The following is a 57,671-nucleotide window of genomic DNA, read 5'->3' as shown; positions in this document are numbered from 1 at the left end:
CCCCCCTCTGCGTTCGTCACACTTCCGTCAATCTCGCCAGTCGGGACGCACGATGAAGGACGACGTTACGAGTCGCGACCCGGGCCGTTATTAGAGCACCTGTACTCATCGCTCCCCCTGGAGGAACCCTGAATCCCTCAACCGCCCCCATGGAGGGACCCGCCGCGTTCGAATATCGGCCCTGCGGACCGTGCCTCCCCACCACCGACACCAGGACGGCACACCCGTGAAAGAGGACAACTCACCACTCGGCTCCGCCCCGCCGCCGGAGCACGGGCGGGCGAACGCGTCGGCACTGATCCACGACGGGGCCGGCGCATACCTGCTGCACCTGCGGGACGAGCGTCCGGGGATCTGGGAGCCGGGGTGCTGGTCCCTGCTCGGCGGCGGCCGTGAACCAGGCGACCGGTCACTGGAGGACACCGTCCGCCGCGAACTGCGGGAAGAGGCCGGCCTCGACATCGACCTTGCCCCCTTCGCCAGGGAAGAAGCCCACAGCGGTGACGGCACCGTCGTCCCGATCCGGATCTTCACGGGCCGGTGGGCCGGCGACCCGGCGACGCTGCCGCTGACCGAGGGCGTCATGCTGCACTGGTTTCGTCCAGAAGTCATGCCGCGCCTGCGGATGGCTCCGTCGACCCGCAGTCTGATCCGCCGCCACGCCGAGAGGCATCCCGCCACCCACCGGCCTCCCCACCCGCGCGGGCTCGCTCCGGCCTCGGATGGGCGAGCCGTGTCCCATGTCATCGGGGTCCACCTCTACCTGGAGAACAGCGAAGGCGAGGTGCTGCTCGGACTGCGCCACCCCGACTCCGCCTACGCGGGCTCGACATGGCACTTCCTGGCCGGCCACTGCGAGCAAGAATCCGCCGTCGCCTGCCTCGTGCGCGAAGCCCAGGAAGAAGCGGGCCTGGTGATCGACCCGCGCGACGTCGAGTATGTGCACGCGGTCCACCTCGTCGACTCACCCGGGAGCCGGCCGCGCCTGCAGATGGTCTTCCGCGCCCGGCGCTGGGCGGGCGTGCCGGCGATTCGCGAGCCCGACAGGTGCCTGAGCTGGCGCTGGTGGCGGCCGGAGGCGCTTCCGGAGCCGATCGTGCCCTACACCCGTGCCGCCGTCGAGGCGATCCAGGAAGGCCGCCACTACACCGAGATGGGATGGTCATGACCGATCAGACGGCGGGTACCCCTGAGGCGTCCTTCAGGGCGGTGGAGAAGGGGCGCCCCAGGCCGCAGGCGGTCGTCGGCGCGTGCGTGGTGGTCACCGACAGCTCGGGACGGGTGCTGCTGGGCCGGTCGACCAGCGGGATCTGGGAGCTTCCCGGTGGGCGCGTGGAGCCGGGGGAGCACGTCACCGCAACGGCCGTGCGGGAACTGGCGGAGGAGACCGGACTGACGGCCGAGCTGAGCGACGCGCACCTCCTGACGATCCTCCACGACGACCGGGAGGACGTCAGGCGCCTGTCCGCGGTGGTCCGTGTCGCCGCGTGGTCGGGGACTCTCGCCCTGCCCGAACCGCACCGGTTCCAGCGTTGGGAGTGGCACGACCCGCACTCCCTCGCCGCCCTCGGGCCGGTCTTCGTACCGTCCGCCCAGGCACTGGAAGCGGTGTGGCCGGGTGTCCTGCCCGGCCTGTCACCAGTGCACGGCTACCCGATCGACGGCAGCCCCGCCGGTGGCCGGAAACAGCAGACGGCCACGTCGCCGCAGCCGGCACCGCCGCACTCGCAAGGACGCCCCACCCTGGACGGATACGTCTGGGACACCGTTGGGCATCTGGCCCGTCGCTTCACCGCGCACGACGACGAGCGCGGGCTGGATCACGAGCAGCAGTGGACGCTGCAGGTGCTGAAGATCGCCGAGGAGACCGGCGAGGCCTCGCAGGCCGTCATCGGTGTGCGCGGTACCAATCCCCGCAAGGGCGACAGCCACACCTGGCAGGACGTGCACGCCGAGGTCGCGGACGTGGTCATCACCGGTCTGGTCACCCTCGCGCGTATGCGACCCGACGACGCGGCGGAGTATCTGCAGCGCCAACTGGCCGCGAAATCAGGCCGGTTCCTGGCGCCGGGCACCGTATCCGAAGACGCACCGTGATCACGGCCCTGCCAGGCGCGGGAGACATTGAAAGTTAGGTTAGGCTTACCTAAGTAGCTGTCACTGGTTGCGACTCCCTACCTTCGCCTGGAGCGCGGCATGCTGCGCGCCCTCCCGGTGGCGATGGACCGCTACGGCGTGACCCTGCGCCTCGAATACCCCGACACCCACCACGACGTCCGGCTGCCGTTCAAGACCCCGGTGACCGACATCGACCAGTCCGGCCCCCAGATCCACGCCCTCCTGGCCACGGCACGCCGCCTCTCCCATGCCCACCACCTGCCGGCCTGACCGCCGGGCAGCACCGGGGGCCGTCGGGGCGGCAGGTGATCGCATAGGCAACGGTCCCCCACAACGGTGAACTTGCTGCCGGCTCTCGCAGTCCAGCCGCCTCGCCGGTCCAACCAAAAGCCCTGTTCGTTGCGTTGACGCGGCTTCACGAGGCCGGTGCCGGCGCGGCCGGTGCGAAGTCCTGCCCCCTCGTGCCGCGCCTGGACTTCTTGGAGCATTGCGGTGTCGGCACCACTGGGCAGCGGCGACGCCGAGCCGCGCAGGTCTCCGTCTCCTAGGGCGCGCCTTTCGCACGAAAGAGCGGCGGAGCCCTCAGAGCCGCTCACTTGTTGCTCGGTCGCCCCGGCACCATGTGAGGAGCGCGGATGAGCGCCAGCAACGCACCTGGCCGGTACCAGCCGATCGCCATCGTGGGGGCCGCCTGCCGATTGCCCGGTGACATCGGCGATCTGGACGGCTTGTGGCAGGCGCTGGAAGCGGGCCGGGACCTGATCGGTGAAGCGCCCGCCGAGCGGTTCGACGCCGGCCGGTTCATCGACACGAGCATGCCGCGCACGGGCAAGAGCTATACCGCCGCGGGCGGTTTCCTCTCCGACATCGCCTCCTTCGATGCCGAGTACTTCGGCATCACGCCGAGAGAGGCGGCGCAACTGGATCCACAGCATCGGCTGCTGCTGGAGCTGGCGGCGGAGGCGCTGGACGACGCCGCGATCGCCCCGCGCGTGCTGGCGGGTTCGGGCACGGCGGTCTACGTCGGGATCTGCGACGCCTCCTACGGTGCGCTGCAGTTCATGAGGCCGCGCTCGGTGAACGCCTACACCATGGCAGGAGCCTCGTCCTCGCTGGCGGCGAACCGTCTCTCGCACTACCTGGACCTGCGCGGCCCCAGTATGGCGATCGACACGGCCTGCTCGTCCTCGCTGGTGGCTCTGGACCGCGCGTGCCGCACGCTGTGGGACGGCACCAGCCGTACGGCGCTCGCCGCGGGGGCGAACGTGCTGCTCAGCCCGTATCACTATGTGGGGTTCTCGCAGGCGTCCATGCTCTCGCAGCGGGGCAGGTGCGCGGCCTTCTCCGCCGAGGCGGACGGCTTCGTACGGGCCGAGGGGGGCGGGCTGGTCGTCCTCAAGAGGCTGGCGGACGCGTGGGCGGACGGCGACCGGGTGCACGGGGTGATCCTCGGCAGCGGCTCCAACTGCGGTGGCCGCACGGCAGGGGTCTCCCTGCCCAACCCCGAGGCGCAGGAAGACCTGTTGCGCGAGGTGTACGAGCAGGCCGGCGTCCGGCCCGATGAGTTGGTCTATCTGGAGGCGCACGGCACCGGCACCCTGGTCGGGGACCCGGCCGAGTGCCGCGCCATCGGCCGTGCGCTGGGCGCCCGTCGGCGGGTGGGGGCATTGCCGATCGGGTCGGTGAAGTCGAACCTGGGCCATCTGGAGCCCGCCTCCGGCATCGCCGGGCTGCTCAAGGCGCTGCTGGTGCTGCGCCACGGCACCGTTCCGGCTTCGCTGCACTCCCAGCCGGCCAACCCCGACATCGACTTCGCCGGACTGAACCTGGCGCCGGTGGCGAAGGCCCGTCCCCTGCCGGTCGCATCCCGCCCCGTGGTGGGCGTCAACTCCTTCGGGTTCGGCGGTGCCAACGCGCATGTCATCGTCGCCGCCGAACCGGCGGATCCCGATGCCGCGGGAGCGGCGACCTCCACCACGGGCACGGCCCTTCCGGTGCTGGTGTCGGCGCGCACCCCGCAGGCGCTCCGTGCGGCGGTGGCCCGTATGACCGAACGGCTGGCACGGACCGAGCCGGATCGGTTCTACGACCTCGCCTACACCGCGACCATGCGACGGGGCGCGCACCGGCACCGTGCGGTGGTGATCGCGGACGGGCCGAGGGAGGCGGCGGGTCGGCTGGCGGCGACCTTCCCGGGAGAAGAGGGCGAGGAGGCACGTGGGGAGAGCGGCGGGGCGATCGGCGAGGCGACGGAGCGCGGCCGGGTGGCGTTCGTCTTCTCCGGGAACGGGTCGCAGTGGGCGGGCATGGGCGCCGGCCTCGTGGACGGCGACGGGCCCTTCTCCACCGCCCTGGCGGCGGTGGACGCGGCGCTGCTGCCGCATCTGGGCTGGTCGGTGGCGGAGAAGCTGGGCACGGTCACGGAGACCGAGCTGGCGGCGACCGAGGTCGCCCAGCCGCTGCTGTTCGCCGTGCAGGTCGCGCTGGCGGCCGCGCTGCGTGAGCGCGGCGTCACCCCGTCGGCCGTGCTCGGACACAGCGTGGGCGAGGTGGCCGCCGCCCACGTGGCCGGGGCGCTGAGCCTTCGGCAGGCGGCACGGGTCATCGCGGAGCGGTCCCGCGCCCAGGCGGAGACCGCCGGCAGCGGCCGGATGGCGGCCCTCGCCCTGCCGCAGGAGAGGGCCGCTGAGGTTCTGTCCGATCACCCGGAGTTGGTGGTCGCGGCCGTCAACTCCGACCGGGACGTCACGGTCTCGGGCCCCGAGACGCAACTTCGGTACCTGGCAGCCGATATGAGCGCCCGGGGCACCGTCTGCACGATGCTGGAACTGGACTACGCCTTCCACAGCGCGGCCATGGACCCCCTCCGCGAGCCGCTGCTGCGAGCCCTCGCAGGCCTGGCGCCCGCCCCGGCCCACGTGCCGCTGTTCTCCACGGTGACGGGGCAGCGGATCGACGGCACCGAGCTGGACGCTGCCTACTGGTGGCGGAACGTGCGCGAGCCGGTGCGGTTCGGCCCCGCGGTCGAGGCCGTGTTGGACCACGCCGCGGACATCCTTCTGGAACTGGGCCCGCACCCGGTCCTGCGGCCCTACCTGCGCCGCGCCGGCGGTCGCAGAGGCGCGGGGTCCTCGGCAGTCGTGCCCACGCTGCGCCGCGCGACGGATGGTGGCCAGGCGCTGCGTAGGGCGGTCGAGGCGACCATGGCCGCCGGCGCCGGCATCGACTGGACGGCGTACTTCCCGCGTCCGGGCCGGGTGGTGGACCTCCCCGCCTACCCCTGGCAGCGCGAGCGCCACTGGAACGGCACCCTGCACGACTGGGTGCGCAGCAGCGGCAACGGCCAGGTGGAGCACCCCCTGCTGGGTGAGCGGATGCCCGGCCCGCACCCGGTGTGGCACGGCGCCGTCGAACCGGCACTGGTGCCATGGATGGCCGATCACAAGCTGGCGGGATCGGTCGTCGTACCCGCCGCCGCCTACCTGGAGATGCTCCTGGCGTCGGGCGAACGGGCGCTGGGGGCGGCGGTGTCGGTGGACCGGATGGAGATCAGCAGCCCGCTGACCATCCCTTGGGCCGAGGCCTCCGGCGTCCACACCCAGCTCGCGCTGAACCCGGATGACGGAGTGGTGACCATCACCAGCACCGACGAGGGCGCCGGCGATCCGCGGCCGCATGTGCGCGCACGGGTCCGACAGCGCATCGGCAGCGCTCCCGGGCCCCTGGATCCGGCCGGCATCCGGGCCCGCTGCACGCGCCGCATCCCCGCCGCCGACCAGTACGCGGTGCTCGCGGAGCGGGGGCTGGCATACGGACCGGCGTTCCAGGTCCTGACCGAGCTGCACGTGGGGGCGGGCGAGGTGCTGGCCGCCTATCGGCTGTCCGATCCGACGCAGCGGTTCACGGCCCACCCTGTGCTGCTCGACGGCGCGCTGCAGTCCGGTGCGCCGCTGCTGGAGGGGCTGACGGCCGACGGCGACGCCTATCTGCCCTCGGCCTTCGAAGCCGTTCACATCTGGCGTGCGCCGGCAGCCGTGGGCCTGGTGCACGTACGCGAGCGGTCCCGCGACCCGGCCGAGGCGTGCTGGGACATCACCGTCACCGACGAGGACGGCGCGGTCGGCGTCGAGCTGCGGGGCTGCCGGCTGCGCCGTCTCCGCAGCCCCGTGCACGCACCCGTGACCCGGCATCACACCGTGCTCCGTGCCGCCCCGCACACCGACACCCCGCCCGCGCCGAGCCCGTTGCCCGACTCCCGGTCGATCGCCGCCGCCTGCGAGGAGCGGATCGCCGAACTGCGCCGGTCCTGGCGGCCGTTGCGGTTCACCGAGGCGGCGGAACGGATTCGGGAGTACTTCGCCGGGGTGATCACGGCAGCCCTCACGGACCTGCTGCCCGATCCCGCCGAGCCGTTCACGCCGGCGGAACTGACCGCGGCGGGCATGTTGGAGAAGTACCTCCCCCTGCTGGAGCTGGAGCTGCCGGTCCTGGAGCGGCTCGGTTTCGTCACCCGTGCGGATTCCCGCCACTGGGTGCTGACGCCCACCGAGCGGCCGTCGTCGGACATGCTCGGCGCGGCATTGCTGGACTTTCCCGCCTGCGGCAACGAAGCCGCACTGGCGGTGCGCAACACCTCGCAGCTCACACGGCTACTGCGCGGAGAGCACGACCCGCTGGAGATGTTGAACGGCGAGGGGGCGGGACACGTCCTGGAGCTGTTCTTCGACACCGCGCCCTTCTGCCGCTTCCACCACCGCATCGCGCAGGCACTGGTCGGGGAAATGGCGCGGCGCTGGCCGGCCGACCGCCCGCTGCGCGTTCTCGAAGTCGGCGCCGGCACCGGCGGCCTGTCCGGCGCACTGCTCCCCGTCCTGCCGCCCGACCGCACCACGTACCTGTACACCGACGTGTCGGCGTTCTTCCTCCCCCGCGCCCAGCAACGCTTCGCGCGCTACGACTTCGTGCGGTACCGCACCTTCGACCTCGACGTGGATCCGGTGGAGCAGGGCCTGGCCGAGGGCGGCTTCGACCTGGTGGTCGCCGCCAATGCCCTGCACACCTGCGAGGACCTCACCGCCACCCTGGAACGGATCGCCGTCCTCCTCGCCCCCGGTGGCCGCCTGCTGAGCATCGAGAACCACCACCCCGAATCGCTGCTCCCCTGGTTCGGGCTCCTGGACAGTTTCTGGCACCACCACACCGACCGCGGGCTGCGCCCTGGGGCCATCCTGCTGTCCCGTGAGGAGTGGCCACCGCTGCTGGAGCGCTGCGGCTTCACCGACATCGTCCAGACGGGGGACGACCGCGCGTCGGACCTCACCTCCGCCTCCGTCATGCTGGCCACCGCTCCCTGGAAGCCCCCTGAACCGCCGCCCGCACCGCCCGGCGGCCCCCAGGGCGCGGCCTTCGTCCTGGTCACGGAGGAGGCCGCCGAGAAGCCGCTCGCCGACTCCGTGGCGGCGCTGCTCAGCGCCGGCGGACGGTATGCGGTCCACCGCGTCCGCGCCGACGAGGACGTACGGGAATGGCGGCGGGACATCGGTGACCCGGCCGAGGACCTCCATCTGGTGCTGCTCCTGGCCGACCGCACAGCCACCGGCGTGGCCGGACTCAGCGAGCTCACCGCGCGACGGGCAACTCTGCTGTGCGGCTTGGCCCAGGCGCAGGAAGGCAGCCTCCCGCACGGGCGCACCTCGCTGTGGCTGGTGACCCGCCCCAGCGGCGCCCTCCCCTCTCCCGAGCGTGCCCAGGCTCCCGTCGACGCCGCGGCCTGGGGCATCGCCCGCACACTGAGCAACGAGTACCCGGACCTGTCGGTCCGGCGGGTCAGCCTCGAGCGGTCCGGCGACCCGGGCACCGACGCACAGCGGCTGACTCGCGAACTGCTCACGCCCTCGGACGAGGACGAGATCGCACTGACCCGCCGGGGACGATTCGTCCCCCGCGCCATGCCCCTGCCCGCCGCGCCCGCCGGTGCGGCGGACCGCTACGGCCTGTGCGTCCGCAGCCCCGGCCTCTCCTACGCCCTCGGCTGGCGGGCGTCCGAGCCCCGGCATCCGGGCGCCGGCGAGGTCACGGTGGCCGTACGGGCCGCCGCGCTGAACTATCGCGACATCATGTGTGTGACAGGACTGCTGCCGACCGAAGCCGTCGAAGCGGGGCGGTCCGCGTCACGCGGGCTGGAGTGCGCCGGCATCGTCACCGCCGTGGGACCCGGGGTCGGCACGGCAGCCGTCGGCGACCGTGTCTTCGGCCTCGCCTCCGGCTCACTCGCCTCCCATGTGACCACCCCCGCCCAGGCGTTGCAGCCCATCCCCGACGGCATGAGCTTCGAGGCCGCGGCGACCCTTCCGGTGGCGTTCTGCACCGTGCACTACAGCCTGGAGCACCTGGCGCGGCTCCGGGAGGGGGAGACGATCCTGATCCATGGCGGCGCCGGCGGTGTCGGGCTGGCCGCACTTCAATTCGCCCGCCTGCGCGGTGCGCACGTCATCGCCACTGCGGGCAACGAGACCAAACGCGATCTGCTGCGCCGGATCGGCGTCGAGCGGGTGCTGGACTCCCGCAGCCTCGACTTCGCCGCTCAGGTCATGGCCCTCCCCGGTGGGCAGGGCGTCGATGTCGTGGTCAACTCGCTCGCCGGCGAGGCCGTCGGCCGCGGTCTCGAACTGCTGCGCCCCGGCGGCCGGTTCATCGAACTGGGCAAGCGCGACATCTACCAGAACAAGCCGCTCTCCCTCGCCCCGTTCGACAACGACCTCGCCTTCTTCGGCGTCGACCTGCTCGCCCTGATGCACCGGCCCGGCGAGGCGATCGACCTGGTCGAGGCGGTCGGTGAGCGCGTGCGCAGCGGGGCCTACCGTCCGCTGCCGCACACCGTGTACCCGGCGGCCCGGGTGCGCGAGGCGTTCGAGCTGATGCAGCACTCCCGCCACATCGGCAAGGTCGTGGTCGCCTTCGATCCCCTCGACGAACCCGTCACGGTCGAGGCCGGCCCCGCCCGGCCCGCCCTGGATCCGCAGGGTACCTACCTCGTCACCGGCGGACTCGGCGGGTTCGGGGCCGCCACCGCGCACTGGCTGGCCGACCGCGGAGCCCGCCACCTCGTCCTGGTCAGCCGGCGCGGGGCGGCCGCTCCCGAGGCCCCCGCGCTGCTGGACGCACTGACCCGCGGCGGCGTGCACGTGACGGCGCGGACGGCCGACTGCACGGACCCGGCGAGCATGCGTGCCCTGCTCGACCGCATCGACGCCGGCGGGCATCCGCTGCGCGGGGTGGTGCACTGCGCCATGCACCTCGACGACGCACCGCTGAGCGAGCTGTCCGAAGAACGCTTCGCCGCCGTACTGGCGCCCAAGGCGGACGGCGCACTGGTGCTGGACCGGCTCACCCGCGACCGGCGGCTCGACCTGTTCCTGCTGATCTCCTCGGAGGCCGCATACTTCGGCAACCTGCACCAGGCGCCGTACGTCGCGGGCAACCTCTTCCTCGAAGCCCTGGTACGCCGGCGGCGCGCAGCCGGGCTCCCGGCCCGGGCCGTCGCCTGGGGAGCGCTCGGCGAGACCGGATACGTCGTCCGCAACAACCTGACCGCCCAGCTCTCCGCCGTCGGGTTGGAACCCCTCGGTCTGCGCGATGCGTTCGCCGCCGTGGACGATCTGCTCACCCGCGACACCGAGGTGGTCGGAGTCGCCCGCGTCAACTGGGCCCGGGCCCGCGCTCTCCTCCCCGCCCTGGACGCCCCACGCCACAGCCTGCTGATGCCGTCGCACGGCGAGACGGACGGCCGGTCCCACGAAGGGCTCCTCGCCACCCTGGCCGCCCTGCCCCCGGAAGAGGCCCGTGCCGCGCTGCAGGACGCCGTCACCGAGCTGCTGGCCAGGGTCATGCAGATGGACCCGGACGCCCTCGATCCGCGCCGCAGGCTGGACGAGTACGGGCTCGACTCCCTCATGGCCGCCGAACTCCTGACGTCCTTGCGCCATCAGTTCGACATCGACATCCCCCCGATGGAACTGCTGCGCAGCAGCCGCACCGTCGAGGGGCTCACCACCCTGCTCCATCTGCGCCTCGGTATGACCCACGACCAGGGGCCGGCCACGAACGGGCCCCCGGCCGGGGCCGCCGATCCGCCCGCCCAGCGGTCCGTGACTCCCGGGCCTCCCGCACTGCCCGTACCGCGAGCTTGAAAGGGACAGCGATATGCAACAGCGGCCACCCGCACGAGCGTCGGCCCTGGAGACGGTTCTGCTGGGCGTCACCGTCCTGATCCCCACCCTGGCCCAGGGGGCGATCCTGCGCCGCCCCCGTATGGTCCGCCTCGCCGCCAGATTCGACACCAACCGCAGCGCCCATCGCACTCTGGCGCGCCTGCGCCGACGGCACGGCGCGGGCCCGGTCTCGGTCGCCGTTCCCGGGCGGCGGGTACTCCTGCTGCTCTCCCCTGAAGACGCCCGCCACATGTTCACCGCCACCCCCGCCACCCTCACCCCCGCCGCCCGGGAGAAGGCCGGCGGCCTGCGTCACTTCGAACCCGACGGAGTGCTGATCTCCCCCGGCGAAGTCCGCCCCGAGCGCCGCGCGTTCAACGAGGCCGTCCTCGACTGGGGCGCCCCCGCGCACCGGCTCTTCCCGGCCCTCACCCCCCGTATCCGTGCGGAGGCCCAGGCCCTCCTCGACCTCCACCGCGGATCGGGCCGGCCCCTGGACTGGGACGACTTCTCCGCGGCCTTCTGGCGCATCATCCGCCGCGTCGTGCTCGGCGACGCCGCCCGCGACGACCACCGCATCACCGAACTGCTGGCCGCACTGCGCGCCGACGCCAACTGGCTCAGTCTGCGCAGGCCGAAGGAGCGGACCCGCGAGGCGTTCCTCGCCGGCGTGCGCGCGTATGTGGACCGTGCCGAACCCGACAGCCTGGCCGCCCTGGTCGCCGCCACCCCGTGCACCGAAGGGGCCGAACCCGCGGGGCAGATCCCGCACTGGCTCTTCGCCTACGATGCCGCCGCCATCGCCACGTACAGCGCCCTCGCCCTCCTGGCCGGCCACCCCGAGCACGCCGACCGCGTGCACACCGAGATCGACGGCACCGAACCCGACCGGCCGGCCACCGCCGACGCACTGCCCCTGCTGCGTGCCTGCGTCCTGGAGTCGCTGCGGCTGTGGCCCACCTCGCTGGCCATCCTCCGCGACACCACCGCGGAGACCACGTGGCACAACGGCGCCACCACCCCGGTCGGTACCGGTGTCGTCTTCTACAGCTCCTTCTTCCACCGTGACGCCCGGCATCTGCCGCACGCCGACCAGTTCGAGCCCGACGCCTGGCTCGACGGCCGCAACCAGGACAACTGGGCGCTGGCTCCCTTCAGCCGCGGCCCCGCGAAGTGCCCGGGGCAGGACCTCGTTCTCTTCACCGCCGCGACGTTCCTCGCCGCCCTCCTGCGCGACCACAGGGCTCTCCTGCTGCTCCCCCGGCGCCCCCTCGTCCCACCGGCCCCGCTGCCCCACACCATCGACCACACCGCGCTCCGCTTCGCGCTGGCTCCCAAGTAGCGGCGGCGAACCGCGTTCCTACGGCGCCGGTGTGGCCTCGGTGTACTTCCTGATGAGTTCGTAGGAGCGGATGCGGTCGTCGAGGTCGTAGACGGGAGTGGTCAGCATCAGTTCGTCCGCTCCGGTCGCACCGGCCAGTTCCGCGAGCCGGGTCACGACGGTCTCGGGTGTCCCGACGGCCTGCTGCGCGCGGAAGGCGGTCAGCGCCCGCCGCTCCTCCGGCGTGAAGGGGTGGGCGGCCGCGTCCTCGGGCGTGGGGAAGGGGGTCTCGCTGAGGCCCTTGAGGAGGCCGGCCTTGACCACGTTCATCGGCCCGCCCCGCCATGCGGCCTCCTCCTCCGTCTCGGCGCACACCGTCTCGACGCAGAGCAGGACCCGAGGTCGCTCGCACCAACGGGACGGAACGAAGTCGGCACGGTAACGCTCCAGCGCCGCCTGGGTGTTGTCCGGACGGATGTGGTGTGCGAGGGCGATCGGCAGGCCGAGGCTCGCCGCGAGAGCGGCGCCGGCGGTGCTGGAGGCCAGTAGCCACGGCTCGGGCAGCGGGTCGAGTGCTACTTCGTCGACCAGGAAGGACAGGATCGCGGCCACGTCGTCGTGGTACTCCGCGTCCGTCGTCGGTCCTGCGCCGCGGCGCAGGGCCCGTGCGGTGGTCTCGTCGAAGGTGCCGGGGCCACGGCCGATACCCAGGTCGATGCGGCCCTGGTGCAGGGCGGCCAGGGTTCCGAACTGCTCCGCCAGTGCGAGGGGGGCATGGTTGGGTGCCAGTACGCCGCCCGAACCGAAGCGGATGGCCGAGGTCGAGGCGGCGGCGTGCGCGGTCAGCACGACTGGCGGAAAAGCGCCGATGGCGGGCGAGTGGTGGTGCTCGGCGTACCAGACCCGGTGGTAGCCCAGCCGCTCCATTGCCTGCGCGAAGGCGGTGGTGTCGCGCAGGGTCTTCTCGGCTCGGGTCCCGGTTTGGACCATTGCGACTTCCAGCGCTGAAAGCGGTACATCGATCATGCCGCCAGCATAGGGATCGGGTGTTCGGCGAGGGGGCGGCGATCCGTCTGTTCTCGGCCACACGACGAGGGCCTGCGCCGCGAGTTGGAGCGATGAGATGTGGCGGGGCTGGTGAGGTGTGGGGGGGCGGGGTGTGCGCGCGGAGCCTGCGCTCAGTCCCCGGAGGCCCCGAAGGCTCCGAAGGCCTCGCGCAGCGCCGCGGCGAAGTCCGCCGGGTGTGTCAGGAAGCCCACATGTCCGCCGGGGAACTCCACGATCCCGCTGCCGACCCGCTCCTCCAGGGCCCGCGCCGTACGGTGCAGGAGCGTCTTGGGCCCCCCGCCGCCGACCACCAGGGCGAACGGGCCGGCGCGCAGCGCCTCGAAGTCCGGCCGGAAGCGGACGAACGAGCGCAGCTCGTACGCCAGACAGGTCTCCATGTTGGCCCGGATGCGGGACAACATCTGCTGCACGGGTACGGGCAGGTTCTGCGCTGCCTGCGGCGGTGCGTCCACGCCGATCGCCGTACTGAACTTCCGCATCGCGGGGTCGAGGCCCTCGCGCTCGTACAGCTCGTACACCTCCTGGAAGAGGTCGTGCCAGTGATGGGCGTCGGGCAGCAGGTCGATGACGAACGGATCGTGTGCCACCAGGGCCCGCACCTGACCGGGGTGCCGGGCCAGGAGGTCCATGCCGATCATGCCGCCGTAACTCGTGCCGAAGACATACGCCGGCTCCTCACCGGCGACCGCGTCGAGCAGGAGGTGGGCGTCGTGGCCGTGCTCCTCGATCCGCTGTGCCCGGGGCGGGCCGGTGAGGCGGCTGCGGGAGTTGCCGCGCAGGTCGAAGGTGACGACGGTGTAGTCGTCCGCCAGGAGGCCGGCCAGCGGCGCGAACATGGCCGCGTCCGCGTCACCACCGTTGACGAGCAGCAGCGGCGGGCCAGAGCCGCGCACTTCGTAGTAGATCTCGGCCTCGGGAACGGTCAACGTGTCCGTCTTCATAGGACTTTCAGGGTGCACCGATGAGGTGGTGCGGGGCAATGACCTGATAACGTCGCCGTACACATGACCGACCGAGGAGGTGAGACCCGTTACCGCTGTATCAGGCCGGGTGCTCTCCTCCCACATGGCTGTGCGGTTCATCTGACGTAGGTGGCCCCGGGAGCGCCCGCAGGCATCCCGAAAGGCCCACATCCATGCGTTTCACTTCCGAGACGACCTCGAACGGCGTCTCGCAACGTCTCTTCCCCCTCGACGACACCACCGGCGTGCCCGCCTTCTCCGCGTACGACGGGACCGAACTCGCCTACCACGTCCACGGCAACGGCCGTCCCGTGGTCTGCCTGCCCGGAGGGCCGACGGACTCCGCATACCTCGGCGACCTCGGCGGCCTCGCCGCACACCGTCGGTTGATCCGGCTGGACCTCCGGGGCACCGGCCGGTCGGCAACCCCTGACGACGCCGCCTCCTACCGCTGCGACCGGCTCGTCGCGGACGTGGAGGCCCTGCGCGAGCACCTCGGCCTGGACCGGATGGACCTGCTCGCGCACTGCGCCGGCGCGAATCTGGCCGTTCTGTATGCGAGCCGCCATCCGGAACGCGTCGAGCGGCTCGCGCTGATCACACCGAGCGTCCGGGCCGTCGGCATTCCGATCAGCGGCGAGCTCCGGCTCGAGACCGCGCGGCTGCGCCGGGACGAACCGTGGTTCCCGGCGGCCTTCGCGGCCCTGGAGGCGATCGTGGCGGGCCGGGCCACCGCCGACAGCTGGCAGGCCATCGCCCCGTTCTCCCACGGCCGTTGGGACGCGGCGGCGCAGGCCCACCAGGCTGCGGCGGACGAACGGATGAACGGGGAGGTGGTAGCCGCCTTCGGCGCCGAAGGAGCCTTCGACCCGGACGCCACCCGCACCGCGCTCGCCCGCCTCGACTCGCCGGTCCTCCTGCTGGCCGGGGAAGTCGACCCGGGCGCCCCGCCCGCCACGGTGACCGAGTTCGCGGGGCTGTTCCCGCATGCCGAACTCATCGTCCAGCCCGGGGCCGGACACCAACCCTGGCTCGACGACGCCGAACGTTTCGCGACAGCCGTCGCCAGGTTCCTGAGGTAGGGGCGAACGCCTCCAGGTCCCGCCGGGTCACCATGGTGGCCCGGCGGGGCGGTATTTGGAGGCCGGCGTCCCCGTGACCACAAAGGAGTGTTGACAGCATGGCGAACCGCTGGGTCGGAGTGACGATCGACTGCGTCGACGTGGCACGAGTGGCGGGGTTCTGGGGCGCACTGCTGGACCGCCCGCAGGGGCCGTCCCGGCCCGGCTGGGTCTACCTCGGTCAGCCAGGTGACACGCAGCCCCGCCTCGTCTTTCAGCCTGTGCCCGAGCCGAAGCACGGCAAAGTACGGCTGCACCTCGACGTCGCGGTCGACGATATCGATCAGGGCATCGCCCAAGTCATCGCCCTCGGAGGCCGGTTCACCGGCGAACGGCACGACTACGACGAGGGCGTGGTCGTCGTGGTGGCCGATCCCGAAGGGCACGAATTCTGCCTGGTCCAGTACTACTGACCGGCGCCGCGCTCCACGACGTGTCCGCGGAACGTCCACCCTGCAGGAACCAGAAAACCGTTCGACAGCCGAGCCGGGACGGGCCATGATCCGCACTCGTGACGACGCCGCAACAGCTCCTGGTCCGAGCCGCCGCCGCCAACAACGCGGAGTGGTGCGCGGCGATGAGCCGATCGCACGGTGTGGTCGGTGCGTTCGAGGCGCAGGCCTGGGCCGCCCCGGCCCGCACGCCGCCGTACTACCCCGACGCGGTGACGCTGGTTCCCGGCGCCGACCCGGCGGCGCTGGTGGCCCGTATCGACACCGCCGTGCCCGGCGCCTTGGTCAAGGACAGCTTCGCCGACCTCGACCTGACGGAGGCCGCCTTCCAGGTGCTGTTCGAGGCACAGTGGATCCACCGCCCGGCCGGTCCGCCCGCCCTCCCGCCGGATCTCGCGTGGGACGTGGCCGACCACCCGGACACGCTGCGCGCCTGGGCGCTGGCCTGGGACGACGGGGGCGGCAACGCGGACCTCTTCCGGCCCGAACTGCTCGACGACCCGGCCACGTTCGTGCTCGCCGGACGGTCCACCACGGGCCGGGTGGTAGCCGGAGCAGTGGCGAGCCGCAGCGACCAGGTGGTCGGAGTCTCCAACGTCTTCGCACGGGACGGCGGCCCTGACACGGCCTGGCCCGCCGTACTGGACGCGGTCCACCGGCTGTTCCCCGCCCTGCCGGCGGTCGGCTATGAGCACGGCGACGACCTGGCGACCGCGGTGCGTCATGGCTTCGAGCCGGTCGGTCCGCTGCGGATCTGGCTGCACGGCCTCGCCCACCCGCAGGGCGACGAGTGCGGGGGCTAGCCCCACCCCTGTCGTCGGGCCTGCCGCATGGGCAAGGCAAGGGCCGCTCAACAACCCTTGTCTCATGACGACTTATCCCCGTGGACGCGCCTTTCGCCTCCTCCGTCCGTTGCCGCTGCTGCTCACCCTCTCCGCCACGGCAGCCGCGATGACGCTGACCGCTGCCGCTCCCCCGAAGGCGCGGGCCGAGGCTGCCGCCGCACCCGTCCTCATCTGGCGGTCCTGTGCCCAGCCAGGCGGGCCCGCGGGGCAGGAGTGCGCCGAGCTGCCGGTACCGCTCGACTACCGCGACCCCAAGGGACCGCGGCTGACCGTGGCCGTGACCCGGCTGCGCAGTGATCGGCCGGCGGCGAGGCGCGGGACGCTGCTGATGATCCCCGGAGGGCCGGGCAGCTCCGGGGTGCAGTGGCTGCGGCAGAAGGGGGACGCGCTGCGGAAGGAGACGGCGGGCCGGTACGACATCGTCAGCCTCGATCCGCGCGGGGTGGGCGCCAGCACGACCGCGAGCTGCGGGCTCGACGCGGACGACCGTCATCTGGTGCACCTGCGGTCCTGGCCGCGGCCGGACGGGGGGATCGAGGAGAACGTCGCGCGGTCACGGCGGATCGCCGCGGCGTGTGCGCGGCACGGGGGCGCCGTGCTGCGCAGTTTCTCCACCGCGAACGAGGTGCGTGACATCGACCGCTTCCGCCGGGCGCTGGGCGAGGAGAAGCTCTCGGCCTGGACCGCCTCGTACGGGACCTACGTGGGCGCCGTCTACGCGCAGAAGTACCCCCACCGCACCGACCGTTGGGTACTGGACAGCAGCGGCGACCCCGATCCGTCGCGCGTCGAGCGGGGCTGGCTGGTGAACATGGCGGCGGGCGCCGACGACCGCTTCCCCGACTTCGCGGCCTGGGCATCGGCTCCGGCCCGGGAGGACGAAGGTCTGCGGCTGGCCCGACGGGCCGAGGACATACGGCCGTTGTTCCTCTCGCTGGCGGCGGAGTTGGACCGTGCGCCGAAGGAGTCGACGACGGCGGGTGTGCCGCTGACCGGCAACCGCCTGCGGCAGGCGCTCCAGAGCGCCCTCTACGACGACGCCGCCTTCGCCCCGCTGGCCCGGCTCGTCCAGGCGGCCCGGAACCCGGCAGAGAAGCCGGTCCTGCCCGCCGCACTCGCCCAGCCCCTGCGGGACCAGGACGCCGCGGTCACGGTCGCGGTCATCTGCAACGACGTGCGCTGGCCGGGCTCGGTCTCCGGGTACCGGCGGGCGGTGGCCGCCGACCGCGTCCGGCATCCGCTCACGGCCGGGATGCCCGCCAACGTCACACCGTGCGCCTTCTGGAAGGACGCCCCCACGGAGCGGCCCACCCGGATCACCGCCGAGGGCCCGTCCAACATTCTGATGATCCAGAACCTCCGGGACCCCTCCACACCGTACTTCGGCGCCCTGAAGATGCGGCGAGCCCTCGGCGACCGGGCCCGCCTGATCACCGTCGACCACGGCGGCCACGGCGTCTACCTCGGCAACGGCAACGCCTGCGGCGACCGTAACGTCACCGCGTTCCTCTCGACGGGCCAGCGTCCGGAGCGCGATGTGAACTGCGCGCGATGACCCGCCCCGGCGGCCCGGGGAGCCGGGCGGCGCCGGGGCCGGCACGGTGTGCTTCGGCAGCGCTCAGCGCGAGCGGGCAGCCGCGAGCGGGCGCGGCACAGTGGGCGTCAGCCGACGCACACGACGCCGAGCAGGCACACATGTGACGGCGACGACGGATCGGCCGACGGCGACGTCGGCTCGGCCGTCGGGGTGGTCGCCGGCTCCTCGTTCGAGGACGAGGAGCCGGCGTCGGAGTGCTCGCCGGATGCGGGCTTGGCCGCCGGCGCCGCGGCACCAGTGTTGCCACCGGTGGCCGTGTCGCCCGAGTTGTCGGAGCGTGTGCTCGCGGCCGGCGCGGGCGCGCTGTGCGGCGCCGCACTCGTCGGCGCGGAGGGCTGGGCGGTGAATCCGCCGTCCGGCTGCCGGTGCGTCGCGGCGGGCGCGGGCGCGGCGGCGGTGTCCTGGTGCCGGCTGGAGGTGATGGGCGCACGCGCGCCGGGGTGCCGCGAGGCCCGGTCGTCCGGCTGCTCCGACCCGTCGGTGGCCACGGGGTGGGACTTGGCCGCGCTCTCCGGGTCCGGCGCCGCGGAGGCGTGCGTCTGGCCGTTGGACGCCTTGTCCGGCAGCAGAGCCACGGTCAGGGCGCCGCCGGCGAGGGCGAACGCCGTCGCCGCCACGGCGCGGCGCTTGTGCTTCTTCCAGCGTGCGAGCTGCCGGCGCCGGGCCGCCCGTCCCTGACCGGTGCCGGCGGGCAGCGGGCCGCTCTCCGGGCCGGCACCCGGGGCATCCGCCCGCGCGGCTTCCTCGGACCCGCCACCGCCGACCGGCGCGGCACCGGAGTCGAGCCCACCGGCCCCGGACCCGGGAACCGCGGCCACCTCTGCCTGCCACGCCTCCCAGGCTTCCCACGTCGTCGCGCCGGCGGCCACCGAGCCGTCGCGGTGGGCGGGCGGGGCTATGTCCGGGGCGTAATCACCACATCCCGGGCACACGAGAGCCCCGTTGAGGTTTCGACGGCACGACGAGCAGTAGTCCATCTGCGAGCTTTCTGTGCTGCGTCGCCAGGGACGCCGGCGATCTGTTTTCACGTTCGCACGCGGGATCGAGCGGCCAGCAACGCTAACGGCACCCACGGAAGACCGCACGTAGAGGTTGTGATGCTTCCGTGGAGATTCACTGCCGGCGGCGCCCGCACTCCGGACATGTCTCGACGAATGCCCGGATGGGCCGCTGGACCTGTCGCCGCCGAGTGTGGTTCGGGGCGGTGCCGAGTGCGGTCCGGGGCCTCCCCGTCGCCCCACCGCGCCCGTCGCACGTCCGGTCGCGGCCGGTCACCGGGACGGGTGGTGCTGTGCTCCGGTTGGCGCCGGTGCTTCTGCGGGGTGGTCGATTCGGTGCTGGGCTGGCGCCACAAGCCGTGCACCGGCTGGCTTTGGTGTGCCCTTGTGCCTCTTCCGCATCCATTTCGCCGTCAAGGGTGCCGGGAGCCGGATGCGTGTGCGCGCGAATCCCCTCCCGCGCGCCCTGGGCACCCGAATTCCCAGAGGAGAGCAGTGACCACTATTTCAGCGCGCCCTACGGCCGCGCCTGATATCGAGCAGCTTCCGGAACCACCGTTGCGTCGGTCCAGGGAAATCCAGGGAAATATCCTGGCCGCTTTCAACAAGGACTACACGGCTTTCCGTTATGTGCGCTTCCCGGACGACGACGGCGCGGCCGGCCGCGGCTGGCTGTCCGTCATGCTGAACACGGTCGCGGTGACCGCCGCGGTCGAGGATTTCAACGAGGAGTTCTCCCTCTCCCGCCGGGCCTGGGGCCAGGATCCGTCCCTCACCGCCACCTGGGTCGGGGTGTCGTTAACGTTCCAGGGACTGCTCCGGGTCGTCCGGGAACCGGACAGGGTGAAGCAGGACCTGGCGCCCTTCGGTTCCTTCGTGAAGGGCGCGGCCGCACGGGCGGCGGACCTCGGCGACCACGGTACGAGCGCCCCCGAGAACTGGCATTTCGGTGCGGACGGATCAGATGTGCATGCCGTACTGATCGTGGCCGCGGACACCGAGTCCGCGCTGGACGACAAGCTCGCCAACATCGCCGCCGCGGACTCGGCGCACGGTGTGACGCTGGTTCATCAGGACGACGGCCGCACCCTGACCGGCGATCTGCGCGGGCACGAGCACTTCGGGTACAAGGACGGCATCTCCCAGCCGGGCGTCAAGGAATTCCACCGCGAGGACCGGGACCATCCCGGTTTCCGGGAGAACCGTCCGGGAGCCACCTTGGTCGAACCCGGGGAGTTCGTCTTCGGGCACAAGAGCGAGAGCGGAAGCCCGCCCGAGGCGCCGTCGTGGATGGACAACGGTTCCCTTCAGGTGGTGCGCCGGCTGCGGCAGGACGTCGCCGGCTGGAACGAGGCCGTGGTGCGCGAGGCGGGCACATTCCAGCCGCACGCCATTTCGCCGGATCTGCTGGGCGCGTGCCTGGTCGGCCGCAAGAAGGACGGTACGCCCCTCGCACAGGGCCAGAACCCGGTGACCGGGGTCGGTCCGGGCGGCAACGATTTCACCTATGAGAACGACGGGGCGGGGAAACACACCCCCTGCGCCGCGCATATCCGCAGAACCCATCCCCGGCACTTCGAGACCACCCAGCGACACCGCATCATGCGCCGCGGTATTCCCTACGGTCCCGCGTACACGGGAGGCCATGACACGACGGACCGCGGTCTGATGTTCGTGTGCTACGGCACCTCTCTGGAGCGGCAATTCGAGTTCGTACAGCGTGCCTGGTCGAACAATCCCGGTTTCGTCCCCGGCACGGAGGGCGCGCCCAACGGCATCGACAAGGTGACCGGCACCCTCAAGCAGGGCGCCTCCGGCAGCCCGGACGCCCACATCGTGCTGGCCGACGGCCAGGAAGGCACCGTGTCGATGGACCGCTTCGTACAGACCACCGGCGCCGTGTACGCCTTCACGCCCTCCCTCTCCACCTTGCGGCGGCTCGCCGCGAACCAGTCCCTGCACGAGGAAGCCTGAGCCGCCATGTCCAAGAACCGTCATGACCTCCGCGACGAGCGCACCGGCGTCGATCGCGCCAATGACAAGACCTACCAGCAGCTGGCCCGCGAACTCCTGCTGGTCGGACCCGATCCGGCCAACGAGGACCTCAAGCTGCGCTACCTCGACGTCCTCATCGACAAGGGGCTGGAACGCCCCGTCGCACCCAAACGGATCCTGATCGTCGGCGCCGGCATCGCCGGCCTGGTCGCCGGCGATCTGCTGACCCGCGCCGGGCACGATGTGACGATCCTGGAGGCGAACGCCAACCGGGTCGGCGGCCGGATCAAGACCTTCCACGCCAAGAAGGGCCGGCCGGCGCCCTTCACCGACCCCGCGCAGTACGCGGAGGCCGGAGCGATGCGGCTGCCCAGCTTCCACCCGCTGACCCTGGCGCTGGTCGACCGGCTCGGGCTGAAGCGGCGGCTGTTCTTCAACGTCGACATCGATCCGTCGACGGGCAATCAGACCGCACCCGTTCCGCCGGTGGTCTACAAGTCGTTCAAGGACGGCAAGCTCTGGACGAACGGCGCGCCCAGTCCCGAGTTCCGGGAGCCGGACAAGCGCAACCACACCTGGATCCGCACCAACCGTGCCCAGGCCCGTCGCGCCCAGTACGCCAAGGACCCGTCCCAGATCAACGAGGGCTTCCACCTCACCGGCTGCGAATCGCGGCTGACCGTCGCCGACATGGTCAACCAGGCTCTGGAGCCGGTGCGCGACTACTACTCCGTACGGCAGAGCGACGGCACGCGGGTCAACAAGCCCTTCAAGGAGTGGCTGGACGGCTGGGCCTCGGTCATCCGCGACTTCGACGGCTATTCGATGGGACGCTTCCTGCGCGAGTACGCCGGGTTCAGCGACGAGGCCGTCGAGGCGATCGGGACGATCGAGAACATGACGTCGCGGCTGCACCTGGCGTTCTTCCACAGCTTCCTGGGCCGCAGCGACATCGACCCCACCGCCACGTACTGGGAGATCGAGGGCGGCAGCCGGAAGCTTCCGGAGGCGCTCGCCAGGGATCTGCGCGACGAGATCGTGATGGGCCAGCGGATGGTCCGGCTGGAGTACTACGACGCGGGCCGCGACGGTCACCAGGGCGGGCTCACCGGGCCGGGCGGCCCCGCCGTCGCCATCCAGACCGTGCCCGAGGGCGACCCGTACGGGGAGGTGCAGACCTGGACCGGCGACCTGGCGATCGTCACCATCCCCTTCTCCAGCCTGCGGTTCACCACCGTCTCGCCGCCCTTCTCGTACAAGAAGCGCCGCGCCATCATCGAGACGCACTACGACCAGGCCACCAAGGTGCTGCTGGAGTTCTCGCGCCGCTGGTGGGAGTTCACCGAGGCGGACTGGAAGCGGGAGCTGGACGTCATCGCGCCCGGTCTGTACGAGTACTACCAGCGGTGGGGCGAGGACGACGCCGAGGCCGCGGTGGCGGTGCCGAAGAGCCTGCGCGATCTGCCCACCGGGCTGCTCGGCGCGCATCCGAGCGTCGACGAGAAGCGGATCAGCCCCCAGCAGGTGGAATACCACCAGAACTCCTCGCTGCGCGGCGGCGTGCGGCCGGCCACCAACGCCTACGGCGGCGGTTCCACCACCGACAACCCCAACCGCTTCATGTACTACCCCTCCCACCCCGTCCCGGGGAGCCCCGGAGGCGTGGTGCTGGCCGGCTACTCCTGGTCGGACGACGCCGCCCGCTGGGACTCCTTCGACGACCACGAGCGCTACGGCTACGCCCTGCAGAACCTCCAGTCCGTGCACGGTCGCCGTATCGAGGTCTTCTACACCGGCGCCGGCCAGACCCAGAGCTGGCTGCGCGACCCGTACGCCTGTGGTGAGGCCGCCGTCTACACCCCGCACCAGATGACCAGCTTCCACCTCGACGCGGTACGGGCCGAGGGGCCGGTGCACTTCGCCGGTGAGCATGTGTCGCTCAAGCACGCCTGGATCGAGGGTGCGGTGGAGTCGGCGGTGCGCGCCGCCATCGCCGTCAACGAGGCCAACGCGGCCGAGGAGGTCGTCGCCGGACTGGCCGCGGCGCCCCGCGAGCGCCGGTCCCCCGCGGCTGCGGACCGGTCGCGCGAGGAGGTGCTGACGCCATGACCACCTCCCGGACCTGCACGGTGGCCGAGTACCTGGCCATCAGGCTGGAACAGCTCGGTATCACCCATCTGTTCGGTGTCCCGGGCAACCACCTGGGCCCGTTCCTGTCGACCCTGCACGCCAAGACCAAGGTGCGCTGGGTGGGCACCCCCACCGAGGGCGGCGCGGGACAGGCCGCGGACGCCTATGCGCGGGTGAAGGTCGCCGATGCCGAGATCGCGCTCGGCGAGCAGGGCATCGGCGCGGTGGCGGTCACCTACAGCGTGGGCGCGTTCAACCTGCTCAACGCGATCGGCGGCGGCTTCGCCGAGTATGTGCCGCTGATCGCGATCAACGCCGCGCCCACCTACGAGCAGTGGCTCAACCAGCGGGCGATCGGCCTGCTCACCTCGCACATGTCCCAGCGCCCGGACAGCAACCTGGACGTCTACCGCCAGGTGACGGTGGACGCCCAGGCCATCTCCCACCCGGGCCTGGCCCCCACCCAGATCGACGGCGCGATCACCGCCTGCCTCTCGCACCGCAGACCGGTCTACCTGGAGGTCATGGAGGACGTCTGGGAGGCGCGGTGTGCCGCGCCGCGCGGCCGTCTGACGCGGCAGCAGCGGCCGGTCACCGTACAGAACGCGCAGATGCTCGACCGGGCCGTCACGGCCTGCGTGGACCTGATCCGGGACCACGAGAAGCCCCCGATCCTGTGGGCCGGCGAGGAGATCGACCGCTTCCGGTTGTCCGACGAGTTCGAGAAGCTGGTGCACGAGACCCGCATCCCGTTCTGCACCACCGTCGGCGCCAAGTCCGTGGTCTCCGAGTACACCCCCGGTTTCTCCGGCGTCTACAACGGCAAGGCCAGCAATCCGGACGTGGCCGAGGTGTTCCACAACGCCGGCTGCCGGATCGGGCTGGGCACCTGGGCGACCTCGAAGAACCTCGGCGGCAAGCGGTCGATCGGGGACGACTGGGCGGTCGCCGCCCATGAGGGGGTGCACGTCGGCGCCTCGTACTTCCCCGATGTGCAGCTCGCCGAGTTCCTCCCCGCGCTGCGCCGGCGCCTGGTCCTCGACTTCGGCACCGGCGCGTTCGAGGCGGACCACTTCGCCCTCGCGCGCAAGGACGGTCTCGACGTCCCCGCGAGCACCGCCGCCTTCCTGGACTCCCAGATCGGCGGGGTGTACCCGGAGAGCGTGACGTACGACAGCTTCTTCCGGCATATCAACGCCTTCCTGGAGTCGCAGACCAGCGAGCCTCCGGAGGAGCTCAGCAATCCGTTCACGGTGGTGTCGGACGCCGCGTTCGCGCTGATCGGCTCGATGAATCTGCGGATGGCGGAGCGCGCCTCGTACGTGGCGCAGAACAGCTGGCTGTCCATCGGCTACTCGGTCGGCGCGGCCACCGGGGTGGCGCTCGGCCGGCAGCACGCGGGCAAGCGGCCGATGGTCTTCGTCGGCGACGGCTCGTTCCAGGAGACCTGCCAGGAGATGTCCACCCACGTGCGGCACGGTCTGCGGCCGGTGGTGTTCGTCCTGGACAACGAGGGCTTCTACGGGATCGAGCAGATGCTCGTCCACCCCTGCTACTACAAGGAGGAGACACCGACCCCGGCGTCCGACGGCGCCGACTTCTACAACGAACTGCACCCGTGGCGGTACGAGAAGCTCGCGGACGTCTTCGGCTCGACCAAGCACCCCATGCACGGCTTCGCCGTCCGCACGCACGACCAGCTCGAATCCCTGCTCAAGCAGATCGCCGAGCCCACCGACGCGATCAACCAGGGCCCGGTCGTCGTGCGGGTGCAGTTCGCGCGCCGGGACTATCCCGAGGCGCTCAAGTACAAGATCGATGAGAACTGTCCGCCGCAAGGTGGCGCGCCGTCGGAAGGGAACGTGCGATGACCAGCGCGAACAAACAGCGTTCCGGGACGGCGAAGGTCAGCGTCGACAGCTCCGCGAAGGCGCTGCGGCACGCGATGAGCGGGCTGTCGGGGCCGGAGGCCACCGGCTGGACCGGCACCGTACGGCCCGCCGGCACCCCGGGAAACGGCGAGAAGGTGCTGATTCTGGGTGCCGGCGTCGCGGGCCTGACCGCCGCCTATGAACTGAGCATGCTCGGCTACCGGGTCACCGTCCTGGAGGCGCAGGAACGCGTCGGTGGGCGAAACCGCACCGCGCGCCGGGGCGACGAGCTCCATGAGCTGGACGAGAAGGGGAACGTCACCCACACCCACACCTGCACGTTCGACGAGGGCCTGTACCTCAACCTCGGGCCCGGCCGGATCCCGTACCACCACCGGCGGGTGCTCAAGTACTGCCGGGACTTCGGTGTCGAGCTGGAGCCGTACGTCATGGAGACCACGGCGAACCGCGTCCGCCCGCCGGGTGCCGAGGTGTCCTGGCCCAACCGGCGGGTGGCGAACGACATCCGCGGCCACCTCGCGGCGAAGCTCGCCGAGTCGCTGCTGCACACGGACCCCTTCACCGGTGAACTGCGGGACCTGCTGAGGGTGTTCGGCGTGCTCGATCCGAACGGCAAGTACCGCGGCTCCACCCGCTCGGGGTATCTGGACGGACCCGGGATCGAGGACTGGCCCGTACCGGCGCCGCCGCTGTCCTTCGAGGAGCTGGTGGACTCGGGCTTCTGGAAGGCCCGTTTCTACCAGCCGGTCGACTACCTGTGGCAGGCCACGATGTTCCAGCCGGTCGGCGGCATGGACCACATCGTCAAGGCGCTGGCGCGGGAGGCCAAGCGGGCCGGGGCGACCTTCGTGCTCGGCGCCGAGGTCCGCGAGATCGAGATCGATCCGCACGGTCCCGGCGGGGTCGCCCTCACCTACCGCAAGGGCGACGGAGAGTTCCACGACACCGCCCGCTACTGCATCAGCAACATCCCCATCCCGGTGCTCCGCAAGCTCAAGCTGACCCGCTTCTCGGACCCCTTCCTGAAGGCGATCAAGCTGGTGGAGTTCGAGAAGACCTGCAAGGTCGGCTGGCAGGCGAATCACCGCTTCTGGGAGGGCGACCTCGGCAGCAGCTGCGACACCGAGGGGATCTACGGCGGCATCAGCTGGACCAGCCACAACATCACCCAGCTGTGGTACCCGTCCAACGACTACTTCTCGGACAAGGGAACCCTCACCGGCGCCTACAACTTCGGTGCGGCGGCCGACACCCTCGCAAAGCGCTCCCCGGACAAACGTCTGGAGCTGGCCCGCCAGGGCGCCATGGAGCTGCACCCGGAGTTCGCGGACAAGGAACTCGTCCCCGATGAGAAGGGCGTCTCCATCGCATGGCACAAAGTGCCCTATCAGCTGGGCGGATGGGCAGCCTGGAAGCCCAAGGAGGCAAGCCACAAGAAGGCGTACAAGCAGCTCCTCCAGCCTGAGGGCGAGGGCACGTTCTTCGTCACCGGCGACCAGATCTCACCGCTGCCGGGCTGGCAGGAGGGCGCCATGATGTCGGCGCACTACGTCCTCCAGCAGATGCTGGGGATCATCTCCCTCAGTGCCCCGGAGGAGGTCGCCGTTCCGGACTCGGTCGCGCTGACACAGGGTCTGTTCTGACCGGTTCGCGGTCTGTTCCGGTCGGCCCGGGGGCCGGTCCACCGATCTCTTCGGCGGACCGGCCCCCGTCGCGTGCCGTTGCCCCCGGGGGGCCTCGGTGGCGGCTACGGCGCCATCTCGTACGCCCCGGCCAGCGCCTCGACGCGCTCCCAGACGCGCTGCGAGCGGGCGTCGTCGACGACCGGGCGGCGGACCGCGCCCAGTGCCCAGCGCTGCTGTTCGGCGGTGGCGGAGTCCTTGCCGTGCAGCTCGACGGCGTGCGCGGAGAAGTCCCGTACGAGGACGGCGAACAGCTCGTCGAGCACGTCGCGCTCAAGCCCGGTCAGGCGGGCCTGCTCCAGGATCAGCTGGCCGTGCACGACCAGCGCGAACAGCTGGCCGACGGCGAGCAGCAGATCGAGGTCGCGGCTCTGCTCCTCGTCGGGTGCGGCGGTGGTGACGAACTCGCACAGGGCGTCGGCCTGTTCCCGGAAGCGGGCGACGTTGGGCACCTCGGCGTAGGCGTCGTAGGCGGCGCGCCAGTCGTGGAAGCGGATGGCGCCCAGCCCGCGGGCGGGTCCCTGCCGGAAGAGGAACGCGTCGTCGGCCGCGTCCAGGCGGGTCTCAACGGGTGCGTACTCGGTCGGGGCCAGCAGGTGGTTGCCCATGAACTTCAAGATCAGCGCCAGGTTGACGTGGACCGTGCCCTCCAGCTTCGGCAGCCCCCGGATCTCGGTGGCGGCCTGGGCGAAGTAGGTGTCCTTCTCGAAGCCCTTGGCGGCGATCACGTCCCACATCAGGTCGATGACCTTCTCGCCCTCGGTGGTCACCTTCATCTTCGTCATCGGGTTGAAGAGCAGGTAGCGGCGGTCGTCGGGGCCGGCGGAGCGGAAGTAGTCCACGGCCCGGTCGCTGAACAGCTTCATCCCGACGAGGCGGACATAGGCGTCGGTCAGCTCCCGGCGCACGTGCGGGAAGGCGGTGACCGGGCGGCCGTAGAGGATGCGGTTCTGCGCGTGGGTGACGGCCTCGTACATCGCGTGCTCGCAGATGCCGATCGAGGCGGTGCAGAGGTTGAACTTGCCGACGTTGACGGTGTTGAGGGCGGCGTCGAAGGCCGCGCGGCCGGTGTGCAGGATGTCGTCCGGCCGGACCGGGTAGCCCTCCAGGCGGAACTCGCTGACGTACTTCGAGGAGTCCACGACGTTCTTCACCAGGTGGTACGCCTCGTGGCGGCTGTCGGCGGCGAAGAAGACATAGCCGTCCGGGCCCTCGACGTCGGTGCGGCGGCCGAAGACGGAGACGAGTCCGGCGGCGTTGCCGTTGCCTATGTAGTACTTGGAGCCGCTGGCCAGGAAGCCGCCGTCGCCGTCGGGCTCCAGCAGCATGTCGGTGGAGTAGATGTCGGCGCCGTGGGTCTTCTCCGACAGACCGAAGGCGAACACCTCGCCCTGGTCGAGGAGTTCGGCCGCCCGGCTGCGGGCGGCGGCGTTGTCGCTCTGCCAGACCGGGCCGAGGCCGAGGATGGTGACCTGCCAGGCGTACCAGTAGTCGAGCCCGTAGAAGCCGAAGATCTCGTTGAGGGCGGCGATCCGGGCGGTGTCCCAGCGCTTGTCCTGCTGCCCGTCGGCGGCGGAGGCGGGCGTGAGGAACGTCGCGAACAGCCCTTCCTTGGCGGAGAACGCGAGGAAGTCCGCCAGCCAGGCGCGCGAGCGGTAGTCCTCGATCAGCTTGCGCTTGCCGCGCTCCTCGAACCAGTCGACGGTGGCGCGCAGCAGCCTGCGGGTCTCGGGGTCGAAGTGCGCCGGGTCGTAGGTGCGCGGGTTGAACAGCAGCTGGTCGGCCATGGGTGTTCGCCTTTCCGGCTCGTGAGTTGAGGCTGGGAACGGTGGCTGGGAAGTCGGGTGGGGCGGGGCGCCGGTTCAGCGCTCGGGGCCGAGCCGGCGGAGGGTGGCCAGGACGTCGTCGAGCCAGGCGAGCGTCATCCGCTCGTAGGCGATGCCGCCGCGCAGCACGACGTGCTGGAGCTCCTGTCCGGTGTCGAGCGGTCGGGGGGTCTCGGGGCCGGTGAAGTCGCGCCGCTCCCCCGCGAGATAGTGCGCGAGGCGGTCGGTGTGCGCCTGGTGGTGCCGCTCGACCTCGCGGATCAGCGCGGCCGGGTCGTCGAAGGCCGCGCCGCGGATCTTCACCGCGAGTTCGTGCCGGACGCTCTCGGGCTCGATCGGCTCGTGCAGCCACTGGGAGAGGGCGGCCCGGCCCAGGGCCGCGACGGAGTACTCCTTCTTGTCCGGCCGGCCCTGCTGGGGCACCTCGCGGACATCGATCCAGCCGTCGCTCTCCATCCGCTTCAGGACGCGGTAGATCTGCTGATGGGTGGCGGTCCAGAAGTATCCGATGGACCGCTCGAACCGCCGGGACAGCTCATAGCCCGAGCCCGGCTTCTCCAGCAGGGAGACGAGGATCGCGTGATCGAGCGCCATACCCCGATCCTTCTATGCAACTCGTTGCATAGACAAGGGGCGCCGCCCGGGTGAGACACGGCTCACCCGCCCGTACGGCCCCGGCACGCCGGTGCGGGTGGCGTGCAACCACCTCGCAACCTTGCCGGGGGTTAACTGGCCGGGGCGCATCGGCAGCCCGGTGGTCATGATCCGGCCGGTCAGGACAGGAGAGGCACATGTACCGCTGTGAGACGAGGAACCCGCAGGTCAGCTGCTTCGGCGCGACGCCGGGCCGGTTCTGATGGGCGGCGGCGACGGGTGGGAGGCGGCCGCCCCCAGGGCCGGGGTGGCCGAGGGCGCCTCGCGTATCGCGCTCAGCGCGGCGGCGAGCGAACTGCTGCGGCTGCTGCGCGATCAGCACGGGCCGCTGATGTTCCACCAGTCCGGTGGGTGCTGCGACGGCAGCGCGCCCATGTGCTACCCCGCCGGGGAGTTCCGTACGGGATCGTCGGATGTGCTGCTGGCCCGGCTGAGCGTGGCGGGGGTGCCGGAGCCGGTGGGGTTCTGGATGTCGGCGGACCAGTTCGAGCGCTGGCGGCACACGCATCTGACCGTGGACGTCGTACCGGGGCGGGGCAGCGGCTTCTCCCTGGAGGCACCAGAGGGCGTCCGCTTCCTGATCCGCTCGCGGCTCTTCAGCGACGAGGAGCGGGCCCGGCTCGGGGACTGACGCGGCGGCCGCGGGGCAGTGGTGAGGCCCCACGCACGGGGGAGAGCGTGGGGCCTCACTTAGACAAACGGGCAGCGGGCGGCATCGGTTCCCCCATGGTGGGGATTCGGCGAGAAAATCTTGTACGGAGTGTGCGCGACGGCCGCGGGGGGGGCGGGGGCGTCCGGCTGCCGGGCCCCGTGCGACGGTCAGGCCTCGTCCTGCACCAACCGGTCCAGCAGCTCCTGGAAGTCCCCGCTCACCACGATCCGCAGCCCGTCGCCGTCCGGCTCGCTCAGCGGCGTCATCACGCCCCGGCGCCACCAGAACACCTTGGGGCTGATCGCGCCCGCCGCGTCCTCGTGACCGGCCGCCGCGAACTGCGCCATGGCCTGCAACGCCGGGATGACCTGGGCGTCGTGGATGCGGTGGAACGCCAGCTGGTGCCGGAAGGGCATGGCGACCAGCGCACCGTCCGCGGTGAGCCCGGTGCCCATGATCCGCTGCACCAGCTCGTCGAGCACCAGGACCCGGCTCGCGGTGAAGAAGGAGTCGCCGAGCAGCACCTCGAACGCCGAGCCGTCGCCGCGCCGCACCGTCTCATGCCCCTCGACGGGCAGCGCCCGCAGATTGTTCATCGCCCGGATACGCAGCTCGGCCACGTCCCCGAGGTCGGTCAGCGAGTCCTCGCTCAGCATCTGCACCGCCTCGGGCAGGTCGAGGGCGAGCACCTCGCGCAGCCCCGGCGCCGGCTCCCGCCCGTAGCGGAAGGAGTCCGAGGCCGGCAGCGTCTCCTGGGCGACGACCCGGGGGTAGAGGCAGGCCCGGATCTCGTCCTCGCTGAGGATCTCCAGCGGCTGCGGGCCGTCCATCGTCCGCAGCACCTTTCCGACGTGATCCCGGATCAGCGCGGGCCAGCTCCGCTCGCCGCGCCGGTCGCGATGGCACACCGCGGCGAGGTTGCCGAGGCCGAACTGGCGGCCCGCGGAGTCGGTGACCAGGCCCGCGTACGCGGTCACTTCGAGGCCCTGTTCCGCGAACGCCTGCCGGACCTGTGATCTGAAGACGCCGCCTTCACGCTCGGAGAAGAAGCTGAACTCCCCGTCGCGTGCCAGGTCGCGGGAATCCCGCTTCGGTCCTCGGCGGAACAGGCCCATCTCTTCCTCCCGGCAGCGGCCACCCACATCGGCCATGGATGGGCCGATCGTAACGGGTGCGCCCGCCGCCCTCGTCGCCCCGCTGACCGCCGCTCACCGCACGGACCGGCTCAGGGGTTGGTTCGGACGACGAGGGGGTGGGGACCTCAAGGGGTGCGCCCGAGGGGGGAGGGGCTCCCTCAGCCGCCGATGGTGACGTCGATGCAGGCGTAGAACGCGTTCGCGGTGTCCGCGATGTTCCAGACCGCGAGGATCTTCTGCTTGCCGGTGATGCCGCCGAAGTTGACGGTGTGGGTGACGGTCTCGGGCGGCCGGGCACCGCCGTCGTTGAACTCCGCGACCTTGTTTCCGCCGACGAAGTACTGCCAGGTACTGGTGGAGTGACGTGCCGTCAATTTCCAGCTGAAGGTCTGGGAGCTGCCGATCGGGGTGACCTTCCAGCCCTTGGAGTCATCGTCGAGATCGGCGAACTGGCTGTTGCCGCCGCTGCAACTGGTCAGCCCCTTGGGGCCTTCGACGCTCTGCGGCTCCCATTTGATCGGCCCGCATTCGATGGTGCCGGCGGCGCACTGCGCCTGCCTGCTGGGAGGTGAGGAGACATATCCGTGTGCGCTTGCCGGGCTCACCGGCATGGTGACGACGAGCAACGGGGCGATTCCCGCACCGATGGCGAGGGCCAGCCTTCTTTTCTTGTCCATGTCAACCCTTTCGCGAGGGGGGTGGAGAGCGCGAGGGTGAGGTGATTGGTCTAGACTTTACTCGCTGACCGCGTACGGTCAAGAGGTTGCGGGCCCGGCGCGCTGGAGGCACGGACGACGAGCTCGGGAGCGAGCCGGACCGTACGCCGCGGGCCCGGGTCTCCCCCGGCCGGCCGACGGGCCAGCAACCGCGCGGCCTCGGCGGCCAGTTCGCCGACCGGCTGGCGGACGGTGGTCAGCGCGGGGTCGGCGAGGCCGGCGAGCGGGATGTCGTCGAAGCCGGTGACCGCGACCTCGCCCGGCACGTCCGCGCCCAGCTGCCGCAGCCGCTGCAGCGCACCGGCCGCGATGAGGTCGTTGGCGCAGATCACGGCGTCCGGCCGGGACGGCCAGAGGCGGTCGACGGCGGCCCGGCCCCACTCCACCGAGAAGTCGCCGAGCGCGCTGCGCCCGGGCGCCTCCGGGTCCAGGGCCGCGGCGCCCGCCTCGTACGCCGCACGGCGCTCGACGGCCGCCGACGCGGTTCCGGCCGCACCGATGAAGCACGGGCGGCGGCGTCCGGTGGCGACCAGATGCTCCAGTACGAGGGCCATGCCGGCCGCGTTGTCGACCGCGACGGAGTCGGCGACGCCGGGACCGCAGCCACGGTCCAGCAGCACCAGCGGGACCTGGGCGGCCGCACCGGCCACCGCCTCCCGGCTGCGCAGCTCGTCGACGGGTATCAGCAGCAGGGCATCGACCCGCCGGCTCAGCAGGGCGGCGATCCGGGCCGCCTCGGTCACCGGGTCGTCGTCGCAGTCGGCGAGGAGCACGGCCCGCCCCTCGGCGTGCAGGGCATGCTCCAGCTCCCGGACGAGGGTGGGGAAGAAGGGGTTGGTGATCTGCGGCAGGACGAGACCGACGGTTCCGGTGGAGCGGCTGCGCAGGGCCCTGGCCACGTGGTTGGGGCGGTAGCCCAGCCGCTCGGCCGCCTCGCGTACGGTGCGGGCCGTCTCGGCACCGACCGGGCGGGTGCCGGCCAGCACGCGGGACACCGTGGCGATGGAGCAGCCCGACGCCAGCGCGACGTCCTTCAAGGTGACTTCGGCCACGGTGGAGTGCCCTTCGGGTGGAGCCGTACCGGCATGAGGGCGGCCACCGTACCGGATGGGTGGCGGCAAACGTTATCACCGGTCACACACCGTGCCACCAGGGCGGATGAATGCGCGCGAAACCGGTCGGATGGCTCACATTCCGTTGACACCAGGCAGCGGAATGAGCCAAATTCTCGGAGAACGTTTTCCAGCGGCAGCAGCCCCCTGCGGCGCTCCCAGAGACTTCACCCCGCACCCCCCGCACCACCGTTCCGCAGAGCAAAGGGGCTCTTCCGTTGGCCAGAAAGATCATCCTCGACTGCGACCCGGGGCACGACGACGCGATCGCCATGCTCCTGGCGCATGGAAACCCCGACGTGGAGCTGGTCGCCGTGACGACCGTGGTCGGGAACCAGACGCTGGAGAAGGTGACCCGGAACGCCCTGTCCGTGGCGCGGATCGCCGGGATCACCGGCGTCCCCTTCGCGGCCGGTTGCCCGCGCCCGCTCGTACGGGACATCGAGACCGCACCGGACATCCACGGCGAGACCGGTCTCGACGGCCCGGAGCTGCCCGAGCCCGCCATCGAGCTGGACCGCCGGCACGCGGTGGACCTGATCATCGACACGGTGATGTCGCACGAGCCCGGTGAGATCACCCTCGTGCCGACCGCGGGCCTGACCAACATCGCCCTGGCCGTGCGCAAGGAACCGCGGATCGCGGAGCGGGTGCGCGAGGTCGTGCTGATGGGCGGCGGCTACCACGAGGGCAACTGGAGCGCGGTCGCCGAGTTCAACATCAAGATCGACCCTGAGGCCGCCCATATCGTCTTCAACGAGAAGTGGCTGGTCACGATGGTCGGCCTGGACCTCACACACCAGGCGCTGGCCACTCCCGAGGTCGAGCGGAAGATCGCCGCGGTCGGCACCAAGCCGGCCACCTTCGTGCTGGAGCTGCTGGAGTTCTTCCGTGAGGCCTACCGGGAGAACCAGGGCTTCGACCACCCGCCGGTGCACGACCCGTGCGCGGTGGCCTACGTCATCGACCCGGACGTCATGACGGTGCGCAAGGCTCCGGTGGACATCGAGCTGCAGGGGACGCTGACCCTCGGCATGACCGTGGCGGACTTCCGTGCGCCCGCGCCGGCGGACTGCACCACCCAGGTCGCGGTCACCCTCGACCACGAGCGGTTCTGGAACCTCGTCGTGGACGCGCTCGAGCGGATCGGCGACGTCACGGCATGAGCGTCTCCACCAACCAGCGCACCCTCGCACCGGCGGGCGGCACCGGATCCGGCGTCCGCACCGGCGTCCTGCTCACCGCCCTGCTCGCGGCGTGCTTCGCCTTCCAGCTCAACGCCAGCATGCTCAGCCCCGCGCTGAAGAACATCGAGGACACCCTCGGCGCCAGCTCCGCCGAGATCGGCCTCACCCAGACCGCGTTCTTCACCTCGGCGGCCCTGTTCTCCCTGTTCCTGCCGAGGCTGGGCGATGTCATCGGCCGCCGCCGGGTGCTGGCCGGCATGCTCGGCCTGATGGTCGTCGGCTGTGTGATCGCCGCGCTGGCGACCAGCGTGCCGATGCTGTTCGCGGGCCGCGTCATCCAGGGCGTGTGCGGTCCGGTCGTCCCGCTGTGCCTGATCATGCTGCGGGTGGAGGTGCCGGAGCCGAAGCGGTACGGCACCCTGCTCGGCGTGATCACCGCCGTCAACGGCGGCATCGCCGGTGTCGACTCGCTCGCCGGCGGCTACCTCGCCGACCACCACGGCTTCGGTTCCGTCTTCTGGGCGATGGCGGTCGTGGCCGCCCTCGCCGCCGTCCTGGTCGCCACCCTCACCCCGGAGTCCAAGGCACCCGTCCTGGACACGACCGGGAACCCCGGCGCCCAGGGGCCGGACGCCCGCCGGATGGACTGGCCCGGGGTCGCCCTGCTCGTCGTCTCGGTCGGCTCGCTGCTGACCGCGCTCAACGAGGCGGGCAAGCTCGCCGCGGCCGACTGGACGCTGATCGCCGTACTGGTCGTCGTGGCCGCGGCCGCCTTCGCCCTGTTCTGGCGCACCGAGAACCGCAGCGCCCACCCGCTGGTCGCCACCCGGCATCTCAAGCAGCGCGCCACCTGGGCCACCCTGCTGACCACCGTGCTCACCATGACCGGCGTCTTCGCCGTGATGAACGGGCTGATACCCGCCTTCGCACAGGACGCCCAGGCGGGTCTCGGGATGAGCGCCGAGCAGTCCGCGTGGTGGACGCTGTCGCCGTACGCGCTGGCCGGACTGGCCATGGGCCCGCTGGCCGGTCGTCTCGCGGCCACCTACGGCTACCGCCGCGTCCTGCGGTTCGGCCTGGTCGGCTCGGTGGCGACGGTGGTGCTGATGCTGCTCACGATGCACAGCCACTCGCAGGTCCTGCTGCTGGTGACCTCCATCCTGGTGGGCATCGCCTACGCGGGCGTGGCGAACATCGTCCTCAACGGCCTGGGCATCGTGCTCTCCCCCAGCGACAACCCGGGCTTCCTGCCCGGTCTGAACGCGGGCGCGTTCAACCTCGGTGCGGGGCTGAGCTTCGCGGCCCTCTACGCGGTCAAGACCGCCGCCGCCCCGGCGGACCCGTCGTCGCCCGGTGGCTACACCGCCGGCATGATCGCCGGAGTGCTCATCCTGGCCGCGGCCATCGCCACCTCCTTCCTGATCCCGAAGCCGGTGGCGGCCGAAGCACAGGACTGAGGCACGCCGTACGGCACGAGGAGCCGCCCGCCCACCGGCGACATCCGGTCGGCGGGCGGTTCTTTGTGCGGTACGCACTCGATGGCCGGACGCGACGGGGCGGTCACCCGGGCGGGTCCTCCTGCGACCCGCGCAGGATCGCGCCGAGACCGCCCTCCGGCGCCTGCTCCAGGTCGCGCACGACCACGATCTCGGCTCCGCCGGCGACCGCGGACCGCACCAGGGCGTCGTCCGCGCGTGCGGTCGCCGGGCGCTCCTCCCCCATGGCCTGCAACTCCGTTCCCCGTACGGCCAGTTGATCCACTCCCTCGCCCACCCAGACCTGCCGTGCGATGTCCGAACCGTGCGGGCTGACCAGCAGCGTTTCGATCCGGTGCGCCCGCGCCGCCTCGACCAGGGCGGGGATGCCGGCCGCGGCCCGCGGGGCGCTCGGCCCGCCGGACCCGGCGCCCGTACGGAAGCGGTCCGTCACCTGCGCGACGTGCTCGCGTTCCCGGACGGCCCGGACCTGGGCGATGTCCCGCTCGACCAGGTCGCTCTCGGCCCCGGGCGCGCGCCCGCCGTGCTCGCTCTCGTAGGTGACGGCACGCAGCCGCCCGGGCAGCTTGTCGTGCACCAGATGCCGCTCGCGCGCCTCGCCGATCAGGACGACGGCCTCGGCGCCGCTGCTGTCGAACGCCTCGCGCACCGCGTCGGCGATCTCCCCGGCGTTCTGCTCCACGGTGTGCTCCGCCGTGGTCCGCAGATGCCGTTCGGACCAGTCGGCCGGGGCGGTGCGGGGCGGGGGCCGTTCGGCGTCGCCGGCCCGTCCGGTGTCGTCGGTGCCCCGCTCCCCCAGCACGACGAGGTCCGCTCCGTCGTGGTCGAGGCGGACCACGAGGCAGACGGGGTCGTCGCCGACCGCCGCCAGCAGGGGGGTGACCCGGGGCACCGGCCCCCAGGCGGCGAAGGGAGTGGCCGGCGGGCCGGGAAGCGGTGTGTCGAGCACGACCACACCGTCGTGGGCGAAGAGCACCCGGCCGGTGTGCGCTCCCGGTGCGCCCTCGCGCGGCGCGATCAGGGCCTCGTGTACGGCGCCGCAGGTGGCCTCGTCCGCGCCGAGCGCGAAGAGCTGGGCCGTGGTGGCGCTCGCCAGCAACTCCTGTTGCTTTTCGACGTCCTCGGTGCCGTGCGAGATATCGGCGTAAACGGTTGCCCAGGGGCCTGGCCGATCGATGACCGGTCGAAGGAGCGAGAGTCGCATGGCGCTGCCTCCTTGGATTCCTCGGATTCCTCGGATTCTCCCGGTTTGCGGTTGGCTGCCACCGGTAACGCATTGCCGTCGGCGAGACGCGGTTGGCTCCCCTACGGATTCCCCTTCCGGAAATGGCCTATGCATCGCGGGCATATGCGTCTGCACGGATCGCGGTCACCTTCCGTATGCGACCGCGCCCATTCCGTGCACACGCGGCAAAACACGTCGACGGTGCCTTCCAGTTGTTAGGGAGAAAGGACCGGGGAAACTGGGAGAGACGCGTCGGGTCGGTACGACAGGTAGAGCCGGAGGCAGCGATGGTCATGGAACACGGAACGGACAAGACCGGACCCGCACGGGACGACGTGATGAAGAAGCAGCTGCGCGGGCAGTTCACCACGGTGCGCTCGCTGCGCACGGACGAGGAGCACGAGCTCCAGCCGGCGGGCGAGGACCAGCCCCTGGCGGCGTGGTCCCCCGAGAGCGACTTCAGGGGCGGCACACCGACCGGTATGACCGAGCAGGACGTCGGGCTGCGCTCGGAACTGGCCCAGCACCTCGGCCGGAGCCTCTACCCGGCCGACAAGAACACGATCATCGAGACGCTGCGGCGCAACAACGCACCGGACCGGCTGGTCAGCATGGCCGAGCGGCTGCCCGCGCACGAGCGCTTCGGCAATGTGCAGAGCATCGCCGAGGCCGTCGGGCTCCACACGGAGCACCGGCGGGCCTGACACCACCGGCCCGGCCCGTCCTGGCGCTGCCGGGCGGCGCCGGGAGGCGGACAATTGGTGGTACCGGCACCTGCCGCACTCCGCGGCGGGGCGAGCGGAGGGAAAGAGGGAGGGCGGTCATGTCCGACGACACGATGGGCGACGAGGTCTACCAGCCGCCCCGAATCGATCCCCAGGACAACCCCAACGACCTGGACATGGAGGACGCCCTCGACGAGCCGGGGCTCGACGAGATGCTGGACACCGGCTACTCGCCCCCCGAACGGCCGTATGTGGTCAATCACGCCGGGACCACCGCACGGGAGCTGCACGACGGCGACACCCTCGAACACCGGCTGGCCCTTGAGATGCCGGAGGTGTGCGCGCCCGACGGCGACGGGATCGGCGATCTGCCGGGCGGGGTGGGCGAGCCGGTGGACGTCGAGTGCGGCGACGAGCGGGCCGGGCGGCTCGTGGGCGCGGACGAGGGGTTCTGGCGCGGCGGCAGCAACGACGTCTCCGCCCGGGACGTCGGCATCGACGGCGGTGCGGCGTCGGCGGAGGAGGCCGCGGTGCACATCGCCCGCGATGAGGATCTTCCCGGGTAGTCGGCGCGTTCCCCGCGTTCCCCGGCTGCCGCTTCGGTCATCCGCACGAGACCCGCCGACGCCGCCGATCTCTGGGGGCCGCGATCACCGCGCGGTGAAGTGCGCGGTGGCCAGGACTCGGCCGTCGGCCGAGGTCAGCCGTACGCCGGAGAGCGTGGCGGGGTCCACCGGCGCCGGGGCGCCCCAGTAGCCGTCGCCGTCGTGCAGGTCGAAGGTGCCGAGCCGGACGGTGCTGCCGTCGGTGCGTTCCAGCACGCAGGTGACCTTCCCGTCGTACGGGACTCCGGCGTCGGCGAGGTCGACGGACATGAACACCCAGCCCTGCGCCCCGGGATGGGCGTAGAGGTCACCGGCCGGCAGGCGGTGCCCCGCACCGGCTCCGGTCAGCTGCGCCCACAGCACGTTCGCCCCGGCCTGGACGGGCCGCGCGGGGCCGGCCGCCATGTTCTCGATGGCCGTGCCGAGGGCCCAGCCGCCGAACCCGAAGGCGAGCGCCAGCACCGCCGCGGCGGACGCGACCCGCAGCCGAACGCCGCGGCGGAACCCCGCGCGCCGGCGACCGAAGCCACGGGCCGACTCGCGTCCGTCGCGCTCGGCCTGGGCCTGGGTCAGCAGCCGCGCCACCCTGGTCTCGAAGCCGGCCGGCGGTTCGCTGCGGGGCAGCAGGCCGAGCAGTCCGTCACCGACGAGGGCGAGCTGCTCGATGTACTCCCGGCAGTCCGCGCAACGGTCCAGATGGGCGGCCGCCTCGGCCCGCTCCCGGCCCGAGAGCACGCCCAGTGCCAGCTCGGCACCGGTCTCGTGCAGCTGTTCGCAGGTCAGATCCCTAGTCATGGCCGCCTCGCTCGGGGGCCCCGGGTCGCGGGCGCGTGGGATGCGCCGACGCGGGGCGGGGTTGCGTGGGATCCGGCGCGGTGAGAGTGACCCGCAGCTTCGCCATCGCGGCCCTGATCCGCGTCTTGGCGGTGCCCAGGGGGATGTGCTCCCAGTCGGCGACCTGCTGGGCCGTCATCCCGTAGATGCCGGCCATGACCAGTGCGCGGCCCTGTTCACCCGGCAGCCGCGCCACCGCGGCCCGCAGGGCGGACGACGCCTCGTCGGCGAGCGCCCGGTCCTCGGGGGTGTCGGTCACCGCGTCCAGGAGCGCGTCGAGGTCCTCGGGGGCCACCGGCTCCGGCCGACGCGACCGGACGGCGTCGATGGCGAGGTTGTGGGCGATGGTCGTCAGCCAGGCCGTCACCGATCCGCGGCGGGAGTCGTAGATCTGCGCGTGCCGCCAGGCACGTTCGAACGTCTGCTGGGCGATGTCCTCGGCGAGCTGCGCATCGCGGGTGACCGCGATGGCCACGCCGAAGACCGTGTGCTGGAAGCGCCGTACGAACGTGACGGCGAGCTCCGGGTCGCCCGTGGCCAGACCAGCCAGCAGCGCCTCGTCCGGGATGCGTCCGACCGGGAGCTGCAACCTCTGCATACCCTTGTCTACGGTCCGCCCCGGCCAGGGGATTGCCTGGCGGTTACGGAAGACCACGGACCCATTCTCCCTCGGTGCCGGCGCCTCGACGGGGGTCGGCGGGCACCGGCACACGGGCATCGGGACCGGGGGCGCCGGGGTGCTCACGGCGGGGCTACCGAACGTGCACGGACGCGGCGGGCCGGGTGACCGCGGTGGACGCGGTGCGTGTCCGCGCCACGCCGCACCACAGGGCGAAGGCGACGACGAACGCCACTTCGGCGACCATGGACAGGGCTCCGTACGGTGGGTCCCAGCCCTCTTCCTGGTAGGACGGCAGCCCGACGGTGCGGGACAGCGCGAAGCCGAGCGCCATTCCGCCGCTGACCGCCGTGCCCAGCAGCCACGCCGGCACAGGGTGCGGCCGCGCCAGTCCCGCGGCGGCGACGAGGAGCGCCACACTGCCGACCAGGAACAGCACTCCCACGTACGGCACCTCCGCAAGGTGTTCGGGAACGAGCAGGAGATGGACCACGGCGCTGAGGAGCGCGCAGACACCGGCGACCCCCCTCAGCGAAGCCTCGGCCAGACGAGCGGACATCGGGCACCTCCTGGAGTTCGCCGGGTCGGATCTGTCTGGGGTACGTAGTGGGCCCGGCGAATGGTTCATGATCGTCCCCGTGGTGGGGACGTCCGTTCGCGAGCGCGGTGTTTCAGCCGGCCGCCGCCGCACGCCGGCCGTGCGGCAGCAACCCGTCGAGTTCCGCCGCGAGCCGGGTGAGGGTCGGCCGGGCGGCCGGGTCGGGGGCGAGGCAGCGGTCGATCGCCGTGCCGAGGGCGGGCGGAAGGCGCCGGCGCGTGCCGACGGACGGGGCGGGCCGGTCGAGCTGCGGGTACCGGTACCGCCCGGTGTCCGGCTCCTCCTGCGATGCGCCGCCGGCGGTGTCCGGCCCCGCCGTTCCGCTGCCGTCCCCCGTGCCGCCGTCCCATGTGCCGCTGTCCCCTGTCCCGCCGTCGCCGAAGGGCACCTCGCCGGTGGCGGCCTCGTACAGGGTGCTGCCCAGTCCCCAGACGTCGGCCGCGGGGGTGAGCAGCCCGCCGCGCGCCTGCTCGGGAGCGAGGTAGCAGAGGGTGCCGATGCCCGGCGGGGCGGGGCCGGGCGGGCGGGCGACGCTCAGGTCGAGCAGCTTCGCGCGCCGGCAGCCGACCACGACGTTGGACGGCTTCAGGTCGAGGTGCAGCAGGCCGTGGCCGTGCAGGTAGTGCAGCGCCGAGCACAGGTGCAGGCCGAGCAGGGCGAGGTCGGCGGCGGCCAGCCGGCGGCGGTCGATGAGGTGCGCCAGGGTCTCCCCGGTGAGCGTCTCCAGCACCACGAAGGGTTGCGGGGTCTCGCCCGTCTCGTAGCCCCGGACCAGGTGCGGGTGGGTGAACGTCTGGAGCCAGCGGCCCTCTTGCAACAGCCGCTCGCGCAGCCGCCGCTCGCCCCGCCGGTCCGGGCGCAGCACCTTCACGACGCATCGGCACTCCCGCTCCTGGCTCCAGGCGTCGTACAGGTCCAGCCAGCCGGTGCGGCACAGGTGGGCGAGGACCTCGTAGCGGGGGGCCACCGTCGTTCCGGCGGCCAGCGGCGGCGGCTCGGGGGCCGGTGCCCGGCTCATGGCACGACCTCGGCCCTGGCCGTGTCGCCGGGACCGTGCAGCCGGTGGAGCCGTGCGTAGGTCGCACTGCGGCGGAGCAACTGCTGGTGGGTGCCGCGGTCGGTGACGCGGCCGTGTTCGAGCAGCAGGATCTGGGTGGCGTCGCGGACGGTGAGCAGGTTGTGGGAGATGAGGATCGTGGTGCGTCCGCGCATCAACCGGCGCAGCGGCTGCAGGACGTGCCGGCCGGATTCCGCGTCCAGGCCGGTGGTCGGCTCGTCGAGGAGGAGTACGGGCGCATCGCGGATCACCGCGCGGGCGATGGCCAGGCGCTGTCGTTGTCCGCCGGAGAGCAGCCGGCCGCGCTGGCCCACCACGGTCTCGTAGCCGTGCGGCAGTTGGCCGATGAAGCGGTGTGCGTCCGCGGCGCGGGCGGCCGCGACGATGTCCTCGTCGCTCGCGCCGGGGCGGCCGTAGGCGATGTTGTCGCGCACCGTGCCGTGCAGGACCAGGGTCTCCTGGAGCAGCATGGCGACGTTGTCCCGCAGGTCGTCCAGGCGCAGCTCGCGAAGGTCGTGGCCGTCGAGGCGGATGCTGCCGTGGTCCGGGTCGTAGAAGCGCAGCAGCAGCTTGGCGGCGGTGGACTTCCCGGCGCCGCTGGCCCCGACCAGTGCCAGCGTCTCGCCGGGCGCCACGCGGAACGAGACCCCCGACAGGGCCGGCCGAGCGGTTCCGGGATAGGTGAAGGAGACGTCGTCGAACTCGATGTCACCGCGGGCACGGCCGAGCGTGCGGGGAGCCGGGGCCTGGAGGACCTGCGGGCGCTGGTCGAGCAGTTCGATGATCCGCTCCGCGGCGGCGGACGCCGAGTAGAAGGTGTTGCTGAGGCCGGAGATGCCGCGGATGGGGCTGTAGAGCCTGCTCAGCAGGGTGAGGAAGACCATCAGGCCGCCCAGGGTGAGGTGGCCCTGGGTCAGTTGCCAGGTGCCCAGGCCGATCACGAGCAGCGCGCCGGCCAGCTCGATGAGGTCGACGACCGTGGCGTACACCGCACCGATGCGCGCGGAGGCCATGGCGGCCCGGAACCGGCCGAGGTTCTCGCGCTCGAACCTCCGGTGCTCCCACCGCTGCCGGTTGTACGCCTGCACGAGGGCGATGTTGCCCAGGGCCTCTTCGGTGAGCGCGCTGATCGAGCCGCTGCGGCGCCGCCGCTCCCGCGACGCGGCCTTCACCCGCCGGGCGAAGCGGCGGGCGGTGCACCAGAACATCGGCGCGATGACGAGGGCGAGCAGCGTCAGGTCCCACCGCAGGTAGAACAGCACGCCGAGGAAGACGCCCAGCCGCATGACCTGTGCGATCGCGTCCACGATCCCGGAGAGCAGGAACGTCTCGACCGCGTCGACGTCACCGGTCACCCGGGAGAGCACATCGCCGAGCCGACGCCGCTCGAAGAAGCCGAGCGACAGCCCCTCGACATGGCGGAACAGATCGGACCGCAGGGCCAGCAGGAACCGTTCGCCGACCCAGGTGGAGGTCACCTCGTCGGCGAAGTCGAGGGCTCCGGCGAGGAATGTCAGTGCCAGGTAGGCGAGCGCGATCGGCAGCAGGAGGTGCAGATCGCGCGGGACCAGCATGTCGTCGATGACGATCTTGAACAGCCAGATCTCGGCCGCGTCGACGACCGGTCCCAGCACGACGAAGGCCAGGATCACCACCAGCCAGCGCCGGCCGCCCCGCGTGTAGGGCCAGAAGCGCCGGAAGACCTCGCGCAGGGCCACCGGGGGAGCGGCCTCGACGATGCCTTCCGCACCGTCGGGGTCCTCGGCGACGGACAGCAGCCGCCGCACGCTCCAGATCAGGCGGCGCGTCTCGGCGGGGCGCGTCCCGACCCGGCCCGCGCCTTCGCCTGGGGCGCCGGCGCGGGTGGGAGCGTCTGGCCGCGCGCTGCTCATGCCCTCTCACCCACTGATGCGGCCGGGCAGTGAGCCCGGCCGCCGTCAGACACATCGAGTGCTCAGTACCTCCCTCCATGGCCCCTGCCGTGGCCATGGCTCCGGCCGTGGCGCCGACGCCGGCGCCGACGGCGGTCATGGTCGTGTTCGCTGGTGTCCCTGCGCCTGCCCGTCGTCGAGCGGTCACGACGGCTGTGGCCCAGCGCGGGAGCCAGGTTTTCCAGGACTCCCATGCTCATCCCTTTCTTGTGGGCCCTCAGAACCACCATCAACCACGTATACGAAACAAATCGAAAAAGGGATTCCACCCGCTTCCGGACCCGTTCATGGTGGTCGGCGCCGGCCGCACCGACGCCGACCGCCCGCTCCCGGTCGTACCGGTCGTCACCGCACCCGTTCCTCGGTCTCCTCTTCCTCTTCGGGGAGTTTCACATCGCTCACCGCGATGTTGACCTCGACGACTTCGAGCCCGGTCATCCGCTCCACCGCGGCGATCACGTCCTCGCGCACCGCCCTGGCCACGTCCGGGATGACCTCGCCGTACTCGGCGACGATGTCCAGGTCGACCGCCGCCTGCTTCTCACCGACCTCGACCTTGACGCCGTGCGTCGCGGTCGTGCCTCCCCCGGGTACGCGCTTGCGCAGCTCCCCCACCGACCGGGAGAGGCCGCTGCCCAGGGCGTGCACCCCCGCCACATCCCCGGCCGCCAGATATGCGATCTTCGCGACCACGCCGTCGGCGATGGTCGTCCGCCCGAGGTTCCCCGCGTTCCGCTGCCCTTGCTGGGAGGATTCGGTCATCGCGCATCACCCTCTGCTCCGTCGCGGCGAAAATTCGACCCTCTCTTCACGCTAGGGCGCGAGGCAGGAAGCCGCCTCTCTTCCTTTGCCGACCCGGCAATCGCCTTTGGGGTGCAGTGCGGCGCGCTCCAGCGGTGCCGACGGGTCGATGGACACCTCCGGCGGGGCGGGTTCGGCACCGGCCCGGACCAGCAGATCCCCGACGGCCGCGATCATCGCGCCGTTGTCCGTGCACAGCTTCGTCGACGGCACGCGCAGCGCGATGCCGGCCGCCCGGCAGCGCTCCTCGGCCAGGGCCCGCACCCGGGAGTTCGCGGCCACCCCGCCGACCACCACCAGGGTGCCCACCTGGTGCTCCCGGCAGGCCGCGACGGCCTTGCGGGTGAGGACATCGGCCACCGCCTCCTGGAGCGAGGCGGCTCCGTCGGCCAGGGGCAGCTCCTCGCCCTGGATGCGGTGCCGCTCCGCCCATCGGGCCGCGGCCGTCTTCAGCCCCGAGAAGGAGAAGGCATGGCGGGCGTCCCGCGGCCCGGTCAGCGGGCGGGGGAACGCGACGGCGCTCGGATCGCCGTCCCGGGCCGTCCGGTCGATGGCGGGGCCGCCCGGGTAGGGCAGGCCGAACACCCGGGCCACCTTGTCGAAGCACTCCCCGGCCGCGTCGTCCACGGTGTCGCCCAGGTGCACGATCGGATCGCGTGCCAGGTCCCGCACCAACAGCAGCGAGGTGTGCCCGCCGGAGACGATCAGCACCATGCAGGGGTCGGGCAGCGGCCCGTGCTCCAAGGTGTCGGCGGCGACGTGCCCGGCGAGGTGGTGGACGCCGTACAGCGGCACATCCAGCGCATACGCCAGGGACTTGGCCCCGGCCAGGCCCACCTGGAGCGCCCCCGACAAGCCGGGGCCGGTGGTGACGGCGACCGCACCGATGTCCGCCATGCGCAGCCCCGCGCCGTCCAGTGCCCGGCGGACCACCGGCGTGAAGGAGTGGACATGGGCGCGGGCGGCGATCTCGGGGACCACCCCGCCGAAGCGGGCGTGCTCGTCCATGCTCGACGCCACCGCGTGTCCCAGCAGCCGCCCCTCCCGCACCAGCCCCGCGCCGGTCTCGTCGCACGACGACTCGATGCCGAGCACTACCGGAGAGCCCACACCGCCACCTCTTTCCCGCTCACCGCAGTTGCAATTCATGTGCAATAAGAATACGGCGAGGCCACGGCGGCACGTGGGCGCCCGCGAGCGCGGGCAGGCGCCCGGCCGACCGCCCGTTCCCCGCCGTCCGCCCGGCACACCGTCAGTTGGCGCCGCGGGCCCGGGGAACGACGACCGGCGAGCCGTCGCCGGGCGCCCGCAGGATGTCGGTGTCCAGCGCGTAGAGCTCCTTGACCAGGGCCTCGTCGACCGTGTCGCGGGGGGCGCCCTCGGCGATCACGCGGCCGTCCTTCATGGCGATGACGGTGTCGGCGTAGCGGGCCGCGGCAGCCAGGTCGTGCTGGACCATGACGACGGTGCGGCCGGTGGCGGCCACCTCGCGGACGAGTTCGAGGACCTCGACGACATGGCCGAGGTCGAGGGCGCTGGTGGGCTCGTCGAGCAGGACGACGGGGGTGTGCTGGGCGAGGACCATCGCGAGCCAGCAGCGCTGGCGCTGGCCGCCGGAGAGCCGGTCGAGTCGCTCGGCCGCCAGATCGGTGGTGCCGGTGGCCGCCAGCGCCTCGCGTACGGCCGCCTCGTCCTCACGCGACCACTGGCGCAGCAGGCCCTGGTGGGGGTGGCGGCCGTAGCGGACGAGCCCGGCGACGGTCACCGCCTCGGGGGCGCGCGGCGACTGCGGCAGCAGGGCGATACGGCGCGCGGCCTGACGCCGGCTCATGCGCCACACGTCGGTGCCGTCCGCACGGACCGTGCCGGATTCCGGGCGGTGCAGCCGGGCGAGGGTCCGCAACAGGGTGGACTTGCCGCAGCCGTTGGGGCCGACGATGGCGGCGACCTGCCCCGCGGGTACGGCGAATTCGGCGTCTTGGACGACGGTGCGGCCGGGGTATCCGGCGCTCAGCGCGTGTACTTCGAGCCCGGGAGTGGCGCTCATGCTGGTCATGCCTTTCTGGTGGTCCGGTCCGAGCCGAAGAGGACCCAGAGGAGGAAGGGCCCGCCCAGGACGCTGGTGACGACGCCGACCGGGATTTCGACGGGCGCGGCGACGCGGCCCAGCGCGTCGGCGGCGACGATGAGCGCGGCACCGGTCAACGCGGAGCCGAGCACCGGGACGCGGGTGGGGCCGCTGAACCGCTGGGCGAGCACCGGGGCGGCGAGAGCGACGAAGGCGACGGGGCCGCCGACGCCGACCGCGATCCCGGCGAGCGCCACGGCGAGGGCGAGCGCGGCGGCCCGCAGGCGTCGCAGGTCGACGCCGATGCTCGCGGCCATGTCGTCGTCGAAGCGCAGGAGTTGGAGCCGGTGCCCGGCGGCGAGCGAAAGCGGCAGCAGGAACAGCAGGGCGATCAGCAGCGGCGTACCGACGCTCCCGTCCCGGCCGTTGAGGCTGCCGACGGCCCAGAGGAACACGCCGCCCGCGGTGTTGTCGTTCTGGCGGGACATGACGAGGTCGCCGACCGCGCCGACGAAGGTGGAGACACCGATGCCGACGACGAGGACGCGGTAGCCCCGGCGGCCCGCACCGCCCGCGCACAGCACGACGAGCGCCGCCGCGGCGACGGCGCCGAGCGGGCCGAGCCACCAGTCGCCGACCATGCCGGTCGCGGAGCCGGCCGCGGAGGCGACGACCGCGGCGGTGGCCCCCTCGTTGACGCCGAGGAGGTCGGGGGTGGCCAGGCGGTTGCCGGCGAGGGTCTGGGTGAGGCAGCCGGAGGTGCCGAGGGCGGCACCGACCATGAGGCCGACGAGGACGCGGGGCAACCGGAAGTCCCGCACGATCATGACGCTCCCGGGATCTCCGGTACCGAGCAGCCCGGAGAGGGTCTGCGCCGGACTCATCCCGGTCGAACTCGCCATGACGGCGAGGGCGATGAGGACGAGGAGCAGCGGCACGAGGAGCGCCGCGGCGAGCGCGCTGCGGCGGGGGAAGAGCCAGGAGAGGGTGGTGGTGCGCAGGACCGTGCTGTCGGGCGGGGTGAGGTCCAGTCCCCTGCCGGAAGGTGTCATGCCGAGGCTCCTGCGGTCGACAGGCGGGAGGAGCGGGCGATCCACACGAGCAGCGGTCCGCCCACGAACGCGAGCAGCACGCTGACCGGGGTCTCCCAGGGCCGGATGACGATCCGGGCGAGGACGTCGGCGAGGATCATGACATCGGCCGCGATCAGCGCGGACAGGGCGAGTTGGGCGGTCGTCCGCGCCCCGGCCAGCGTCCGGGCGGCATAGGGGGCGAGCAGGCCGAGGAAGGCGATGGGCCCGGCCACCGCGACCGCGCAGCCGGCCAGCAGCGAGACGGCCGCCGCGACCACGAGCCGGATCCGGCCGGGATGGTGCCCGAGCGAGCGGGCGCCGTCGTCGCCGAGGCCGAGTGCCGACAGCGGGCGGGCGCAGCCGAACGCGGTGAGCAGGCCGACGGCGACCAGCGGCAGCAGCGGCACGAGGTCGGAGGTCTCCACCCCGGCCAGGGAGCCGATCGTCCAGTAGCGGTAGGTGTCGAAGGTCGCCTGGGTGCCCAGCAGCACATACGAGGTCATGCCGTGGAAGGTCGCGCCGAGCGCGGAGCCGGCGAGGACGAGCCGCAGCGGGGAGCCGGCGGCGCGTCCGGACCCGGCGAGCAGCAGCACGACCGCGCTCGCGGCCATCCCGCCGAGCAGGGCCCACAGCAGCAGCGCGAAGGAGGACGCGGCGCCGAAGAAGGTCAGACCGACGACGACGGCGAAGGCGGCACCGGAGTTGACACCGAGCAGTCCGGTCTCGGCGAGCGGGTTGCGGGTCGCGGTCTGCAGCAGGCAGCCGGCCGTGCCGAGGCAGACGCCGACGAGCACGGCGGCGAGCGTGCGCGGCAGGCGTACGTCCAGGACGGCGAGCCGGAGTTGGGCGTCGGCGCGGGCGGCGGGGTCGCCCACGAGGTAGTCCCAGGCGCGGGCGGGCGAGCTGGATCCGGTGCCGATGAGCAGCGAGAGCAGCGCCAGGCCCAGCAGGAGGACGGCGAGTGCGGCGGCCGCCCCGAGGGGAGGCCGCGCCGGAGTCGGCGGGCGCTCACGACGACCGTATCCGGTCGTATTCGGCCGCTCTCGTTGCGTTATTGACATATGGTTAGCCTAACCTAAGTTCAGCTGGCCGGTACGGGCACTGCACCACGCACCTCAATGCCCGGAATGACCTCATTTTTCGTGGCGTCCGCCTCCCCGGTAACAGCGTCGGAATGCGCTCTTCCGGGACCAACCCCCCATCGAACAACGGAGATTTCAGGTCATGATGTCCCTCTCTTCCCGCGGCGTGGCCCGCCCCGTCGTCGCGGCCGCCCTCCTCGCCGCCTGTGCGCCGGCTCTGAGCGCCTGCGGATCCGGCGGTGCGGACGCCGGCTCCGGCAGCCGGAGCCGCACGGTCCGGATCACCGACGCGATCGGCGCGAAGGTCCAGGTGCCGGCCGCACCCCGGCGCGTCGTGGCGCTCAGCGAGATGGACCTGGACTCGGCGCTCGCGCTCGGCGTCAAGCCGGTGGGCCTGGCCGCGGGCCGCGGCCAGCGGGGCGCCCCCGGATACCTCGCCGAACGGGCCGAGGGCATCCCGGTCGTGGGCGCGGTGACCGGCCCGGACATCGAGAAGGTCATACGGGCCAGACCCGATGTCATCCTGGCCGGGCAGACGGCCGACGCCCAGATCCTCAAGCAGCTGCGGGACATCGCCCCGACCGTCGTGACGATCGACGGCGGCAAGGACTGGAAGAAGTCCCTCCAACTCACCGGCAAGGTACTCGGCAAGGCCAACGCGGCCGAGAAGTTCCTCGCCGGCTACGACACCAAGGCCGCCGCCCTCAAGAAGGATCTCGGCGCACAGGCCGGCGCGCAGGTGTCGGTGGCCCGCTACTCGGCGAAGGGCACGGCCGTCATGCAGCAGGGCGTGTTCATCAGCGACGTGCTCAAGGACCTGGGCTTCCGCCGGCCGGGCGTGCAGAACGACAGGGGCGAGGGGCACTCGACGCCGATCAGCGACGAGAACCTCAAGGAGGTGGACGGCGACTGGCTGTTCATCGGCACCCTCGCCGCCGCCGGCCCGGACGCGGACCTGTTGGACCAGCTCACCGACAAGCCCGCCTACCGGCAGCTGAAGGCCGTGCACAACCGGCACGTCAGCACCGTCGACGGCTCCAAGTGGACGAGTCTGGGCGGCGCCGAGGCGGCGCTGTCGGTGCTCGACGACATCCGGAAGGCCATGGTCAAGTGAGCGCCGAGGGGGAACTCACCGGGCGGCTCGCCCTCGTGACGGGCGCGGGCCGGGGCATCGGCGAGGCGGTGGTCCACGCGCTCGTCGAACGCGGCGCCCGCGTCCTGGCCACCGACCTGATGCCCGAGGGCGCCGAGCGCCTCGCCGAGCGGTACGCCGACCACGTCACCGCCCGGCCGCTCGACGTCACCGACGCCACGGCCGTGGAGGCCCTCGTCGCCGAAGCCGAGGACACGCTCGGCCCGTTGGACATCGCGGTCAACGTCGCGGGAATCTGGCGGAGTTCACCCGCCGTCGACCTGACCGACGAGGACTGGGCGGCCACCTTCGCCGTCAACACCAACGGCGTCTTCCACGTCTCGCGGGCCGCCGCCCGCCGGATGGCCGAGCGCGGCTCCGGCAGCATCGTCACCGTCGCCTCCAACGCGGCCGGCATCCCCCGCGCGGGGATGTCCGCCTACGCCGCCTCGAAGGCCGCGGCCGTCATGTTCACCAAGTGCCTGGGCCTGGAGGTGGCCGCGCGGGGCGTCCGCTGCAACACCGTCTCCCCCGGCTCGACCCGCACCGAGATGCAGCGCGCGATGTGGGCGGCCTCCGGCGAGGACGACGAGGCGGCCGCCGTACGGCGCGTCATCGAAGGGGACCCGGCGGCGTACCGCACCGGTATCCCGCTCGGCCGGATCGCCGACCCGGCCGACGTCGCCGAGGCCGTCGCCTTCCTCGTCTCCGACCGCGCCCGGCACATCACCCTGCACGACCTCTACGTCGACGGCGGCGCGACCCTGCGGGCCTGAACCGGCCGCACACCGCCCGCACCACTTCCGACTCCGGCTCGTGCCCTTCCCACTGGAGAGACCCATGTCCGCCTCACTGTGCGAACCCACCTCCCCCGTCCCGGACCCCGCCCTGGCCTCGATGCTCTCCCCCGGCGCGGCGACCGCCCTGCTCAGCGCCTGCCGCCCCGGGGAGGACCGCTTCCTCGCCTCCCCCCGGCACACCCTGCTCGCCCGGGGAACCGCCGCCGAAATCCCCCACGACGAACGGCCGTTGAGCAGACGGGTGCAAGAAGCCCTCGACGCCCGGCGGCACGCGGGCGAGCCGGCGCCGATCGTCGTCGGCTCACTGCCCTTCGCCCCGGACGCGCCGCCCGCGCTCGCCGTCCCCGAGTCCGTGCGGTGGGCACCTCCGCTGCACGAGGACCCGCTCCTCGCGCTCCCCGCCGCCGCGGACCGGGGGCCGCTGACCGCGGTGCCCGCCGCCGCGCACTGGCAGGTGCGCGAGGTGCCGTCGCCCGCGCGGTACGGCGAGGCGGTCGCCGCCGCGGTCGCACGGATGCGGGCCGGGGAGCTGGACAAGGTCGTCCTCGCCCGCACCCTGGAGCTGACCGCGGAGCGCGAACCCGACCTGTCGGCGATGCTGCGGCACCTGGCCGGCCGCGACCCGGGCGGCTACACCTTCGCCGTCCCCAGCGGTCCGGGCCGCACGCTGATCGGCGCCAGCCCCGAACTGCTGGTCGCCCGCCAGGGCGGCCGGCTCACCGCCAACCCGCTGGCCGGCTCGGCGCCGCGCAGCACCGACCTGGCCGAGGACGTGCGCGCCGCGGCCGCGCTGCTGGAGTCGTCCAAGGACCTCCACGAGCACGCGGTCGTCGTCGGCGCCGTACGCGAGGCGCTCGCGCCCTACTGCACCCGCCTGGAGGTGCCGGCGCGGCCGACGCTGGTGCGTACCGCCGCCATGTGGCACCTGTCGACGACCGTGACCGGCGAGCTGGCCGAACCCGCCGCCACGGCCCTGGAGCTGGCGGCCGCCCTGCATCCGACCCCGGCCGTCTGCGGTACGCCGACCGATCTGGCGCGGAGCGTCATCGCCGCGTCGGAGCCCTTCGACCGGGGCCCGTACACCGGCCTGGTCGGCTGGCAGGACGCGGACGGCGACGGCGAGTGGGTCGTGACGATCCGCTGCGCCGAGGCCGAGGGCCGCACGCTGCGGCTCTTCGCGGGGGCCGGCGTGGTGGCCGCCTCCACACCGCAGGCCGAGACCGCCGAGACCGCCGCCAAGTTCCGTACCTTCCTCAGCGCCGTGGGAGCCTCCCTGTGAGCACCGAAGCACGCGCCCTGGCCACCACCCCGGGCCTGGACGCCCCCACCTGGCCCGCCGCGTTCGCCGAGCGCTACCGCGCCGCCGGGTACTGGCGCGGGGAGACCTTCGGGCGGATGCTGCGCGAGCGGGCCGCCGCCCACCCCGACCGGACCGCCCTGGTCGACCCCGCGCCCGAGCGCCGCACCTGGACGTACCGGGAGCTCGACGAGCGCGCCGACCGGCTGGCCGCCGGGTTCGCGGCGCGCGGGATCGCCAAGGGCGACCGGGTCGTGGTGCAGCTGCCCAACGTCGGTGAGTTCATCGAGGTGGTCTTCGCGCTGTTCCGGATCGGCGCACTGCCCGTCTACACGCTGCCCGCGCACCGCGAGACGGAGATCGGGTACTTCTGCTCCTTCACCGAGGCCACCGCGTACGTCGTCCCCGACCGGCACGCGGGCTTCGACCACCGCACGCTGGCCTCGAAGGTCAAGGCGCGCACGCCGAGCCTGCGTCATGTCTTCGTCGTCGGCGACCCCGGTGAGCACACCGCGCTGTCCGACGTGCCGTGCGACCCGGTCCGGCCGCCCGACGGGCCGGAGCCGCACGAGCTGGCGTTCCTGCAGCTGTCGGGCGGGACGACGGGCGTGCCCAAGCTCATCCCGCGCACCCACGACGACTATCTGTACTCGCTGTGGGGCTCCAACGAGATCTGCGGCGTGGACGCGGACACCCGCTTCCTCGTCGTCCTGCCCGCGGCACACAACTTCCCGATGAGCTCGCCCGGTTGGCTCGGCGTGCTGTACGCCGGAGGCACCGCGGTCCTGTGTTCCCGGCCCGACCCGGCGACCGCCTTCCCGCTCGTCGAACAGGAGCGGATCACCATGACGGGGCTGGTGCCGCCGCTCGCCCTGGTGTGGACGGAGGCCGGCCCGCAGACGGAGCACGATCTGTCGAGCCTGGAGCTGGTGCTGGTGGGCGGGGCCAAGTACAGCCAGGAGGCGGCCCGCCGGCTTCAGCCCGCGCTGGGCTGCCGGCTGATGCAGGTCTTCGGCATGGCCGAGGGGCTGGTCAACTACACCCGTCTCGACGACGACCACGAGACGACCGTGACGACCCAGGGGCGGCCGATCTCCCCGGACGACGAGATCCGCATCGTCGACGACGCCGGCCACGAGGTCGCCGAGGGCGCGTTCGGGCATCTGCTCACCCGCGGCCCGTACACCATCCGCGGCTACTGGCGCGCACCCGAGCACAACGCGACGGCCTTCACCGACGACGGGTTCTACCGCACGGGGGACATCGTGCGCCGCACCCCGACCGGCCACCTCGTCGTCGAGGGCCGGGCCAAGGACCAGATCAACCGGGGCGGGGAGAAGGTCGCACCGGAGGAGGTCGAGAACCTCATCCTCGGCCACCCGTCCGTGCACGACGTGTCCGTCGTCGCCGTGGCGGACGACTACCTCGGCGAGCGCACCCTCGCCTACGTCATCCTGCGCGAGGGCGCCGAGCCGCCGCGGCCGGCCGCCGTCAGGCGCTTCGTGCGCGAGCGCGGGATCGCCGACTACAAGGTCCCCGACCTCGTCGAGTTCGTCGACGCCTTCCCGCAGACCGGGATCGGCAAGGTCAGCAAGAAGGGCCTGCGGTCCACCGCGGCCACCGCCCAGCAGCACCGAAAGGCCCCCACCTCCATGGCACTTCCCACCATCGCCCCCTACCCGCTGCCGATCGCGGACGAGCTGCCCGCGAACCGCGTCGCCTGGACCGTGGACCCCGCCCGCGCCGTGCTGCTCGTCCACGACCTGCAGCACCACTTCCTCGACGCCTTCCCGGCCGGCGAGCAGCCGGTGACCGGGATGCTCGACAACACGGCGCGCCTGGTGCGGGAGTGCCGCCGCCGCGGCGTGCCCGTCGTCTACTCGGCGCAGCGGGGCGGCCAGACACCCGAGGAACGCGGTCTGCAGCTCGACTTCTGGGGCCCCGGCGTCGCGGACGACCCGCACGCCCTGGCCATGCCCGAGGCCGTCGCGCCCGAGCCCGGTGACACGGTCCTGACCAAGTGGAAGTACAGCGCGTTCGTCCGTACCGAACTGGAAGCGCTGCTGCGCGACGCCGGCCGCGACCAGCTCGTGATCGTCGGCGTGTACGCGCACATCGGGGTGCTGATGAGCGCCTGCGACGCGTGGATGCGCGACATCCGGGCGTTCGTCGTCGCCGACGCCGTCGCCGACTTCTCCCGCGACGACCACGACATGGCGCTGCGCTGGGCCGCCGGCCGCTGCGCGGTCGTCACCACCACCGACGCGCTCTTCAAGGAGGTCTGAGCCGCCATGGCCCTGACGTTGGACCAAATCCGCCGGGACGTCGCCGACTGTCTCGGCGAGGAGCCCGCCGACATCCCTCTGGACGAGAACCTCGTGGACTACGGGCTGGACTCCATAAGGATCATGTCGCTGGTCGAGCGCTGGCGCCGGGAACACGGCGTCGAGGCCGGGTTCGTGGACCTCGCCGAGCGGCCCGCCATCGACGCCTGGGCACCGCTGCTGGGGGTCACCGCGTGACGGCCCTGCTCACCGGCGGCGCCCGGCCGAAGCCGGCCGGCGCCCCGGGCACCGTGCTGCCGCTGACGGCGGCCCAGTCGGGCATGTGGTACGCCCAGTCCCTCGATCCGCTCAGCCCCGCGCAGAACACCGCGGAGTGCCTGGAGATCGACGGTCCGCTCGATGCGGGCCTCTTCGCCCAGGCCCTGCGCCGCGTCACCGCCGAGGCCGACGCCTTGCGGGTGGTGCGCGTCGAGGACACGCCGGAAGGGCCGCGCCAGTGGGTCCTGGACGAGGTCGAACCGCCGCTGACCGTACGCGATCTGCGCGCCGCGGACGACGCCGAGGAGGCGGCCGGGGCATGGCAGCGCGCCGACCTCGCCGAGCCGTTCGACCTGACGGACGGCCCGCTGTTCCGGCACGCCCTGTTCCGCGTCGGCGAGGAACGGTGGCTGTGGTACCAGTGCATCCACCATCTCGTCATGGACGGCTTCGGCTACTCCCTCCTGGTCCGCCGCACCGCCGAGGTGTACGGCGCGCTGGCGCGCGGTCAGGAGCCGGGCCCGAACCCCTTCGGCTCCCTGGCGGACCTCGTCGCCCAGGACCGGGAGTACCGCTCCTCGGCGGACTTCGCGGCCGACCGTGCCCACTGGTCCGCCGCCTTCGCCGACCGGCCCGAGGTGCCGCGGCCGGCCCGCCGCGGCGCGCCGCCCGCGCGGACGTTCCGCCGCCGCACCGCCCACCTGCCCACGGCGACCACCGAGGGCGTCCGGGAACTGGCCGCCCGGCTCCGCGCGACCTGGCCGGACGTCCTGATCGCCGCCCAGGCCCTCTACACCTCCCGGGCGTGCGACCGGTCCGACGTCGTGCTGGGGCTGCCGATGATGGGGCGGCTGGGCTCGGCCGCCCTGCGCGTGCCCGGCATGGTCATGAACATCCTGCCGCTGCGGCTGACCATCTCCCCCGGCGCGACCTTCGCCGAACTCGTCCGGCAGGTCGTGCTCGGCATCCGGCAGGTCCGCCGCCACCAGCGCTACCGCTACGAGGACATCCGCCGCGACCTGGGACTGCTCGGTGAGGGCCGCGCCCTGGTCGGCCCGCTCGTCAACGTCATGCCCTTCGACTACGGCGTGGAGTTCGCCGGCGCGCCGGCGCGGGCGGCGAACCTGTCCGCCGGGCCCGTCGACGACCTGACCGTCAACGTCTACGACCGCGCCGACGGACGCGGCCTGCGCATCGATCACGACGGCAATCCGGCGCTGTACGAGGACGCCGGACTCGCCGCACACCAGGAGCGGTTCCTGCATCTGCTGGACCGGCTCGCCACCGCCGATCCGCACCTGCCGCTGGCCGCGCACGGGATCGCCACGCCCGCCGAACACGCCCTGGTCGTCGAGGAGTTCAACCGCACGGACCGGCAGCTGCCGCCGACGACCCTGATCGGGCCCATCGAGGCGCGGGCCGCCCGCACCCCCGGCGCGACCGCCCTGGTGTACGGGGCGGTCTCGCTCACCTATGCGCAGCTCGAGGCCCGCGCCAACCGTCTGGCCCGGCACCTGCAGACCCTCGGTGCCCGGCCCGGTGCGGTGGTGGCGGTCTCGCTGCCGCGCTCGGTGGAACTCGTCGTCGCCCTGCTCGCCGTGCTGAAGGCCGGTGCCGCCTACCTGCCGCTCGACCCGGACTATCCGGCGGAGCGGCTGGCGTACATGCTCGACGACGCCGCGCCCGTGTGCGCCGTCACCGACCGCCCCGGCCGGCTTCCCGAGCGCCCCGGAACACCCCTGGTCGCCCTGGAGGGGCTCGACCTGAGCGGGTACCTCGCCGTCAACCCGGGTCGCCCGCTGACGCCCGCGCACCCCGCGTACGTCATCTACACCTCCGGTTCGACCGGCCGCCCCAAGGGCGTGGTCGTTTCACACGGGGCGATCGACAACCGGCTGCGGTGGATGCAGGCCGAGTACGGCCTGACGGCCGCCGACCGGGTGCTGCAGAAGACACCGTCGTCGTTCGACGTGTCGGTGTGGGAGTTCTTCTGGCCGCTGCGCGAGGGCGCGGCGCTGGTCGTCGCCGAGCCCGGGGGCCACCGGGATCCGGCCTACCTGGCCCGCCTCATCCGCGAACAAGCCGTCACCACCTGCCACTTCGTGCCGTCGATGCTCCAGGCCTTCCTGGCCGGGGCGGACGCGGCCGAGTGCCGGGGGCTGCGCCGGGTCTTCGCCAGCGGCGAGGCCCTGCCCCGCGAGACCGCGAACGCCTTCGCCCGCACGCTGCCCGGTGTCGCGCTGCACAACCTCTACGGGCCGACGGAGGCCGCCGTCGACGTCACCCACCACACGTGCGCGCCGGACGGCGACGGTCCGGTGCCGATCGGCAGGCCGGTGTGGAACACCCGCCTGTACGTGCTCGACGCGGCGCTGCGGCCCTGTCCGCCGGGTGTCCCCGGCGAGCTGTACCTGGCCGGGCGGCAGCTCGCCGACGGCTATCTGCACCGTCCCGAGCTGACCGCCGCCCGGTTCGTCGCCGACCCGTTCGGGCCGCCCGGCGGACGGATGTACCGCACCGGCGACCTGGCGCGCTGGACGGAGCAGGGCGAGGTCGAGTACCTCGGCCGCACCGACGACCAGGTCAAGCTGCGCGGTCAGCGCATCGAACTCGGCGAGATCGAGGCCGCGCTGGCGGCGCAGGACGGTGTGGACGGCGCCTGCGCGCTGGTGCGCGAGGACGACGGGGACCGGGGCGGATCGGCCGGCCGGCGGCTCGTGGGCTATGTGACCGGCGGCGCGGACCCCGCGGCCGTACGGGCCGGGCTGGCCCGCGTGCTGCCCGAGCACATGGTTCCGGCGGCCGTCGTCGCCCTCGACGCCTTCCCGCTGAGCCCCAACGGCAAGCTGGACCGCCGCGCCCTGCCCGCCCCGGTCTTCACCGGCGGCGCGGGCGCGCGGCGCCCGTCGGGTCCGCGCGAGGAGGCCCTGACGCGCCTGTTCGCCGAGGTGCTCGGAGTCGAACGGGCCGGTCCCGACGACGCGTTCTTCGACCTGGGCGGCACGTCCCTGCTCGCCGTGCGGCTGGTGGCGCGGGTGCGCGAGGCCCTGGGCACCGAGCTGACGATCGGCTCGCTCTTCGAGGCACCGACGCCGGCCGCGCTCGCCGCCCGGCTCGACGGCTCGGGTCCGGCGGCCGAGGACGCCCTGGACGTGCTGCTGCCGCTGCGCGGTGCGGGCGAGCGGCCCCCGCTGTTCGCCTTCCACCCCGCCGGCGGCATCGCCTGGTGCTACGCGGGCCTGTCCGCCCGCCTCGGCCCGGAGCAGCCCGTCTACGGCGTCCAGGCGCGCGGCCTGGTCCACGACGAGCCGCTGCCGGACGCCCTGGAGGAGCAGGCCGCCGACTATGTGCGCCAGCTGCGCACCGTCCAGCCGCACGGCCCGTACCGCCTCCTGGGCTGGTCCGTCGGCGGCGTCCTCGCGCACACCGTCGCCGTGCTGCTCCAGGAGGCCGGGGAGGAGGTCGCCCTGCTCGCGCTGCTCGACGCGTTCCCGGCCGAGCAGTGGCGCGAGCGGCCCGCGCCCGAGGAGGGCGACGCGCTCACCGCGGTGCTGCGGATGGCGGGCTTCGACCGTACCGACGAGCGCACCCGCGACGATGTGCTGGCCACCCTGGGCCGCGCGGGCAGTCCGCTCGCCGGGCTCGGCGACCACACCCTTGCGAAGATCGTCGACATCGTGCCGAACCACGCGCGCATGATGCGCGCGCACCGCCACCGGGCCTACCGGGGCGACCTGCTGTTCTTCACGGCCGCCGCCCCGCGCGCCGAGGACTGGCTGACCTGCGAGGCGTGGCGGCCGCATGTGAGCGGCACGATCACCAACCGGGATCTGGACTGCACCCATCCGCAGCTGATGCAGGACCGGCGGCTCGACGAGATCGCCGCCGTGCTGGCGGCGCACCTGAAGGAGCTGGACGCATGACGCCGCCGTCCGGTCGCTCCGCTCCGTTCGGCGCGGTGCCCGACGGTCGCGGCACGGGGTGACCGCCGGCACCGGGGGGGGGGGGGGGGGGGGGGCCCCCCCCCCTCCCCCCCCCCCCCCCCTCCCCCCCCACCCCCCCCCCCCCCCCCCCCCCCTTTCTGTTCTCCCACCCCCCCCTCCCTGTTCTT

General features: G+C 72.5%; 42 protein-coding genes and 2 pseudogenes. 25 read left to right on the top strand and 19 right to left on the bottom strand.

Going from position 1 to position 57,671, the window contains the following annotated elements:
• The first annotated feature begins 226 nt into the window (after positions 1 to 226).
• The 5 genes and pseudogenes from AC0680_RS34115 to AC0680_RS34095 all read left to right on the top strand — a co-directional run bounded on the left by AC0680_RS34115 (position 227) and on the right by AC0680_RS34095 (position 11,670).
• Positions 227 to 1,168 (top strand): NUDIX domain-containing protein, encoded by a 942-nt coding sequence (locus AC0680_RS34115; protein WP_478636687.1) that lies wholly within the window; start codon positions 227 to 229, stop codon positions 1,166 to 1,168.
• Positions 1,165 to 2,097 carry an NUDIX domain-containing protein gene (locus AC0680_RS34110; RefSeq protein ID WP_478636685.1) on the top strand — a complete coding sequence of 311 codons (933 nt, stop codon included), beginning with the start codon at positions 1,165 to 1,167 and terminating at the stop codon, positions 2,095 to 2,097. The genes AC0680_RS34115 and AC0680_RS34110 overlap by 4 nt, the downstream gene beginning before the upstream one ends.
• Before the next feature lie 84 nt (positions 2,098 to 2,181).
• Positions 2,182 to 2,388: pseudogene (locus AC0680_RS34105) on the top strand (DUF2470 domain-containing protein); the annotation flags it as partial.
• A 365-nt stretch (positions 2,389 to 2,753) separates the two neighbouring features.
• A complete protein-coding gene (locus AC0680_RS34100; protein ID WP_478636683.1) occupies positions 2,754 to 10,307 on the top strand; it encodes an SDR family NAD(P)-dependent oxidoreductase in 7,554 nt (2,517 codons plus the stop codon).
• A gap of 13 nt (positions 10,308 to 10,320) precedes the next feature.
• Positions 10,321 to 11,670, top strand: a complete 1,350-nt coding sequence (locus AC0680_RS34095) for a cytochrome P450 (RefSeq protein WP_478636682.1) — start codon at positions 10,321 to 10,323, stop codon at positions 11,668 to 11,670.
• A gap of 18 nt (positions 11,671 to 11,688) precedes the next feature.
• Here the strand turns inward: AC0680_RS34095 and AC0680_RS34090 are convergent, their stop codons facing one another.
• The gene (locus tag AC0680_RS34090) at positions 11,689 to 12,675 is read right to left on the bottom strand and encodes an MsnO8 family LLM class oxidoreductase (RefSeq protein WP_478636680.1); all 987 of its coding nucleotides are present in this window, start codon (positions 12,673 to 12,675) and stop codon (positions 11,689 to 11,691) included.
• 152 nt (positions 12,676 to 12,827) lie between these two features.
• Positions 12,828 to 13,658: an alpha/beta fold hydrolase gene (locus tag AC0680_RS34085; RefSeq protein ID WP_478636678.1), complete on the bottom strand. Its 831-nt coding sequence runs from the start codon at positions 13,656 to 13,658 to the stop codon at positions 12,828 to 12,830.
• A 266-nt stretch (positions 13,659 to 13,924) separates the two neighbouring features.
• Here AC0680_RS34085 and AC0680_RS34080 point away from each other — a divergent pair, with 266 nt between their 5' ends.
• The 4 genes from AC0680_RS34080 to AC0680_RS34065 all read left to right on the top strand — a co-directional run bounded on the left by AC0680_RS34080 (position 13,925) and on the right by AC0680_RS34065 (position 17,652).
• Positions 13,925 to 14,761 carry an alpha/beta fold hydrolase gene (locus tag AC0680_RS34080; RefSeq protein WP_478636728.1) on the top strand — a complete coding sequence of 279 codons (837 nt, stop codon included), beginning with the start codon at positions 13,925 to 13,927 and terminating at the stop codon, positions 14,759 to 14,761.
• A gap of 98 nt (positions 14,762 to 14,859) precedes the next feature.
• A complete protein-coding gene (locus tag AC0680_RS34075; protein WP_478636676.1) occupies positions 14,860 to 15,213 on the top strand; it encodes a VOC family protein in 354 nt (117 codons plus the stop codon).
• 98 nt (positions 15,214 to 15,311) lie between these two features.
• Complete coding sequence (locus AC0680_RS34070; protein WP_478636674.1) at positions 15,312 to 16,055, top strand: hypothetical protein; 744 nt, start codon at positions 15,312 to 15,314, stop codon at positions 16,053 to 16,055.
• 64 nt (positions 16,056 to 16,119) lie between these two features.
• The gene (locus AC0680_RS34065; protein ID WP_478636672.1) at positions 16,120 to 17,652 is read left to right on the top strand and encodes an alpha/beta hydrolase; all 1,533 of its coding nucleotides are present in this window, start codon (positions 16,120 to 16,122) and stop codon (positions 17,650 to 17,652) included.
• A 107-nt stretch (positions 17,653 to 17,759) separates the two neighbouring features.
• On the opposite strand, the gene AC0680_RS34060 is transcribed toward AC0680_RS34065, so the two are convergent.
• Positions 17,760 to 18,671, bottom strand: a complete 912-nt coding sequence (locus tag AC0680_RS34060) for an SCO2400 family protein (protein WP_478636670.1) — start codon at positions 18,669 to 18,671, stop codon at positions 17,760 to 17,762.
• Between the two features lie 579 nt (positions 18,672 to 19,250).
• Between AC0680_RS34060 and AC0680_RS34055 the strand changes: the two genes are divergently transcribed.
• The 4 genes from AC0680_RS34055 to AC0680_RS34040 are packed head-to-tail and all read left to right on the top strand — an operon-like array spanning position 19,251 to position 26,352.
• On the top strand, positions 19,251 to 20,666 hold the full coding sequence (locus tag AC0680_RS34055; protein WP_478636668.1) for a Dyp-type peroxidase: 1,416 nt from the start codon (positions 19,251 to 19,253) through the stop codon (positions 20,664 to 20,666).
• 6 nt (positions 20,667 to 20,672) lie between these two features.
• A complete protein-coding gene (locus AC0680_RS34050; protein WP_478636666.1) occupies positions 20,673 to 22,796 on the top strand; it encodes a flavin monoamine oxidase family protein in 2,124 nt (707 codons plus the stop codon).
• The gene (locus AC0680_RS34045) at positions 22,793 to 24,688 is read left to right on the top strand and encodes an alpha-keto acid decarboxylase family protein (RefSeq protein WP_478636665.1); all 1,896 of its coding nucleotides are present in this window, start codon (positions 22,793 to 22,795) and stop codon (positions 24,686 to 24,688) included. The genes AC0680_RS34050 and AC0680_RS34045 overlap by 4 nt, the downstream gene beginning before the upstream one ends.
• A complete protein-coding gene (locus AC0680_RS34040) occupies positions 24,685 to 26,352 on the top strand; it encodes a flavin monoamine oxidase family protein (protein WP_478636663.1) in 1,668 nt (555 codons plus the stop codon). Before AC0680_RS34045 ends, AC0680_RS34040 begins: the two co-directional genes overlap by 4 nt.
• A 104-nt stretch (positions 26,353 to 26,456) precedes the next feature.
• Here the strand turns inward: AC0680_RS34040 and AC0680_RS34035 are convergent, their stop codons facing one another.
• Positions 26,457 to 28,178 carry an acyl-CoA dehydrogenase family protein gene (locus AC0680_RS34035; RefSeq protein ID WP_478636661.1) on the bottom strand — a complete coding sequence of 574 codons (1,722 nt, stop codon included), beginning with the start codon at positions 28,176 to 28,178 and terminating at the stop codon, positions 26,457 to 26,459.
• Between the two features lie 75 nt (positions 28,179 to 28,253).
• Entirely contained in the window at positions 28,254 to 28,811 is a 558-nt protein-coding gene (locus tag AC0680_RS34030) for a PadR family transcriptional regulator (protein WP_478636659.1), read from the bottom strand.
• Between the two features lie 262 nt (positions 28,812 to 29,073).
• Here AC0680_RS34030 and AC0680_RS34025 point away from each other — a divergent pair, with 262 nt between their 5' ends.
• Positions 29,074 to 29,502, top strand: coding sequence for a DUF779 domain-containing protein (locus AC0680_RS34025; protein WP_384427488.1), 429 nt, complete (start codon positions 29,074 to 29,076; stop codon positions 29,500 to 29,502).
• Positions 29,503 to 29,690: 188 nt separating this feature from the next.
• On the opposite strand, the gene AC0680_RS34020 is transcribed toward AC0680_RS34025, so the two are convergent.
• The 3 genes from AC0680_RS34020 to AC0680_RS34010 form a co-directional block, all read right to left on the bottom strand.
• Positions 29,691 to 30,638 carry a DUF1444 domain-containing protein gene (locus AC0680_RS34020; RefSeq protein ID WP_478636726.1) on the bottom strand — a complete coding sequence of 316 codons (948 nt, stop codon included), beginning with the start codon at positions 30,636 to 30,638 and terminating at the stop codon, positions 29,691 to 29,693.
• 179 nt (positions 30,639 to 30,817) lie between these two features.
• Positions 30,818 to 31,336, bottom strand: coding sequence for a lytic polysaccharide monooxygenase auxiliary activity family 9 protein (locus tag AC0680_RS34015; RefSeq protein WP_478636656.1), 519 nt, complete (start codon positions 31,334 to 31,336; stop codon positions 30,818 to 30,820).
• 50 nt (positions 31,337 to 31,386) lie between these two features.
• The gene (locus tag AC0680_RS34010) at positions 31,387 to 32,427 is read right to left on the bottom strand and encodes a LacI family DNA-binding transcriptional regulator (protein ID WP_478636654.1); all 1,041 of its coding nucleotides are present in this window, start codon (positions 32,425 to 32,427) and stop codon (positions 31,387 to 31,389) included.
• A 278-nt stretch (positions 32,428 to 32,705) separates the two neighbouring features.
• Here AC0680_RS34010 and uriH point away from each other — a divergent pair, with 278 nt between their 5' ends.
• Positions 32,706 to 33,653 (top strand): uridine-preferring nucleoside hydrolase UriH, encoded by a 948-nt coding sequence (gene uriH / locus AC0680_RS34005; RefSeq protein ID WP_478636652.1) that lies wholly within the window; start codon positions 32,706 to 32,708, stop codon positions 33,651 to 33,653.
• Positions 33,650 to 35,131: a uridine transporter UriT gene (uriT, locus tag AC0680_RS34000; RefSeq protein ID WP_478636650.1), complete on the top strand. Its 1,482-nt coding sequence runs from the start codon at positions 33,650 to 33,652 to the stop codon at positions 35,129 to 35,131. The genes uriH and uriT overlap by 4 nt, the downstream gene beginning before the upstream one ends.
• A 103-nt stretch (positions 35,132 to 35,234) precedes the next feature.
• Here the strand turns inward: uriT and AC0680_RS33995 are convergent, their stop codons facing one another.
• Complete coding sequence (locus AC0680_RS33995; protein WP_478636648.1) at positions 35,235 to 36,374, bottom strand: baeRF2 domain-containing protein; 1,140 nt, start codon at positions 36,372 to 36,374, stop codon at positions 35,235 to 35,237.
• Positions 36,375 to 36,688: 314 nt separating this feature from the next.
• On the opposite strand from AC0680_RS33995, the gene AC0680_RS33990 reads away from it, so the two are divergent.
• Positions 36,689 to 37,099, top strand: a complete 411-nt coding sequence (locus tag AC0680_RS33990; RefSeq protein WP_478636646.1) for a DUF2795 domain-containing protein — start codon at positions 36,689 to 36,691, stop codon at positions 37,097 to 37,099.
• Between the two features lie 119 nt (positions 37,100 to 37,218).
• Positions 37,219 to 37,686, top strand: a complete 468-nt coding sequence (locus AC0680_RS33985; RefSeq protein WP_478636644.1) for a DUF5709 domain-containing protein — start codon at positions 37,219 to 37,221, stop codon at positions 37,684 to 37,686.
• A gap of 84 nt (positions 37,687 to 37,770) precedes the next feature.
• On the opposite strand, the gene AC0680_RS33980 is transcribed toward AC0680_RS33985, so the two are convergent.
• From AC0680_RS33980 to AC0680_RS33935, 10 genes are all read right to left on the bottom strand, one after another.
• Positions 37,771 to 38,520 (bottom strand): hypothetical protein, encoded by a 750-nt coding sequence (locus AC0680_RS33980; RefSeq protein WP_478636642.1) that lies wholly within the window; start codon positions 38,518 to 38,520, stop codon positions 37,771 to 37,773.
• Positions 38,513 to 39,157, bottom strand: coding sequence for an RNA polymerase sigma factor (locus AC0680_RS33975; protein WP_478636640.1), 645 nt, complete (start codon positions 39,155 to 39,157; stop codon positions 38,513 to 38,515). The genes AC0680_RS33980 and AC0680_RS33975 overlap by 8 nt, the downstream gene beginning before the upstream one ends.
• Before the next feature lie 154 nt (positions 39,158 to 39,311).
• Positions 39,312 to 39,737 (bottom strand): hypothetical protein, encoded by a 426-nt coding sequence (locus AC0680_RS33970; protein WP_478636638.1) that lies wholly within the window; start codon positions 39,735 to 39,737, stop codon positions 39,312 to 39,314.
• Positions 39,738 to 39,849: 112 nt separating this feature from the next.
• Positions 39,850 to 40,794, bottom strand: coding sequence for a serine/threonine-protein kinase (locus tag AC0680_RS33965; RefSeq protein WP_478636636.1), 945 nt, complete (start codon positions 40,792 to 40,794; stop codon positions 39,850 to 39,852).
• Positions 40,791 to 42,725 carry an ABC transporter ATP-binding protein gene (locus AC0680_RS33960; protein ID WP_478636634.1) on the bottom strand — a complete coding sequence of 645 codons (1,935 nt, stop codon included), beginning with the start codon at positions 42,723 to 42,725 and terminating at the stop codon, positions 40,791 to 40,793. The genes AC0680_RS33965 and AC0680_RS33960 overlap by 4 nt, the downstream gene beginning before the upstream one ends.
• Positions 42,726 to 43,109: 384 nt before the next feature.
• Complete coding sequence (locus AC0680_RS33955; protein WP_478636632.1) at positions 43,110 to 43,526, bottom strand: Asp23/Gls24 family envelope stress response protein; 417 nt, start codon at positions 43,524 to 43,526, stop codon at positions 43,110 to 43,112.
• A 51-nt stretch (positions 43,527 to 43,577) separates the two neighbouring features.
• Positions 43,578 to 44,675, bottom strand: a complete 1,098-nt coding sequence (gene tsaD / locus AC0680_RS33950) for a tRNA (adenosine(37)-N6)-threonylcarbamoyltransferase complex transferase subunit TsaD (protein ID WP_478636630.1) — start codon at positions 44,673 to 44,675, stop codon at positions 43,578 to 43,580.
• A gap of 142 nt (positions 44,676 to 44,817) precedes the next feature.
• Positions 44,818 to 45,621, bottom strand: a complete 804-nt coding sequence (locus tag AC0680_RS33945) for an ABC transporter ATP-binding protein (protein ID WP_478636629.1) — start codon at positions 45,619 to 45,621, stop codon at positions 44,818 to 44,820.
• Complete coding sequence (locus tag AC0680_RS33940; protein ID WP_478636627.1) at positions 45,618 to 46,685, bottom strand: FecCD family ABC transporter permease; 1,068 nt, start codon at positions 46,683 to 46,685, stop codon at positions 45,618 to 45,620. Before AC0680_RS33940 ends, AC0680_RS33945 begins: the two co-directional genes overlap by 4 nt.
• Positions 46,682 to 47,767 (bottom strand): FecCD family ABC transporter permease, encoded by a 1,086-nt coding sequence (locus AC0680_RS33935; protein WP_478636625.1) that lies wholly within the window; start codon positions 47,765 to 47,767, stop codon positions 46,682 to 46,684. The genes AC0680_RS33940 and AC0680_RS33935 overlap by 4 nt, the downstream gene beginning before the upstream one ends.
• A 163-nt stretch (positions 47,768 to 47,930) precedes the next feature.
• Here AC0680_RS33935 and AC0680_RS33930 point away from each other — a divergent pair, with 163 nt between their 5' ends.
• The 7 genes and pseudogenes from AC0680_RS33930 to AC0680_RS33900 all read left to right on the top strand — a co-directional run bounded on the left by AC0680_RS33930 (position 47,931) and on the right by AC0680_RS33900 (position 57,483).
• Positions 47,931 to 48,902, top strand: coding sequence for an ABC transporter substrate-binding protein (locus AC0680_RS33930; protein WP_478636623.1), 972 nt, complete (start codon positions 47,931 to 47,933; stop codon positions 48,900 to 48,902).
• Positions 48,899 to 49,696: a 2,3-dihydro-2,3-dihydroxybenzoate dehydrogenase gene (locus AC0680_RS33925; protein WP_478636621.1), complete on the top strand. Its 798-nt coding sequence runs from the start codon at positions 48,899 to 48,901 to the stop codon at positions 49,694 to 49,696. The genes AC0680_RS33930 and AC0680_RS33925 overlap by 4 nt, the downstream gene beginning before the upstream one ends.
• Before the next feature lie 64 nt (positions 49,697 to 49,760).
• Positions 49,761 to 50,999 carry an isochorismate synthase gene (locus tag AC0680_RS33920; RefSeq protein ID WP_478636619.1) on the top strand — a complete coding sequence of 413 codons (1,239 nt, stop codon included), beginning with the start codon at positions 49,761 to 49,763 and terminating at the stop codon, positions 50,997 to 50,999.
• Positions 50,996 to 52,636: pseudogene (locus AC0680_RS33915) on the top strand ((2,3-dihydroxybenzoyl)adenylate synthase); the annotation flags it as partial. The gene AC0680_RS33920 and the pseudogene AC0680_RS33915, both read left to right, overlap by 4 nt.
• 33 nt (positions 52,637 to 52,669) lie before the next feature.
• Positions 52,670 to 53,302, top strand: coding sequence for an isochorismatase family protein (locus AC0680_RS33910; RefSeq protein WP_478636724.1), 633 nt, complete (start codon positions 52,670 to 52,672; stop codon positions 53,300 to 53,302).
• Between the two features lie 6 nt (positions 53,303 to 53,308).
• The gene (locus AC0680_RS33905) at positions 53,309 to 53,539 is read left to right on the top strand and encodes a phosphopantetheine-binding protein (protein ID WP_478636617.1); all 231 of its coding nucleotides are present in this window, start codon (positions 53,309 to 53,311) and stop codon (positions 53,537 to 53,539) included.
• On the top strand, positions 53,536 to 57,483 hold the full coding sequence (locus AC0680_RS33900; RefSeq protein ID WP_478636615.1) for an amino acid adenylation domain-containing protein: 3,948 nt from the start codon (positions 53,536 to 53,538) through the stop codon (positions 57,481 to 57,483). Before AC0680_RS33905 ends, AC0680_RS33900 begins: the two co-directional genes overlap by 4 nt.
• Positions 57,484 to 57,671: the final 188 nt, after the last annotated feature.

Source organism: Streptomyces sp. NPDC043738 (assembly GCF_056436545.1).
This window is presented reverse-complemented; position numbering and strand designations above follow the sequence as displayed.

What these genes read in the sequence shown, in the direction of transcription:
- AC0680_RS34045 (WP_478636665.1), top strand. Translation starts at nt 22,793, where the DNA reads ATGACCACCTCCCGGACCTGCACGGTGGCCGAGTACCTGGCCATCAGG.
- AC0680_RS34050 (WP_478636666.1), top strand. Translation starts at nt 20,673, where the DNA reads ATGTCCAAGAACCGTCATGACCTCCGCGACGAGCGCACCGGCGTCGAT.
- AC0680_RS33930 (WP_478636623.1), top strand. Translation starts at nt 47,931, where the DNA reads ATGATGTCCCTCTCTTCCCGCGGCGTGGCCCGCCCCGTCGTCGCGGCC.
- AC0680_RS33970 (WP_478636638.1), bottom strand. Translation starts at nt 39,737, where the DNA reads ATGTCCGCTCGTCTGGCCGAGGCTTCGCTGAGGGGGGTCGCCGGTGTC.
- AC0680_RS33990 (WP_478636646.1), top strand. Translation starts at nt 36,689, where the DNA reads ATGGAACACGGAACGGACAAGACCGGACCCGCACGGGACGACGTGATG.
- AC0680_RS34075 (WP_478636676.1), top strand. Translation starts at nt 14,860, where the DNA reads ATGGCGAACCGCTGGGTCGGAGTGACGATCGACTGCGTCGACGTGGCA.
- AC0680_RS33910 (WP_478636724.1), top strand. Translation starts at nt 52,670, where the DNA reads ATGGCACTTCCCACCATCGCCCCCTACCCGCTGCCGATCGCGGACGAG.
- AC0680_RS34035 (WP_478636661.1), bottom strand. Translation starts at nt 28,178, where the DNA reads ATGGCCGACCAGCTGCTGTTCAACCCGCGCACCTACGACCCGGCGCAC.
- AC0680_RS33935 (WP_478636625.1), bottom strand. Translation starts at nt 47,767, where the DNA reads ATGTCAATAACGCAACGAGAGCGGCCGAATACGACCGGATACGGTCGT.
- AC0680_RS34015 (WP_478636656.1), bottom strand. Translation starts at nt 31,336, where the DNA reads ATGGACAAGAAAAGAAGGCTGGCCCTCGCCATCGGTGCGGGAATCGCC.
- AC0680_RS33995 (WP_478636648.1), bottom strand. Translation starts at nt 36,374, where the DNA reads ATGCGACTCTCGCTCCTTCGACCGGTCATCGATCGGCCAGGCCCCTGG.
- AC0680_RS34110 (WP_478636685.1), top strand. Translation starts at nt 1,165, where the DNA reads ATGACCGATCAGACGGCGGGTACCCCTGAGGCGTCCTTCAGGGCGGTG.
- AC0680_RS33965 (WP_478636636.1), bottom strand. Translation starts at nt 40,794, where the DNA reads ATGAGCCGGGCACCGGCCCCCGAGCCGCCGCCGCTGGCCGCCGGAACG.
- AC0680_RS33920 (WP_478636619.1), top strand. Translation starts at nt 49,761, where the DNA reads ATGTCCGCCTCACTGTGCGAACCCACCTCCCCCGTCCCGGACCCCGCC.
- AC0680_RS33905 (WP_478636617.1), top strand. Translation starts at nt 53,309, where the DNA reads ATGGCCCTGACGTTGGACCAAATCCGCCGGGACGTCGCCGACTGTCTC.
- AC0680_RS34100 (WP_478636683.1), top strand. Translation starts at nt 2,754, where the DNA reads ATGAGCGCCAGCAACGCACCTGGCCGGTACCAGCCGATCGCCATCGTG.
- AC0680_RS34095 (WP_478636682.1), top strand. Translation starts at nt 10,321, where the DNA reads ATGCAACAGCGGCCACCCGCACGAGCGTCGGCCCTGGAGACGGTTCTG.
- AC0680_RS34025 (WP_384427488.1), top strand. Translation starts at nt 29,074, where the DNA reads ATGGGCGGCGGCGACGGGTGGGAGGCGGCCGCCCCCAGGGCCGGGGTG.
- AC0680_RS34040 (WP_478636663.1), top strand. Translation starts at nt 24,685, where the DNA reads ATGACCAGCGCGAACAAACAGCGTTCCGGGACGGCGAAGGTCAGCGTC.
- AC0680_RS33940 (WP_478636627.1), bottom strand. Translation starts at nt 46,685, where the DNA reads ATGACACCTTCCGGCAGGGGACTGGACCTCACCCCGCCCGACAGCACG.
- AC0680_RS33955 (WP_478636632.1), bottom strand. Translation starts at nt 43,526, where the DNA reads ATGACCGAATCCTCCCAGCAAGGGCAGCGGAACGCGGGGAACCTCGGG.
- AC0680_RS33960 (WP_478636634.1), bottom strand. Translation starts at nt 42,725, where the DNA reads ATGAGCAGCGCGCGGCCAGACGCTCCCACCCGCGCCGGCGCCCCAGGC.
- AC0680_RS34020 (WP_478636726.1), bottom strand. Translation starts at nt 30,638, where the DNA reads ATGGGCCTGTTCCGCCGAGGACCGAAGCGGGATTCCCGCGACCTGGCA.
- AC0680_RS34060 (WP_478636670.1), bottom strand. Translation starts at nt 18,671, where the DNA reads ATGGACTACTGCTCGTCGTGCCGTCGAAACCTCAACGGGGCTCTCGTG.
- AC0680_RS34090 (WP_478636680.1), bottom strand. Translation starts at nt 12,675, where the DNA reads ATGATCGATGTACCGCTTTCAGCGCTGGAAGTCGCAATGGTCCAAACC.
- AC0680_RS34085 (WP_478636678.1), bottom strand. Translation starts at nt 13,658, where the DNA reads ATGAAGACGGACACGTTGACCGTTCCCGAGGCCGAGATCTACTACGAA.
- AC0680_RS34030 (WP_478636659.1), bottom strand. Translation starts at nt 28,811, where the DNA reads ATGGCGCTCGATCACGCGATCCTCGTCTCCCTGCTGGAGAAGCCGGGC.
- AC0680_RS33985 (WP_478636644.1), top strand. Translation starts at nt 37,219, where the DNA reads ATGTCCGACGACACGATGGGCGACGAGGTCTACCAGCCGCCCCGAATC.
- uriT (WP_478636650.1), top strand. Translation starts at nt 33,650, where the DNA reads ATGAGCGTCTCCACCAACCAGCGCACCCTCGCACCGGCGGGCGGCACC.
- AC0680_RS33945 (WP_478636629.1), bottom strand. Translation starts at nt 45,621, where the DNA reads ATGACCAGCATGAGCGCCACTCCCGGGCTCGAAGTACACGCGCTGAGC.
- AC0680_RS33980 (WP_478636642.1), bottom strand. Translation starts at nt 38,520, where the DNA reads ATGACTAGGGATCTGACCTGCGAACAGCTGCACGAGACCGGTGCCGAG.
- AC0680_RS33975 (WP_478636640.1), bottom strand. Translation starts at nt 39,157, where the DNA reads ATGCAGAGGTTGCAGCTCCCGGTCGGACGCATCCCGGACGAGGCGCTG.
- AC0680_RS34065 (WP_478636672.1), top strand. Translation starts at nt 16,120, where the DNA reads ATGACGACTTATCCCCGTGGACGCGCCTTTCGCCTCCTCCGTCCGTTG.